Annotated in this window: 40 protein-coding genes and 11 tRNA genes; 15 read left to right on the forward strand and 36 right to left on the reverse strand. The window is 43.0% G+C overall.

Going from position 1 to position 41,621, the window contains the following annotated elements; translation table 11 throughout:
• The first annotated feature begins 117 nt into the window (after nt 1-117).
• A complete protein-coding gene (locus JDF658_RS13290) occupies nt 118-339 on the forward strand; it encodes an alpha/beta-type small acid-soluble spore protein (protein ID WP_078666400.1) in 222 nt (73 codons plus the stop codon).
• On the opposite strand, the gene JDF658_RS13295 is transcribed toward JDF658_RS13290, so the two are convergent.
• The 13 genes from JDF658_RS13295 to mnmH form a co-directional block, all read right to left on the reverse strand.
• Nucleotides 336-1,871: an ATP-binding protein gene (locus tag JDF658_RS13295; protein ID WP_079907988.1), complete on the reverse strand. Its 1,536-nt coding sequence runs from the start codon at nt 1,869-1,871 to the stop codon at nt 336-338. The two genes, JDF658_RS13290 and JDF658_RS13295, sit on opposite strands and share 4 nt — an antisense overlap.
• A gap of 115 nt (nt 1,872-1,986) precedes the next feature.
• A complete protein-coding gene (gene pgsA / locus JDF658_RS13300; protein ID WP_078666398.1) occupies nt 1,987-2,502 on the reverse strand; it encodes a CDP-diacylglycerol--glycerol-3-phosphate 3-phosphatidyltransferase in 516 nt (171 codons plus the stop codon).
• Nucleotides 2,489-3,826 carry a 30S ribosomal protein S12 methylthiotransferase RimO gene (gene rimO / locus JDF658_RS13305; RefSeq protein ID WP_078666397.1) on the reverse strand — a complete coding sequence of 446 codons (1,338 nt, stop codon included), beginning with the start codon at nt 3,824-3,826 and terminating at the stop codon, nt 2,489-2,491. Before rimO ends, pgsA begins: the two co-directional genes overlap by 14 nt.
• A gap of 37 nt (nt 3,827-3,863) precedes the next feature.
• On the reverse strand, nt 3,864-4,295 hold the full coding sequence (locus JDF658_RS13310) for a Fur family transcriptional regulator (protein ID WP_078666396.1): 432 nt from the start codon (nt 4,293-4,295) through the stop codon (nt 3,864-3,866).
• 37 nt (nt 4,296-4,332) lie between these two features.
• On the reverse strand, nt 4,333-6,174 hold the full coding sequence (locus JDF658_RS13315) for a YgiQ family radical SAM protein (RefSeq protein ID WP_079907990.1): 1,842 nt from the start codon (nt 6,172-6,174) through the stop codon (nt 4,333-4,335).
• Between the two features lie 71 nt (nt 6,175-6,245).
• Complete coding sequence (locus tag JDF658_RS13320) at nt 6,246-6,734, reverse strand: HyaD/HybD family hydrogenase maturation endopeptidase (RefSeq protein WP_079907991.1); 489 nt, start codon at nt 6,732-6,734, stop codon at nt 6,246-6,248.
• Nucleotides 6,688-7,314 (reverse strand): Ni/Fe-hydrogenase, b-type cytochrome subunit, encoded by a 627-nt coding sequence (gene cybH / locus JDF658_RS13325; RefSeq protein WP_078666393.1) that lies wholly within the window; start codon nt 7,312-7,314, stop codon nt 6,688-6,690. The genes JDF658_RS13320 and cybH overlap by 47 nt, the downstream gene beginning before the upstream one ends.
• A 12-nt stretch (nt 7,315-7,326) precedes the next feature.
• The gene (locus tag JDF658_RS13330) at nt 7,327-8,883 is read right to left on the reverse strand and encodes a nickel-dependent hydrogenase large subunit (RefSeq protein WP_078666392.1); all 1,557 of its coding nucleotides are present in this window, start codon (nt 8,881-8,883) and stop codon (nt 7,327-7,329) included.
• Nucleotides 8,884-8,897: 14 nt separating this feature from the next.
• Nucleotides 8,898-9,953: a hydrogenase small subunit gene (locus JDF658_RS13335; protein WP_079907993.1), complete on the reverse strand. Its 1,056-nt coding sequence runs from the start codon at nt 9,951-9,953 to the stop codon at nt 8,898-8,900.
• Nucleotides 9,954-9,976: 23 nt separating this feature from the next.
• Entirely contained in the window at nt 9,977-10,447 is a 471-nt protein-coding gene (locus JDF658_RS13340; protein WP_143311860.1) for a hypothetical protein, read from the reverse strand.
• Nucleotides 10,448-10,548: 101 nt separating this feature from the next.
• Nucleotides 10,549-11,322: a RodZ domain-containing protein gene (locus JDF658_RS13345; protein ID WP_079907994.1), complete on the reverse strand. Its 774-nt coding sequence runs from the start codon at nt 11,320-11,322 to the stop codon at nt 10,549-10,551.
• 14 nt (nt 11,323-11,336) lie between these two features.
• Complete coding sequence (locus tag JDF658_RS13350) at nt 11,337-12,092, reverse strand: DUF3388 domain-containing protein (protein ID WP_078666388.1); 756 nt, start codon at nt 12,090-12,092, stop codon at nt 11,337-11,339.
• The gene (mnmH, locus tag JDF658_RS13355) at nt 12,085-13,140 is read right to left on the reverse strand and encodes a tRNA 2-selenouridine(34) synthase MnmH (protein ID WP_079907996.1); all 1,056 of its coding nucleotides are present in this window, start codon (nt 13,138-13,140) and stop codon (nt 12,085-12,087) included. Before mnmH ends, JDF658_RS13350 begins: the two co-directional genes overlap by 8 nt.
• Before the next feature lie 267 nt (nt 13,141-13,407).
• Between mnmH and JDF658_RS13360 the strand changes: the two genes are divergently transcribed.
• Nucleotides 13,408-14,253 (forward strand): Sir2 family NAD-dependent protein deacetylase, encoded by an 846-nt coding sequence (locus JDF658_RS13360; protein WP_159071877.1) that lies wholly within the window; start codon nt 13,408-13,410, stop codon nt 14,251-14,253.
• Here JDF658_RS13360 and JDF658_RS13365 read toward each other — a convergent pair.
• From JDF658_RS13365 to JDF658_RS13380, 4 genes are all read right to left on the reverse strand, one after another.
• On the reverse strand, nt 14,245-14,718 hold the full coding sequence (locus JDF658_RS13365; RefSeq protein ID WP_159446647.1) for an NUDIX hydrolase: 474 nt from the start codon (nt 14,716-14,718) through the stop codon (nt 14,245-14,247). The two genes, JDF658_RS13360 and JDF658_RS13365, sit on opposite strands and share 9 nt — an antisense overlap.
• Nucleotides 14,719-14,729: 11 nt before the next feature.
• The gene (locus tag JDF658_RS13370) at nt 14,730-14,918 is read right to left on the reverse strand and encodes a hypothetical protein (protein ID WP_078666384.1); all 189 of its coding nucleotides are present in this window, start codon (nt 14,916-14,918) and stop codon (nt 14,730-14,732) included.
• The gene (locus JDF658_RS13375; protein ID WP_143312020.1) at nt 14,911-15,600 is read right to left on the reverse strand and encodes a zinc metallopeptidase; all 690 of its coding nucleotides are present in this window, start codon (nt 15,598-15,600) and stop codon (nt 14,911-14,913) included. The genes JDF658_RS13370 and JDF658_RS13375 overlap by 8 nt, the downstream gene beginning before the upstream one ends.
• Before the next feature lie 238 nt (nt 15,601-15,838).
• Nucleotides 15,839-16,681 (reverse strand): polysaccharide deacetylase family protein, encoded by an 843-nt coding sequence (locus JDF658_RS13380; protein WP_078666382.1) that lies wholly within the window; start codon nt 16,679-16,681, stop codon nt 15,839-15,841.
• Nucleotides 16,682-17,143: 462 nt separating this feature from the next.
• On the opposite strand from JDF658_RS13380, the gene JDF658_RS13390 reads away from it, so the two are divergent.
• From JDF658_RS13390 to JDF658_RS13440, 11 genes are all read left to right on the forward strand, one after another.
• Nucleotides 17,144-17,222, forward strand: a tRNA-Asp gene (locus JDF658_RS13390).
• A 12-nt stretch (nt 17,223-17,234) separates the two neighbouring features.
• Nucleotides 17,235-17,310: transfer RNA gene (locus JDF658_RS13395), tRNA-Phe, on the forward strand.
• Nucleotides 17,311-17,314: 4 nt separating this feature from the next.
• Nucleotides 17,315-17,389 (forward strand) — tRNA-Gly (locus JDF658_RS13400).
• Between the two features lie 8 nt (nt 17,390-17,397).
• Nucleotides 17,398-17,492 (forward strand) — tRNA-Ser (locus JDF658_RS13405).
• Nucleotides 17,493-17,495: 3 nt separating this feature from the next.
• Nucleotides 17,496-17,570, forward strand: a tRNA-Arg gene (locus JDF658_RS13410).
• A 19-nt stretch (nt 17,571-17,589) separates the two neighbouring features.
• Nucleotides 17,590-17,665: transfer RNA gene (locus tag JDF658_RS13415), tRNA-Thr, on the forward strand.
• Nucleotides 17,666-17,676: 11 nt separating this feature from the next.
• Nucleotides 17,677-17,764, forward strand: a tRNA-Leu gene (locus tag JDF658_RS13420).
• A gap of 10 nt (nt 17,765-17,774) precedes the next feature.
• Nucleotides 17,775-17,850, forward strand: a tRNA-Met gene (locus JDF658_RS13425).
• Between the two features lie 4 nt (nt 17,851-17,854).
• Nucleotides 17,855-17,939, forward strand: a tRNA-Leu gene (locus JDF658_RS13430).
• Nucleotides 17,940-17,944: 5 nt separating this feature from the next.
• A tRNA-His gene (locus JDF658_RS13435) sits at nt 17,945-18,020 on the forward strand.
• 6 nt (nt 18,021-18,026) lie between these two features.
• A tRNA-Leu gene (locus tag JDF658_RS13440) sits at nt 18,027-18,114 on the forward strand.
• 102 nt (nt 18,115-18,216) lie between these two features.
• On the opposite strand, the gene JDF658_RS13445 is transcribed toward JDF658_RS13440, so the two are convergent.
• The 16 genes from JDF658_RS13445 to JDF658_RS13520 form a co-directional block, all read right to left on the reverse strand.
• Nucleotides 18,217-18,804, reverse strand: coding sequence for a hypothetical protein (locus JDF658_RS13445; RefSeq protein WP_078666457.1), 588 nt, complete (start codon nt 18,802-18,804; stop codon nt 18,217-18,219).
• 109 nt (nt 18,805-18,913) lie between these two features.
• On the reverse strand, nt 18,914-19,726 hold the full coding sequence (locus JDF658_RS13450) for a CAP domain-containing protein (protein WP_078666458.1): 813 nt from the start codon (nt 19,724-19,726) through the stop codon (nt 18,914-18,916).
• Between the two features lie 67 nt (nt 19,727-19,793).
• A complete protein-coding gene (bioD, locus tag JDF658_RS13455) occupies nt 19,794-20,483 on the reverse strand; it encodes a dethiobiotin synthase (RefSeq protein ID WP_079908000.1) in 690 nt (229 codons plus the stop codon).
• A complete protein-coding gene (bioF, locus tag JDF658_RS13460; protein WP_079908001.1) occupies nt 20,483-21,655 on the reverse strand; it encodes an 8-amino-7-oxononanoate synthase in 1,173 nt (390 codons plus the stop codon). The genes bioD and bioF overlap by 1 nt, the downstream gene beginning before the upstream one ends.
• A gap of 12 nt (nt 21,656-21,667) precedes the next feature.
• Nucleotides 21,668-23,029 (reverse strand): adenosylmethionine--8-amino-7-oxononanoate transaminase, encoded by a 1,362-nt coding sequence (bioA, locus tag JDF658_RS13465; protein WP_078666461.1) that lies wholly within the window; start codon nt 23,027-23,029, stop codon nt 21,668-21,670.
• A 4-nt stretch (nt 23,030-23,033) separates the two neighbouring features.
• The gene (locus JDF658_RS13470; RefSeq protein WP_079908002.1) at nt 23,034-23,801 is read right to left on the reverse strand and encodes a 6-carboxyhexanoate--CoA ligase; all 768 of its coding nucleotides are present in this window, start codon (nt 23,799-23,801) and stop codon (nt 23,034-23,036) included.
• 12 nt (nt 23,802-23,813) lie between these two features.
• Nucleotides 23,814-24,791, reverse strand: coding sequence for a biotin synthase BioB (gene bioB / locus JDF658_RS13475; protein WP_078666463.1), 978 nt, complete (start codon nt 24,789-24,791; stop codon nt 23,814-23,816).
• A gap of 116 nt (nt 24,792-24,907) precedes the next feature.
• Nucleotides 24,908-25,786, reverse strand: coding sequence for an ABC transporter permease (locus JDF658_RS13480; RefSeq protein WP_078666464.1), 879 nt, complete (start codon nt 25,784-25,786; stop codon nt 24,908-24,910).
• Nucleotides 25,786-26,829 (reverse strand): ABC transporter permease, encoded by a 1,044-nt coding sequence (locus JDF658_RS13485; RefSeq protein ID WP_078666465.1) that lies wholly within the window; start codon nt 26,827-26,829, stop codon nt 25,786-25,788. Before JDF658_RS13485 ends, JDF658_RS13480 begins: the two co-directional genes overlap by 1 nt.
• A complete protein-coding gene (locus JDF658_RS13490) occupies nt 26,826-28,343 on the reverse strand; it encodes an ABC transporter ATP-binding protein (RefSeq protein ID WP_079908003.1) in 1,518 nt (505 codons plus the stop codon). Before JDF658_RS13490 ends, JDF658_RS13485 begins: the two co-directional genes overlap by 4 nt.
• A gap of 61 nt (nt 28,344-28,404) precedes the next feature.
• Nucleotides 28,405-29,529, reverse strand: a complete 1,125-nt coding sequence (locus JDF658_RS13495) for a BMP family protein (protein ID WP_078666473.1) — start codon at nt 29,527-29,529, stop codon at nt 28,405-28,407.
• A 107-nt stretch (nt 29,530-29,636) separates the two neighbouring features.
• A complete protein-coding gene (locus JDF658_RS13500; RefSeq protein ID WP_078666467.1) occupies nt 29,637-30,371 on the reverse strand; it encodes a GntR family transcriptional regulator in 735 nt (244 codons plus the stop codon).
• 83 nt (nt 30,372-30,454) lie between these two features.
• Nucleotides 30,455-32,596 (reverse strand): DNA translocase FtsK, encoded by a 2,142-nt coding sequence (locus tag JDF658_RS13505; protein WP_079908005.1) that lies wholly within the window; start codon nt 32,594-32,596, stop codon nt 30,455-30,457.
• Nucleotides 32,597-32,676: 80 nt separating this feature from the next.
• Nucleotides 32,677-33,462, reverse strand: a complete 786-nt coding sequence (locus tag JDF658_RS13510; RefSeq protein WP_078666469.1) for an undecaprenyl-diphosphate phosphatase — start codon at nt 33,460-33,462, stop codon at nt 32,677-32,679.
• 60 nt (nt 33,463-33,522) lie between these two features.
• A complete protein-coding gene (locus JDF658_RS15070) occupies nt 33,523-33,744 on the reverse strand; it encodes a YlzJ-like family protein (RefSeq protein ID WP_079908006.1) in 222 nt (73 codons plus the stop codon).
• The gene (locus tag JDF658_RS13520) at nt 33,745-34,524 is read right to left on the reverse strand and encodes a ClpP family protease (protein WP_078666471.1); all 780 of its coding nucleotides are present in this window, start codon (nt 34,522-34,524) and stop codon (nt 33,745-33,747) included.
• Between the two features lie 173 nt (nt 34,525-34,697).
• Here JDF658_RS13520 and JDF658_RS13525 point away from each other — a divergent pair, with 173 nt between their 5' ends.
• Together JDF658_RS13525 and JDF658_RS13530 are read left to right on the forward strand one after the other, a co-directional pair.
• A complete protein-coding gene (locus JDF658_RS13525; protein WP_079908008.1) occupies nt 34,698-35,369 on the forward strand; it encodes a copper amine oxidase N-terminal domain-containing protein in 672 nt (223 codons plus the stop codon).
• Between the two features lie 95 nt (nt 35,370-35,464).
• Nucleotides 35,465-37,792 (forward strand): PQQ-binding-like beta-propeller repeat protein, encoded by a 2,328-nt coding sequence (locus JDF658_RS13530; protein WP_159446648.1) that lies wholly within the window; start codon nt 35,465-35,467, stop codon nt 37,790-37,792.
• Nucleotides 37,793-37,870: 78 nt separating this feature from the next.
• Here the strand turns inward: JDF658_RS13530 and JDF658_RS13535 are convergent, their stop codons facing one another.
• From JDF658_RS13535 to dapG, 3 genes are all read right to left on the reverse strand, one after another.
• Nucleotides 37,871-39,538 carry a ribonuclease J gene (locus JDF658_RS13535; protein WP_078665226.1) on the reverse strand — a complete coding sequence of 556 codons (1,668 nt, stop codon included), beginning with the start codon at nt 39,536-39,538 and terminating at the stop codon, nt 37,871-37,873.
• Between the two features lie 174 nt (nt 39,539-39,712).
• Nucleotides 39,713-40,573, reverse strand: coding sequence for a 4-hydroxy-tetrahydrodipicolinate synthase (gene dapA, locus JDF658_RS13540; protein WP_079908011.1), 861 nt, complete (start codon nt 40,571-40,573; stop codon nt 39,713-39,715).
• A gap of 17 nt (nt 40,574-40,590) precedes the next feature.
• Nucleotides 40,591-41,621, reverse strand: a 1,031-nt coding sequence (gene dapG / locus JDF658_RS13545) for an aspartate kinase (protein ID WP_143312021.1), incomplete at its 5' end; no start/stop codon positions are given.

Consider the following 41,621-nt stretch of genomic DNA (forward strand, 5'->3'; position numbering starts at 1 on the left):
GAATAAAATTAAACACTAAATTTACAAAGAACATCCAAACTCACCATCACAATACTATTATATTTTTATTTTATGGTACAGAAAATAAGATCAGAAACTAAAAAAGGAGTGATTCTAATGCCTAAATTTGTAGAACAGTTATTGCCTAAATCCACACTAGATCAGTTCAAGTATGAAATTGCGAAAGAAATAGGTATCTTACCTAAAATTGAAAATGGTTACTGGGGTGATGTTACCGCTGAAGAATGTGGTAAAGTTGGTGGTGAAATTGGAGGAAAGATGGTAAAAGCAATGATTAAAAGAGCCGAGACCATGCTTATAAATAAATATAATATTTAATTTCTGGGCAGTTTTATTTTAAAGGTAGTACCTATTCCTCTTTCGCTGTCTACCCAAATTTCTCCTTGATGTTCTTTTATAATTTGAGCTGATATACTCAGTCCTAATCCTGTTCCAGTTTCTTTAGTCGTATAAAATGGTTTAAAAATATTTTTTATTGTTTCTCTATCTATTCCACAACCATTGTCTTTAACGGACATTAGAAGATAGTTCCCATCTTCCTGTAAAATAATTGTTATCTTGCCATTGCAATTGATTGCTTCAATGGAATTTCTTATTAAGTTAATAAACACCTGCTTAATTTTCTCGGGTTGTCCATACAATAATGAATTCTTTAACTCACTCCTTTTTTCAATTTTAATATTTTTGTCATGGACTAAACTAGACATAATAAATATTATATCATCAATAAGCTGATTAATATCAAAAAATTTTCGTGTATTTTTTTTTGTTGAAAAAGATAAAAATTCATGAATTAACTTGTTCATACGATCCAGTTCGTCCAGGATAATTCGCAGGTGTTCTTTTTCATGAAAGTCTTGTTCCCGGTTCTGTAGTAATTGAATGAAACCTCGTACAGAGGTTAATGGGTTTTTGATTTCATGGGCCAAGCTGGCAGACATCTGCTCCATTAATGCATATCTTTCCGATTTCAACCAATCCTGAGTTACTTTGTATTTATAGTTTTTTTCGCTCACTTCAAGATTTTGTTCAGCTACTTCTAATAATCCTTGTCCCTCGTTATGATCTTTAGGATAAACAGCATAACCAGCTAGAACATACAGGTTATCATGTTGTGAATACCCACTAAATTTCCATTTTCTTGTATTTACATTTTCCTGCAACTTTTTTTCAAATCTTTCTTTTATCTCGTGGGCTTGTTCCAAATCAGAATTGGTTAATAAAACTGCAAAAACATCATCTTTCAAACGCGCAACAGTATCAAAATTTCTGATGGTTTGTCTTAAAATTTCAGCAATCCTAGTTAGATTCCATTCCAGACAACCATTTCTAACACCCGATTCCAGTTTGTTTAAATTAACTATTTTATATACTGCAACAGTAAATTTTTTATTCTCTCTTTTAGCACGCGATATTTCCTCATCCAATTTCATTAAAAAATATTTCCCATTTATTAAATGCGTTAATGGATCAATAATAGCTAATCGTTTTAAACGCTCCTGTAGTTTAATCTGATTCTGTAATACCTGATTATAATTTAAGGCAGCAATACTATTAATTAAAACAACAAGGATATGTATTAATAAAATTAAACCAAGAGAGAATATATCTAAAGACTTATAATAATTAATGATTTCTATTATTATACCCGCTGTTGATAATATTATCAAATAAATAGCCAGGGTACTTTTATTTTCACACAAAAGAAAATAAACAGGTAATGCGAACATTTCCCAAATTAATATATGTAATATTGGATTAATTGTAATATAATGGCTGATAAATAATATTATAACCGGCAATAAATATACGGCAGTTTTTATTAACTTAATAATTTGATTATAGAACAAGCTAATATCACCTCCCCAAAAAACTTGTATTTTATTTTCTACAAACTCTAATTCAATCCTTTGATGAAAAAGATAAAAAAAAGACTATTTTTGTCGAAAACGACAAAAATAGTCTTTACTTATTTTTAAGCCACGGCCTTAGTTTTAAATAATAGTCAACTCCAGACCAAATTGTCATTATCACTGCCAAACCCATAAAAACCGAAGCAAAAGGGAAATTAATCAAATAGGCACTAATCGCAACTATTTGCATGATAGTTTTTAACTTACCTAATATGCTTGCGCTTACAACAACACCTTCTGCAGCAACAATAGACCGTAACCCTGTAATGGCAAACTCACGTCCTATAATAATTATTGCAACCCAGGCTGGAATTTCCCGCAGCTCAACAAGGGAAACTAGAGCCGCTGAAATCAGTAATTTATCAGCTAAAGGATCCAGAAATTTACCTAGTCGTGTAATCTGTTTTCGAGAACGGGCAATATAACCATCAAGTCCATCAGTTGATGCTGCCAGAAGAAAAACTGCAAAGGCAATCCACTTTCCGTAAGGCAATTTGCTTACGAGTATTATCATAAATATTGGTACTAAAAAGATCCGGATCAATGTTAATTTATTAGCTAGATTCATGCACAATCTCCCCTAACAAATCATACTCGTAAGCTTCAGTAATCCTTATATTAACAAAATTACCTGAGGCTAAACTCTGATTTGATGAGAAAAAGATTTTGCCATCCACTTCGGGAGCCTCATACTGGCTCCGACCAAAATATAATCCTTCAGAAGTTGTCCCTTCAACTAAAACTAAAAAGGTTTTCCCTACTCGTTGCTGGTTTTTGGCATAGGATATTTCTTGTTGTACCTGCATAGCTCTTTCCCAACGTTGTTTTTTAAGGTTTTCAGGCACTTGGTTCTCCATATTGTAAGCAACGGTTCCGTCTTCCCGGGAATAAGTAAAAATTCCAACCCGGTCAAATTGCATTTCTTGCATGAACTCCAATAACTCATTAAAGTCATCTTCGGTTTCGCCAGGCAAACCTACTATAAAACTGGTACGCAAAACTATATCTGGTATCTCAGTCCGCAGCTTATAAACTAAATCTTTTATGAACTGTTTATTACCTTTTCGGTTCATAGTGGTTAAAATTTTATCACTACAATGTTGTAAAGGAATATCAAGGTAATGACAGACTTTCGGCAAATTCTTAATGGTTTTGATTAATTCATCGGAAAAAAATATAGGATAGCTGTATAATACTCTAATCCAATTTATGTTGTTATTATTATTGATTTCTTGTAATAAATCAACTAACTCTGGCTTACCATACAGGTCAAGACCATAACTGGTAGTATCTTGCGCTATTAATAGGATTTCCTTTACTCCCCGTTCTCCTAATAAATTAATTTCATTTAAAATATCTTCTTTCTTACGACTGCGAAACGCTCCTCTGATTACCGGGATTGTACAATAATGGCAGCGGTTATTACAACCCTCTGCTACTTTTACATACGCATAAAAATTAGGGGTTGTTAAGATACGTGGTTTAGACGAGTCATAAAGGTAATCATCTTTTTTATTAACTTCGGCGATTTTTTTACCAGCCAGTATCTGTTCAACTACATCACCGATTTTATCGATTTCATTAGTACCCAGAAAACCATCTACTTCAGGAAGTTCTTTTTCTAATTCATCATGATATTTCTTACTCAAACACCCAGTAACCACAAGAGCCTGACATTTACCCTTTTCTTTATATTGTGCCATTTCAAGAATAGTTTCTATAGATTCCTCTTTTGCAGACTGAATAAAGCCACAGGTGTTTATAATCAACACATCAGCTTCCTCGGCATTATCGGTTATAGTATATCCTTTATTAAACAAATGTCCCAACATTACTTCTGAATCAACCCGGTTTTTTGCGCATCCCAAAGATACAAGTCCTACTCTAACCATTTTTCTACTCCTTCCGTGAGCAAAAAAAGAAATGTCATTACTGACATTTCTTGCAGTAACCATAAAACTTAAGCTGATGATCTGTTATTTTGAACTGAGTTGCCTCAGCTATTGCTTTCTCCAGGGAATCCAGTAAATCATCAGCAAACTCCAATACTTCTCCACAGGATAAACAAATTAAATGATGATGATGATGTTCATCTTGTTCACTAAATTCATATCTACTTCTCCCATCACCAAAATTCATTTTTTGTAAAACACCTAAATCCGCCAGTAAATCTAGTGTACGATATACAGTTGCCATTCCAATTTCAGGATGTTTGGATTTGACCAAACTGTAGATATCCTCGGCCGATAAATGTCTTTCACCATGCTCAAGAAAGGTTTCCATGATAATCCTACGCTGGGGTGTTAATTTATAATCTTTCTCTGCTAAAAGCTGGCAAATCTCTTCAATAGTTTTAGACACAATCCCACCACCATCATGTCTATCTTAATAAATTATATTAACTTCGCTGTTGAATGTCAATCTTCGGAGGCTTAGCGGGAATCAAACAGCCTGGGCCGTTGCCAATCAATTCACTATGCCCTGTCTTAATCAAAGCCTCTTTTACCAGATGATAATTTTGTGGTAACCAGTACTGAATTAAAGCTCTTTGTAAAGCTTTATCATGCATACTTTTCGGAACATACACCTTTTTGCCTGTTAGAGGGTTAATGCCGGTATAATACATAGTCGTAGATAAACTGCCAGGGGTAGGAATAAAATCCTGCACCTGTTCTACCTTCATTTTATTTTTCTTTAAATATACCGCTAATTTTACCGCATCTTCCAGTGTACTACCCGGATGGGAAGACATTAAGTAGGGTACCAGATACTGTTTAAGTCCTAACCTTCTATTAGTTAGCTCATAAAGCTGTTTAAACTCTTCGAATTGTTCTATTGCTGGTTTCCCCATACAGTAAAGGACAACCTTTGAAATGTGCTCAGGTGCCACTTTCAACTGCCCACTAATGTGATGTTTACATAATTCCTCAACTATTTTCTCCTTTTCTCTATCTGCCAGTAAATAATCATATCTAATACCAGATCGAACAAAGACTTTTTTTATCCCTTTTAGGTTACGTACACTTCGTAATATTTCCAGAAATTTATCATGTCTGGGTTTTAAATGTTCACAGGGTTCAGGAAATAAACACTGTCTGTTTTTACACGCTCCGGCCACTGCCTGTTTAGAACAGGCAGGTCCTAAAAAATTAGCAGTTGGTCCACCAATATCATGAATATAGCCTTTAAACTCTGGCTGGTTAACTAATTTTTTTGCTTCCTCTACAATTGATTCTTTGCTTCTGCTTTGAACGATTCGCCCTTGATGCATTGTTAAAGCGCAAAAGTTGCAACCGCCATAGCAACCACGATTAGCAGTTATGGAAAATATCACCTCGGAAAGAGCCGGCACTCCTCCATCCTTGTCATAGATTGGATGCCATTTTCTTTGAAAAGGCAATTCATAAATCTGATCAAATTCAGTTTCCTTAAGGGGAAAAGCTGGCGGATTTTGAACTAGAAATCCCTTGTCTCGATAAGGTTGAATTAAAATTTTACCCCAAAAAGGATCCTGTTCAAGATATTGTTTTCGAAATGCTTCAGCATATACCAGCTTATCCCGACAAATACTCTCATAATCAGGCAAAAATATCACATTCTTTGGATCTAAAGTACCAATTTCTTCTTTTGAAGCAACATAACATAAACCACGAATATTTTTATAATTACCCTTACTACCTTTCTTTAATTCTAATGCTAGCTCTACAATACTTTTTTCCGCCATCCCGTATAACAACAGATCAGCTCCTGAAAGGATTAAAAAAGAAGGTAAAATTTTGTCCTGCCAGAAGTCATAGTGGGCAAAACGCCGCAGACTTGCTTCAATGCCGCCAAGAATCACCTTTTTATCCGGAAAAATTTCTTTAATAACCTGGGTATAAACTAGAGTCGGATAATCAGGTCTTAATCCCATTTTCCCGCCAGGGGAATAGGCATCTCTTTTTCTTCTTTTTTTGGCCGCTGTATAATGATTTACCATGGAGTCCAAATTACCGGCTGTTACCAGGAAGCCAAAACGAGGTGCTCCTAACTTTTTAAAATCATCCTTTTTCTTCCAGTTGGGTTGGGCGATAATCCCTACTTTAAAGCCATTTTCAATTAATACTCTGCTAATAATAGCAGAGCCAAAACTGGGATGGTCAACATAGGCATCACCTGTGATCAGAATAAAGTCAAGATAATGCCAGCCTAAATTACTCATTTCCTCTTTTGACATCGGTACAAACTCTGGTTGTTGCATCTTTTTCACAAACTCCTCTACAACTGACGATAGTTTTTATCATTAGCTATTATATCACAAACAAGGGACCCTTAATGGGGTCCCTTGCCGAGAATTTTATTGATTTCTTCAACAACCAGTTCAACCAGGCGTGGTAAATTATCAGCTATTGGAGGGGTTAGCTCCATACCCCAGGAAATAGTTCCTGGCTGCATCCCAAAAATAGTTGTATCCGGGCAATCTCCTAATAGCTGCGCAACCCTTAATACATCATACAAACCCAATTGATGAAAGGATAGCTGGTATTCCAGGGGGTATACATCTACCTGGTCTGGCTTGAATTTAAAAATTGCCCCTGGTTCCGTTCTGGCATTAACAGCATCGATAACTATTAAATAATCCTTCTCTTTCAACAGAGGTAAAAGGGCTAACCCAGCAGTCCCACCGGCAATTACCTCTACTTCTTCTGGCAAATTCATTTTTTCCAGCATTCTGGCAGCATGAATCCCTAAACCTTCATCTTGTAGGATTTCATTACCGATGCCCAGAACTAATACCTGCAACTTTTTCTTGTCCCGCATGTTCTTTACCTTCTTCTATACCAAATAGCATCAATTTTACCTGTTCAGGTGTTTCTGTTGAGGCCATATATACATGGATAATGGTGAAAGCGATGATAATCCACATCACCAGGTAATGGGTCATCCGTAAAGCATGTAATCCTCCTAGAGTAGTAACCACAGAGGAAAAGAGTTCTGGCCGATAAAGGGCAAAACCAGTTACTGCCTGGAACAGGATTATTACCACAATCCCCAGGTAGGAGAGTTTTTGCAGAGCATTATACTTCCCGCTTTTTTGGGGATGGGGCCCAATGAAAGCATAATACTTTACTACTTCCCATAAAGCCTTAATATCCTTAATGCCAAAGGAAAACTGGCCAGCATCAGCATATCTGCCTAAAAAAGCATAAATTATTCTGCCCAAGAGGTTGAAAAACAGCACATACATGAAAATGAAATGTAACAACCTGGCCTCAAACATATAACCAGGAGCAAAAGGTCGGTGAATATAAAAACCAGTCAATATTAGCACAGCCATTGAAACAAGATTGATCCAATGATAAACCCTGGTAGTGCGCGGGTGGTCGGCCGAATGAGCCATTCTCTACACCCCCTATAATACTCGATACTTGAGAATTTCATTAGTTTCAGGTTCAATTAAGTGAATAGCACATGAGAGACACGGGTCAAAGGAACGTACTACCCGTACTACATTAATGGGGTTCTTCGGATCAGGCACTGGAACACCAATTAATGCCTCTTCAACCGGTCCCCGTTTCTTTTTGTCATCCCGGGGTGAGAAGTTCCAGGTTGAAGGCACTACCAGCTGATAGTTTTCAATTTTTTGATCTTTAATATTGACCCAGTGACCAAGCGCACCGCGCGGAGCTTCATTTAAACCAGCACCTTTTCCTTCTTTGGGTGGCTGCCATTTTGTATTGTCATGAATCTTTATATCGCCTTTGCCAATAAGTTCGTACATTTTGTCTACCCATACCAGCAGCTGTTTTGCCAACAGGACAGCCTCCACAGCACGGGCAGCATGGCGAGCCACAGCCCCCGGCTTAATATTGTATTTCTTAATTACATCCATCAGTACCTGAGGCTTATTAATCAACATTCTGGCAAGAGGTCCTACTTCCATTGCATAGGCCTCATACCGCGGCGCCTTAACAAAAGAGTAAGCGTTTTCCTTGTCCGGGTTTACTTTAGTTTCGCCTTCACTTGGATGTTTAGCTTCACCATTGTACCAGGAATAGGTAATTTCTTCGGTTATTTTATCCGGAGTAAATTCTAATACCTGGTCAATATTTCCATTAACAATTACACCGGGCTTAAAGAACAAATTCTTTTTCTCGACATCATCATGGAAACCACCATAAGCCATGAAGTTACCATAACCGCCTCCAATACCAGCCTGTGCCAGCGGCAGTAGAGGCCCTGTACCAAAGATCAGCACATCCTTCAGATAGACATTTTCCAGGAAATCAATTTGTTCCAGTAACAAGCTACGATAATTGTTCAGTGTTTCTACTGATGGGAAATTGGTAAATCCACCTACTACCATGGCAGAGTTGTGAGGAATCTTTCCGCCCAGTAAAGCTGCCATACGCTTGGCCTTAGCCTGCATATCCAGAGCAAATAGATAGTGATAAACAGCAGTTGTTACCAGCTCAGGATCCTTTACAGAAAACTCATCAGGCTGATATCTGGGTACCAGCGGATGAGCATCACCAGCCTGCACCAGGGCAACAATTTTGTCTTTCACAGCGTTAAGCTTGGGATCATTTCCTTTATACTGGGCAACAGCAGTAACATCAATGTAATCCAAAGCACTTAAGTGATAGAAATGCAGCGGATGGTCGTGCAACCAGATTGCCCCCATCATCAGGTTACGCATCAAAACTCCTGCTTCGGGAACAGTGGCGCCAAAGGCCTCATCTAATGCCAATGCAGAAGCCCAACCATGAGAACCAGTACAGACACCGCAAACCCTGTCTGTTACATATACTGCATCCCGTGGGTCTTTACCCTGCAACAGCACTTCAAAGCCACGGAACATTGTACCAGCAGACCAGGCATCTTTAACAACACCATTTTCAACTTCTACTGTTATACTCAAATGACCTTCTATTCTAGTAACGGGATCAATCACAATTTTTTCAGCCATGGATTATTACCCCCTTATTCTTCTTTCTTGGTAAGTTTGCTTCCTGCAAAATGGACAGCTGCAGCAACAGCAGCAGCACCACCGATTACTTTTCCGATGGTATCAACATTAGTTGCTCCAATACCAGGCAGTTCCTTCTGAATAATTTCCTGTTTGTCATATAAGGGAGTAAATTTATGATAAAACTCTGGTTGTGAACAACCAGCGCAGGGAGAACCTGCATTAATACAGAAGTTGGCACCATCATTCCACCAGACCTGAGCACAGTTGGTATAGGTTTTTGGTCCCTTGCACCCCATCAGTAACAAACAATAATCCTTTTGTTTCGGATCATTCCAGTCGGTAACAAACTCGCCATTTTCAAAATGACCACGGCGCGGACAATTGTCATGTAAGAGGTTACTGTAGAATAGTTTTGGGCGTCTGTAGGCATCCAGTTCCGGAGCAGACTTGTAAGTAAGGTAATAAATAATCGTTGCCAGCAGTACTGATGGTTTCACTGGGCAATGTGGCAAGTTGATCACCTTTTGCTTGGTTTGTTCATCAACCACATCTGCCACACCTTTTGCTCCCGTTGGTCCAGCAGCTGGAATACCACCGTAGGCAGAACAAGCTCCAGCAGCCAGAACAACACTAGCATTTTGCGCTGCTTTAATCAGTGTTTCACGCCATGGTTTTCCAGCAACATAACAAAACTTATCATTTTCAGTTGGTACAGAGCCTTCAACAACTAATACATAGCCACCCTCTTTAATGGTTTCTTCCAGAACTTCTTCGGCAATGGTCCCGGAAGAACCCATTACCGTTTCGTGGTAGCGCAAAGAAATCATATCCAGTACAACTTCAGCTGCACTGGGTTTAATGGTAGCCAAAAAAGATTCACTGCATCCAGCACAATCCTGCCCTTCCAGCCAGATTACTGCTGGTTTTTTGGCAGCGCTCTCAACTGCAGCTGCCACCTGTGGTGCAGCCCCCTCCCCCAGGCCGATGGCCGCCGCAGTGGTAGCGCATAGTTTTACAAAGTCTCTTCGAGAGATCCCTCGGGAAATCAATCTTTCCAGCAAATCCATATACTTGCACCTCCTGGTTGATTTTATTGAGCTAGTAATGACTGGGCCTCAGAACTTAGCAACACCTTGCTGTCAATAACCTCAACTGGGATATTACCGATCTCCTGCCAGGCCGTATTTTCCCAGGACCAGCTTTTCTGGCATAAAGGACAAAAAAATTCCTGGTACTCCCGCCGCAGCATTAGTGGAAACCGGTCATGTGGACAAATTGAGTAAGTCAGAGCAAAACTATGGTTCCAAGCCCATAAAAAATAAGTATTATTTCGATAAAAGATTTTTTTAGGTGTTGATGATACATCTTCTAGACCGCAGAGAACTACCCCCTCGTTAACCTCTAGCCCTAACGTAGAAGCTTTTTTTATCAACTCGTCACCAACTTCCACAGCTTTTTCCATTGATTTTTTGATGAACCAGTTGAAGAATTCTGCTCTGGTTAACTTTTTCTCTGCCGTCATAGAAACATCACCCCAGTCATTTGCCCATAATTTCGACAATAATAAGAAAATTCCTTCTAAACCTTAATAATCCCCATAAGTACTTATGTAAAAAAAATAGACACAACTATGAGTTGTGCCTAATTTTCTTTCAGTTTTTTTTACTGTGGATATAATGTTTTTTTAATAACTTCACCTTTCTTGCCCATTGTACCAAGATCCTGGCCGTTAACTTTTAATTTAACTGCTGCAGCATTACCCACCCATAATTTAATCATTTTATCACTTTCAAATGATAATTTCTGCCCTTTACCTGCTATTCCCTGCCAGACAATCCCTTTTTCCGTTTCAATCTGCAACCAGGATGTCTCTTGAACAATCTCTACTGTTATCGCAATTTTTTTCTTTTCAACGGTCGGTGGAGGCTGCGTTGTTTCTGACGGTTTTTCTTGCGGTTGCTGGGGTTGTTGTACTGGTAATTGCTGTTTAGGGCTTTCTGACTTTTTTTCAGCTATTCGAGGATGTTTTTGACTAATATTTATGTTTTGCGGTTTGTTATAAATATAAAAGACTAAAATTACCGCCAGGACTCCTACAGCTACTACAAATAACTTGCTAAAAATTTTTTTCTCTTTTTTCCTCTCCGCTTTGATATTGGCTCTGTTAACTTTTATTACCTCTTCTTCCCCTATTTTAACATTCTGAAAACGCTGGGTTTTGTAACGCAAAAGAATCTCATCGGGGTCTAAACCAAGATAAGTTGCATAATTACGTAAAAATCCTTTAACATAAGCCTCACCAGGAATCTTGTCCCATTCTTCTTTTTCAAGAGCCTCTAAATAACGCCAGCGCATATTAGTTTCTTCTTCTACTTTTTGTAAGGTTAAATTCATACGCTCCCGAGCTTGTCTGAGTTCTTCACCAATTCCGCCCAACACTTATCCCTCCGTTAACTTAAATCAAAGGCATTAATACTAAGTGCGATATCTTCATAATTTATTTCTTCCGTAGGAGTTGCTCTTAGTTCTACTAAATAAGCAAAATCTGACCATGTTAAAAGTCCATGATTGACTAAAAAATCAGGATGTTCAACTACACAAGTGTAATTTCTCACTAATTCTAAAACTAATTCTTTATGCTTATAGCCACCTCTTGTATAGGTGATAATACCATCAATTAAGTAAATATGCTCATTATCAATATTTCCCAGCGATTCCCGGATAGTTTGCCGTAACAGTGAAGACGATACCAGCGTCCAGCGTTTATTGGCATAAACACAAGCAGCAATAGCCGATTCTGTTTTCCCGACTCTGGGTTTTCCCCGTAAACCAATTAATATTGGTGATTGTTTTTCGATTATCTCGCCAAGAAAATCTATCATTACTCCAATATCATTACGAGTAAATTGATAAGTGGCCGGTTCAGATTTTACAGGCTGGATTTTTTGACCATGCTTCACAGCAAGATAATCCAAAAACAGTGGCTTTCTCCAGGCCAGCACTTGAATTGAAGGAATGCGTGCAGCCGCTTGAAAAAAAGCTTCCAGAGCCTGGTCCTCTCCTTCCAGGAGAAAACATCTCCAGTTACCACTGACACCACTAACTTGTAATATATTTATTTTATATAAACCTATTAAAGTAGCAATATCTCCTAACAGTCCTGGGCGATTATCTAAATTCAAATACTCAAAATACTTTTTAGACATGAGCTATTCTCCTAAAGTATTTCTCTAATTCCTCTACACACTCATTGATATTGTCACTGGATATACATACATCAAATTCAGGATCAGGATGATTGGGGAATCCATAGACCTGATCATAATATTCTTCAATTAATATTCTTGCGAATTCATCTAAGTTACCTTCAAGTAACATTTCCAAAAGAGTTTTTACTTTTTCATTGCCAAGGCGTTGTCTTAATCTATATACAGCTGCAGATAATTCCATTCTCTGTTCAGGGTCATTCCAGTAATTTTTTAAGTATGTTTCTACAATTCTTTGGGTTCTGGTTTCTATGCTAGCGTAAATTAACACTTTGTGTCCAGTCTGCATAGTGGTGAAAAATTTTTCCGGTAATAATAAACGGCCAATCCGTTTGCTCTCCCCTTCTACAATAAAGAAGTTATGGGATTGTTCCACTTTCATTAAGTGTTGAAACAATAGGCCTTCAAAGTTTTTCTGGGTTGGTTGTTCTCCTAGACCGATGGCACCAAATACCGAGCCCCGGTTATTGGCTAGTTTTTCCAAATCAATAGCCGGCAGATTTTTTTCTATTAATAATTTATTAATTATTTCAGTTTTGCCTGTGCCCGTATTTCCATAAAGCACAATTGCCCCAGGTAAATCTGCACTGCTAAAATATCTGTGGACTAAGCGACGGAATGCTTTATATCCACCAATCAAACGCAAACAATTTATGTCCATAAAATTCAAGATATAAGCAAAGAACTTTGACCTATGACCTCCACGCCAGCAAAAAATTACAGGAATTTTATCGCCTGCTTTTTCCTTTACCTCTTTTACCAGCGAATAAATTTTGGGTCCAGCGATTTCCAAACCCCGCAATTTAGCTTGTTCAGGGGAAATTTGTTTGTAAATAGTACCAATTTCAGCTCTTTCTTCATCATTAAAAAGTGGTATATTGATAGCACCAGGTATGGTTGCTTCTTGAAACTCTTTCGGTGCCCTTATATCTACAAAAATAGCATTAGTTAGTTTAAGTGCCTCTGCTATTTCTATTTCCTTAACCATTTACAGTTCTCCTTCTATATACTTTTCCAAATTAAGTGTATCATGCAAATACGCTATCTGCAAGTAAAAAGGGAGCAGGATTAAAATTCTCCCCTCCCATCAGCAAAATAGTCATCCGTAACATAATAATTTTCATCAATTTCCCTTCTGACGAAGTTTTGCTTTCTTACGGCACGTATTCTAATCCGTTTAATGTTTTTATGCATCGCGATCCCTCCCGGAATATTGTCTCCTGATTTTTTTCACTCTATAACGGGAGGGATAATTATGAAAACCCATAAAACTGTATATTTGCTGGGCTCAGGATTTTCTAAAGCAGCCGGAGCCCCACTGGGTCGTGAGTTAATGGAGAAGATCTTTGACCAACACGATAAACCTAACATTAATAAAATGAAACACTGGATCTATAAACACATTTTCCCCACGAAAAAAGATTGGATTAGCAATTGTGAAATAGATGAATTAATTAGCCGACTTACTCTCCACTGTTATTATAACAATCAATGCCAACATACTTCGGAAATATTAAATGTAATCATCAAGGAACTGGCCAACTCCGTGAATTGTCAACTGGATAAAGCTGATTTTGCAATCTACCGGAATTTCATTGAGCGTCTCAAACCGCGAGACACAGTGATCACATTAAATTATGATACCATTTTGGAACGAAGCGGAATCAAAGGCAAGACAAGAAATTTGCTAAAGTTACATGGGAGTATCAGCTGGTCGTGGTGTAGCAGATGTAAGTATTATACTTTTCATAGCTCTTGGCAAACAGGAATGATTTGCCCTAAATGCCACTATCCCTTATTGCCTTTGATAGTCCCTCCACAAATTACAATCGCTGAACATTATAGCCCCTTAATTCCCTTTTATAATTATGCCATAAATGCTATTAAAAAATCAGACCGCATTGTTATCATAGGCTATTCCCTTCCTGCAACCGACTATGATATAAAAATGTTGTTGTTGCTTGGGATAAAGCAAAATCCCCGCAAAATTCCCATTTATATTATTAACGGACCTCACTGTGATATAAAAAATTATGAAATCCTCCGCAGGCACCTCATAAAAATAAAAATGACTGCAGAGGATTGGTTAAAATTACAATGAGGACAATAATAATGCTATAATTGTCTTGCCATCGATAATTTCTTTTCGCTTAATCATGTTTAAAGCTTCTTCAGGCGTAAAATAAAGTACATCTATTTCCTCACCTTCATCTAACTCCTGATCTGCTTGATCTTTCAGCTTACATGAAAAAACATACATTTTCTCGTCAGTAATTCCGGGACTGGGGAAATAAGAGGTTAATAACACCCAGTCACTACCAGTCCAGCCCGTTTCCTCCTTCAATTCTCGCTGAGCAGCCAGGAGAGGGTCTTCGCCTTTTTCGATTCCACCAGCAGGCAGTTCTAACAAAATTTTATCAATAGCCGGCCTTCTTTGCTGAACAAATGCGATTTTATTATCCGCTCGTTTAGCCAGTATCACTACGGCATCTTTACTGTGCAACCAGGAGAAGATTATCTTCTTCCCTCTTACAACCTCTTCCCTGGACCAAATTTCTTTAGCCACAAACAACACTCCTAAGCACTTTTTTCGATCTTTTTTAGGCTTCCATCCTGCTCAATCCCAAATGCTACAATTTTACCGCTTTTTTCTACTAACTCACAAAAACACGCACGGCAAAACCACAGATTCTGTCGAAGTATACCAATATCTCTGCTCTGGCAGATAGGACAGATAATTAATGTTTCCTTTTTATTTTTATTCATCTCGATTTATCCCTCCAAAAATCAAAATCAAACGCAATAGCTCCAGAACAGCCGTTACAGCTGCAGCCACATAAGTTAGGGCAGCAGCTCGCAAAACAGCACTTACTGCCGGCGATTCACTGCGAGTTATTAGACCAGTACTGCTTAGCAAATTTACAGCTCTTGAACTAGCATTAAACTCTACTGGTAAAGTAATGACCTGGAAAAGCACAGTAAAGGAAAACACAAGTATACCCAACTCAATCAGGTTGGCAGCGTGGAAGAAGAAGCCCAGGAGCAACAGGGGCCAGGACAGAAATGACCCGATATTTACGAGGGGAAAAATCCTGTGTCTGGCAACTAAGGCCCAGTATCCCTCACTATGCTGCACGGCATGCCCTACTTCATGAGCTGCAACAGCCAGACTTGCTATCGAGTTACCGTAATATATGTCAGGTGACAATCTTACAACTTTATGGATTGGATCGTAATGGTCCCCTAGAAAACCTTCCGTGATCTGAACAGGTATATGGGATAAACCCATTTTGTCCAGTAAAATACGAGCCACCACAGCTCCTGTTAAACCTTGCGAGTTTAGTTTGTTCTTATACTGTGAAAAAGTCGTTGTAACTTTCAATTGTGCATACAATGCCAGCAGAATTGCAGGTAATAACAGCCAATCATAGGGTGTCCAAAAAATCATATAACAAATCACTCCTTTTAAATTTATTTATTATGAATAATAACAGAAAAAGACCAACATTATCCAGTAATCACCGGATTAATGCAGGTCTTGCTTGACATACGTCTTACAAGGCCGGGCTCGTGCCGTATTGACGACCTTGTAAAGCTAACGCTTTGCGTTAGCCAGCTACTCCCCTGTTAATATTATGGTTTTTTACCTAATATATTTATAGCAAAGTATCGAATTTTTGTCAATATCAGATTTTGGTTTTTTCTATTGGAATAACTTTATAACCTTTAATAGCTATTTGATTTAACAGTTCGTCCAGCCCTTGATCTACATCCGCCGAGACCCCATGCAAAAGAATGATAGCACCTGGATGTATCTGCGCCATAACCTGTTTGATAACGGCCTGACTACCACCTGGCATTGGTTTCCAATCAGGAATGGCGACACTCCACAATACCGTCGTATAGCCCATTTTTTGTAATTGATCCAGCACTTGCTCACTATATTCTCCCTTTGGAGGTCGTAAATAGCGATAAATGGCTTTCTGTCCTGTGACCCGTTCAATTTCCAGTTGTAAAGGTTCAACTTCTTCTTTTAACTTTTTTCGATTCAGTTGGGGTAAACTTGGGTGGTTAATGGTATGGTTGCCAACAATGTGGCCATTGGCCACCATCTTTTGGGCCAAATCATGATTGTTCTTTAACCAATGCCCTGTAACAAAAAATGTAGCTTTAACTCCATGACGATTTAGAACCTCGATGATGTGGTCGGTATAACCATTCTCATAACCCAAATCAAAGGTTAATACTACTTCTTTTTTTCCCGTGGGAATCCGATATAATACACCATATTTTCTTAAAGTTTCCTCTTGTTCCAGCGTAATCCCTGGCCCTTGCTCATTCTGTGATTTTTTAAAACCCCAGGCTAAAGGTTTGTTAGAAAGATTTACTGCCGGCAGAGACATCTTCTCAGCTGAATTCGATTTAGTTATGGGTTTAGTTTTTGCAATAGGAGTTGCTTTCTGGCTTAGAAACCAAATTATCCCGGTAAAGCCTATAACAAATGCAATTATATACGCTATCTTTTTCATTTATATCACCTCATAACTAATTATTCCCCCTTTTGCAGCTACCATACATAAAAAAGGCCGCCAGGCGGCCTTAAAATCATTTTTTCCTCATATCCTCAATTAATTCTTTATATACGCGATCGATATTTTCGAGAAACTTCTCCTTACAATCGGCACAAACACACCAGCAAGCCCTGTCCTCTTTGTTTTCCTCAGTCAGCGTCAAGGTACACATTAACTCCGCATCTACCTCTCTCCCACAAAGTTCGCAGGACGAACACTTAAACATATTCTTCCCCCCATAGTTGTATTTTTTTATATTCTACCAGAGTTTGCCGTCTAAAAACAAGTGATAATTTTCGAAAAACCTATTGACATTTACATTGTCATGTAGTATCTTATCAAGTGTCCTCGCCACGCGGTGAACTCAAATGGCGTCTTGACAACATAAAAGATTGATGCTAAGATATTTTCCAGTGAAATGGAGCCGTGGTCTAGTCTGGTCTAGGATGCCTGCCTGTCACGCAGGAGGTCGCGGGTTCGAATCCCGTCGGCTCCGCCAGTTTCAAATCATGCCACGGTAGCTCAGTTGGTAGAGCAGAGGACTGAAAATCCTCGTGTCGGCGGTTCGATTCCGTCCCGTGGCACCAGCATGCGGAAGTGGCTCAGTGGTAGAGCATCGCCTTGCCAAGGCGAGGGTCGCGGGTTCGAATCCCGTCTTCCGCTCCAGTCTTTGCGGAGAGATGGCCGAGTAGGTCGAAGGCGGTCGCCTGCTAAGCGACTATACGGGCTAAAACCCGTATCGAGGGTTCGAATCCCTCTCTCTCCGCCACTAGCGCCCGTAGCTCAGTGGATAGAGCGCAGGTCTCCGGAACCTGGCGCGTAGGTTCGATTCCTACCGGGCGCACCATAGTATGGGTGTAAAATATGCCACTATAGCTCAGTAGGTAGAGCGCATCCTTGGTAAGGATGAGGTCACCGGTTCAATCCCGGTTAGTGGCTCCACTCTATCACCTGCCGAAGTGGCGGAATTGGCAGACGCACCAGACTCAAAATCTGGCGTGGTTACCCCACGTGCGAGTTCGAGTCTCGCCTTCGGCACCAGTTTTAATATGGCAGTGTAGCTCAGGGGCTAGAGCAATCGGTTCATACCCGATGTGTCGTAGGTTCGAATCCTACCACTGCTACCAGCATGCGGAAGTGGCGGAACCGGCAGACGCGCACGTTTGAGGGGCGTGTGGGGAAACCCGTGAGGGTTCAAGTCCCTCCTTCCGCACCAACATGGTGACCGTCGCCAAGTGGTTAAGGCACAGGGTTGTGGCCCCTGCATGCGTGGGTTCGACTCCCATCGGTCACCCCATCTTATGCCGGAGTGGCGGAACAGGCAGACGCACGGGACTTAAAATCCCGCGGGCCAAAAGCCCGTACCGGTTCAAGTCCGGTCTCCGGCACCACCCCTTCCCTCTTACCTAAACTGCGAAACCCCTGCCGGATAAGCAGGGGCTTTTAATATATTGCTTAATGAAAGAAAGCGGCTACAAGGCCGCTTTTTCTAATTAAGGGCAACAGTCACAGGGCTGGCTAAAGCCCGCACAGCCACCGGGCTGAGTGGGCTCTGGTAGTTCAATGCACTGTTCAGTACATACTGGCAGGCAAACGATAGCATTTGCATCGGCTTCAGCAAAGATCTTCTTTTGAACTTCGACATGAATAGCATTGACAGGAGCATTATTAATTTGAATTACTGTAAATACAGCTTTACAACAACGTATATCTTCGATTATGCCACATACATTAAATTCTGGTGGGGTACAAACAATACAGCCGCCTGGCACAACATTGGCTGGTATGCAGACAGTAACGTTAAATGTACCAGTTGCCATTCCAATTCCACCAGAATAAGTAAACACGACTGTAACCGTATACTGTACTTTTAAACAAAACTCTAACCCATCATAAGTCGCTTCAGTAACGCTGACATTGGCAACTCCACAGTGAATTGGACAGGCATCATCAGGAATTGGCTGTCCTTCATTAAATGTTGTCAAATCATGTTCATTACACTCACATCCCCGGGCCCAGGCACATACTTTCCGCATAATGACCGGGATACACTGAGTAGCTGGAACCTGACGTTCGCTCATTATATATACCTCCTTTTGCCTAATCACTCGTTCCTATACCAAAATATGCTGGAAAAAAAGAAAAGTGCCGCCTAACAGCAGCACTGTTAAAAATGCACCCCGTTCCCATTTATTCCTGGGCAAAATGCTCGGTAAACATCATGCCATAGGGACCGCCTTTAATGATCCCTACACCATAGTGAGTATATTTAGGATTGAGAATATTGGCCCTGTGGCCAGCACTATTCATAAAATTATTATGGGCTCTCTCCGTAGCCCAGGTACCTGCTATGTTCTCCCCTGCTGCCAGATATTTCACGCCAACGGCCCCCATCATGGCCCATGGAGCGCCATATACAGGTGAGATATGGCCAAAATAGTTGTTTTTAATTAAATCGAGACTTTTTAGCCGGGCGGTAATCGTCAGACGATAATCGAATTTTAGCGGGGCAATCCCTACTTTCACCCGTTCTTGATTAATTAACTCCAGGAGTTTTTGTTCATCCTGGGTTAGGGGATAAAGTACCCTGGATACATCCAGCTTACTCCCTGCTGGTGCAAGAAAACCGTTATTTGCTTGTGTTACTGCTGGACTAGGAACAGTATTTTGCACAATCGAAGGTGCAGGAACAGCAGCGTTATTCTGATTAATTAAGTACGAAATAACCCTGCTATCAGCAACCCCATTAGGATAAACTCCCATTTGTTTTTGAACTGCTTTTACAGCAAGATAGGTAGTAAAGTCAAAATATTCATCAGGGGTTTTGGTGAAAAAGCCTTTGTCCACTAATAATTGTTCCAGAACTTTTATTTCCGGTGCATTTTGATAGATGCGATAAGGTGCATTGGCCGTTAAAATTTCCAAATCATTAGCCCAGGCTACTGAGGAAAACATAAGCAGGCTTATCAAGATTGCTACGATTAATTTACTAATTTTTTTCATAAAATACCCCTCCTTAATGTATGTTTTATATATTCTTCATCAAGGAGGGGATTCCTTTCAGTAATTTTTAGCAGCAAAGGTATTGAATTGCCAGTTGAATCTCGGGCTGCTCAGAAAGGGATTGAATTTTTTCCCACTGGTCTTCACCCTCCACCCAGGGAACAAGGAAAACGGGTATATTGCTTAAATGTTCTTTAATATATTGTTTGTTCATTTCAGCTAGTTCTTGATTGCTAGGCGTGGCTCCTGAAAGTATGATCGCTGCTACTTCTAGCTGTCTATTTTGTATCGCCTCCACTGTTAAGAGAGTATGGTTAATCGTCCCAAGGGCTGCTCTTCCGATAACAATCACTGGAGCTTTCAACTCACTGGCCCAATCAGCGACCAGTTGCCCGGGAAAATAAGGTACCAGCCATCCCCCTGCCCCTTCCACAAATAATATATCAAACTTACCTCGTAATTTGTCGATTTCGTTGATTATTTCCATTTTATCTATGAATGCTTCATGCTTATTGATAGCAAAAGCAGGAGCAATTGCTTCCAAAAAACTGTAAGTTAGGATTTCTTGCCCTTCCAAACCGGAAATTCTAGTGAGTATGCCGGCATCACTTGCTGACCACTCATCAACCCCGGATTGCAATGGTTTATATCCTCCTGCTTCCATCCCCCTTTTTCGCATTGCCCTAATCAGGCTAGCGGTAATTAAAGTTTTGCCGACTTCGGTATCTGTCCCGGTTACAAAAAACACTTTCCCCATTATATCACCCCTATCTGTTTCCCCGACTCATAAAGGGCTTGCAACAGCATCTCTATATCGCTGTCACTATGAGTCGCCATCAAAGTCACGCGCAACCGACTGCTGCCATCTGGTACAGTTGGTGGTCTCACTCCAGGAGCAATAATACCTCTCTTAAACAGTTCCCGGGCCAACTGCATGGTCTTGGCTGAGGAACCGATAATAATAGGTATAATCGGTGTAATGCCATCTGGGACATCGTAACCCAGCTTCCTTATCTGGGCTCTGACTTCTATCGCCAGATACCGTAATCGATTGCGGCGCCAGGCCTCGACTTTAATTAGTTTCACAGCCTGCAAAGCCGCCCCTACAACGGCTGGAGGTAAGGCAGTGGAAAAAACGAAAGAGCGACATTTATTGATTAGATATTCCTTTACAATGTTTCTTGTAGCCACAAATCCTCCCTCAGCAGCCAGGGCCTTGCTTAAAGTACCCATATGTAACAAAACCTCTTCCGGTGAAAGGGAATATTCTGCCACCGTTCCAGAACCATCAGGCCCCAAGACCCCGGTACCGTGGGCGTCATCTACCATTAACATGGCTCCATATCGCTGACAGCTCTTGACAATCTCAGGCAAAGGGGCTAAATCACCGTCCATACTAAAAACTCCATCAGTAACAACCAGTATCCGTCTGTACAACTTATAGTTCTCTTTTAGCAGCTGCTCCAGGTGTTTATAGTCATTGTGTTTATAAATAACTACCTTAGCCTTACTCAACCGGCAGCCATCAATTATACTGGCATGATTGAGTTCATCACTTATAATCAAGTCTTCTTTTCCTACCATGGTAGAAATAATCCCTATATTGGCCATATAACCTGTACCAAAAAGCAAAGCATTCTCCTGCTTTTTTAACTCAGCCAGAGCCTGTTCTAGTTGTCCCTGCAAAGCATTGGCTCCATAAAGCAGCCGGGATCCACCTGTACCAGTACCATACTGGCGTACAGCCTCCTGACAGGCATTGACTACTTTCTCCTCTGTTGTCAAACCCAGATAGTTATTAGAACAAAAGAGCAGTTTTTCGCCATCAGCAGTCTGCACATGCGGTTGGGCAGCACTATAAAGGGGTTTAATCTCTCTGTATAATTCCCTCTCTCTAAGTAAGGCTAGTTCTTGCTCTATCCATTCCATTCACATCATCTCCTAGCCTTCAGTAACCTGAATGATACTGGCCTTTATAATTTCTAACATCTCCTGCAGCTGTTCATCATTGGAGACCAGTGGCGGCATAAAAACGATATTGTTGCCTAAAGGTCTAGTAATCAGACCCTTTTTTCGTGCTGCCAAACAGGTTTTAATTCCCATCTTCTCCTGCCAATCATAGGGTTCTTTCGTCAGTTTATCCCGAACCAGTTCAATCCCAACCATCAGACCCGCCTGTCGGATATCCCCGACATGGGGCAGTTCATTGAATTCGGCCAAGACCTTTTTAACTACTCCAGCTTTTCTTGCTGCTTCAGTTACCAAATTATGCTTTTTCAGTAATTCCAGGCTGGCCAGGGCCACAGCACACCCCAACTGATTTCCTGTATAGGAATGGCCATGGAAGAAGGTTTTCATTTCAGCATAGTCACCATAAAAAGCGTCATAGACTTTTTGGGTAGCCAGGGTTACAGCTAAAGGCATATACCCACCTGTCAGGCCTTTGGAAATGGCCATCAAGTCAGGGGACACACCATCATGATTAACTGCCCACAGTGCCCCGGTACGCCCAAATCCGGTGGCAACTTCATCGCAAATCATTAAAACATCATATCGATCACATAATTCCCTTACTTTTTTCACATAACCGGGCGGCTGAGTGATCATACCAGCAGCTCCCTGAATTACGGGTTCAATTACACAACCTGCCAGTTCATGGGCATGTTCGGCAAAAGCTTTTTCCAGAGCCTGTTCACATTCCTTCTCGCATTGACCAGCCTTTGCTCCAAAGGGGCAACGGTAACAATAAGGAGCAGCCACCTTTATCGTAGGAAATAACAGGTCCCTGTACGTGCCATGGTATAGATCAATTCCCCCCACACTAACAGCTCCAATGGTATCACCATGATAAGCATTCATCAGGGTTAGAAATTTGTTTTTCTCCGGTCTTGGATTTGGACACTGCCGCCAGTAATGAAAGGCCATTTTCACCGCAACTTCGACAGCAGTAGAACCATTATCGGAGTAAAAAACCTTGACTAAACCTGGAGGAGCAATTTCCACCAGTTCGCGAGCCAGCAGGGTTGCTGGAATATTACCATAACCCAGGTAACTACTATGGGCGATCTTCCCTAATTGATCAATAATAGCATCATTCAGCTCTTTTACATTATGTCCATGAATATTAACCCAGATAGAGGAAAAAGCATCATAATACTCCCGACCTTCGGTATCGTACAGCTTTACTCCTTCCCCTCTGGCAACTATTATAATCTCTTCTTCCAGCCAGTCCTTCATTTGGGTAAAAGGATGCCAGACATACTGTTTATCCCACTGAGCCAGTTGATCATAGGAATAGGTCATTGCACTACTCCTCCTTTTGCAAAATCGGTACGCCTCCAATCAAGCAGGGTACTTCTCGAAGCCAGTGTAGCACTGACTCTATCTGCTCCTCTTTCTCGATCCAGAATACCCTGCCTCCTCCTTTTCCTATGGGCTTAAAGTTAGGCAAACGACAATATCCCAATCTGGATGAAGCTACATAGCCGGTGGTATATTCAGGGTTATCAGACCAGCACAGTTCCGCCACTATCCCCGGACAGGCATTTACTTTACTGGCCAGAGCCAGGGCCTCGCTTAACCGCGTGTTAATCAGGCCAGCGCAGGTGAGCATTTCCCGTAACTGCTGATAAGTTATCTGGTTCCAGCCAAATTTGGTCGCCCTGACATTTTCCCTTACAACCCGGTTAGAGTCCAGTGCTACCACCCAGGCTCCCCGTATATCCTGAGGAGGATTTTCCAGCAGCTGAAAGGCGGAGTTAATCTGTCGCTGTGTAATTCCGTTTCGGCCCAGCAATTCAGTTGCGAGTTTTCGAGCATCAACCGTAGTTGCAGGGTAAAATAACTTAACTGGCAGTAGCGAAACTTCTTGTACTCTTTCATCAATTTTTTCAACAGTAATCTGAAGAAAGTCCCATTTCCCTTTTTCATGGTTACTGGCTTTTTGCCAGAAGTAAAAAAGGCGGTCTTCAATTTCTGTTTCTGGCACCAGATCTTCAGCTCCGGATATGTGCCTTCCGCCCTTTTCATGAGGCCCTCCAGCAGCTGCCCGCATACGAATTGAATACCAGTTCATCAGAGGTTCACCTCAGATTTTCAGGCCTAAATCCTTGATCATCTGCAAATCCGTTTCTACTTCTCTGCCCTGGGTTGTCAGATAGTGACCAATCAGCATGCCGTTCAAGCCCGCCATCAGCCCCAATGCTTGCATGTCCCGCAAATTCACTTCCCTGCCACCGGCATATCTAATGTTTTTGGTCGGTAAGATAAAGCGGAAAATGGCAAAAGTTTTAATTACCTCTAAGGGTGACATAAGGGGTCGTCCTTCCAGTTTGGTGCCTTTAATAGGATTGAGAACATTAATGGGTATAGCGTCTACATCCAGTTCTTTTAATGTAAAAGCAAATTCAATTCTCTGGGCCATCGATTCCCCCATACCGATAATGCCTCCACAACAAACTTCCATCCCCGCCTTTTTTACATTTTTAATGGTAGCGATTCTCTCTTCATAAGTATGAGTAGTGACAATTTGGGGGAAGAAACTGCGAGCTGTTTCCAGATTATGATTATAACGGGTAACCCCAGCTTCCCTGAGCATCTGGGCCGCCTTTTCGCTTAATGTACCCAGGCAGGCACAAAGTTGTAAACTGATTTCTTGACGCAACCGTCTATAAATATCCAGTATCTTTAAGAAGAGCGGATCATTTTCATCCATTCCCAATCCAGCTGTAACCAAGTCGAAGTGGTGAGCACCAGCTGCTTCCATTGCTTTAGCTTTGGCAATTATCTCTTCTTCATTGAGCATCTCTACCGGAGTAATGTTGGTATGATGATGGGCAGATTGAGCACAAAAGGCACAGTCCTCTGAACATCTTCCGGTTTTTACGCTGATGATAGAACAGAGATCCACCTTATCCCCGGCGAACTTTTCCCTGATTTTGGCTGCCATGGCAGCCAGTACTTGAATGTCTGCCCCTTCTGCCCGGGCAAGTTCCATCGCTTCCTCAAAAGAAATTTCCTGACCATCTAATACCTTTTTGGCTAATTCAATAATCCGGTTAAACATCCAAGAACCCTCCCTTTCTCTTTACTGTTATATTAAAGGGTGAAACCGGATATGTCAACCTGTTTTCAAAATATAGTTAACAAAAAACCACCCGCCGAACTGCGGGTGGTAAAAGCTTATCTTCCTTTTCTTTCGAAAGGCTCCCCTAGAGCTGCAGGCGGGGTGGCCCGGCCGATAACTCCAGCTAGAGCAATCATAGTGATGATATAAGGTGTAATCTGGACCAATTCGGTCGGGATAGAATAACCTTGCAAGCGTTGCTGCAAAGTATCAGTAAAGCCAAATAATAAACTGGCCCCAAAAGCACCAAAGGGTGTCCATTTACCGAAGATCAGGGCTGCCAGAGCTATAAAGCCACGACCAGCAGTCATGTTCTTAACAAAAACATTCAGCTCCCCGATGGAAAGGCTGGCTCCTGCCAATCCAGCCAGAGCACCACTGATAATAACAGCGATATAGCGAATTTTAGGAACACTAATACCCAGTGTATCAGCAGCTTTGGGATATTCCCCTACCGAACGCAATCTTAAACCGAAAGGAGTATAGTACAGCAAATAATGAGTAACTACAAGTACAATTAAACCGAAGTAAACGACAGGGTTAAAAGGTCCCCAACTGGGCAGCTTATTAACCTGCGGAGTTGTCCCTGCTACATTGAAAATTACCTGGAGCAGAAATAGAGTCGCCCCAACCGCTAGCAAATTTATAGCTGTACCGCTAACAACCTGGTTTGCCCTATATTTAATAGAAACAACAGCATGAATCAGGCCCATGATAGCCCCTACCAGAACAGCGCCGAACAGACCAATCCAGGCACTACCGGTAAAATAAGAGAACACTACTGCTGCAAAGGCACCTGAGAGCATCATACCTTCCAGGGCGATATTTACAACCCCGGAGCGCTCAGAGTAAAGGCCTCCTAAAGCTGCAATCAACAAAGGGGTCGCCGCTATTAATGTCGCTCTAATGATATCCCAAATGGTAGTCAAGTCCATTAGGCTTCGCCTCCCTTTAGCTTCGGCAGGAAGCTTCTTACAATCTGATCAGCAGCAACAAAGAAGATTATAATGGCTTGAATTACAACGATCAGGTCAGCAGGTACTCGTGTTGCCATATTCATGTATTGGCCACCATTCGCCAGAGCTCCGAAAAGCAGGGCAGAAAACAATACTCCTACCGGGTGATTCTTGCCCAGCAATGCTACTGCAATCCCCTCGAAACCATAGCCAGGCGAGAAATTGGAAATATAGGCCCGGTGGAAACCGAGTACCCGTTCAGCTCCGGCTAAACCAGCCAGTACGCCAGAAATAGTCATGGCAAGGATAATCATTTTCTTAACATTGATACCACCATATTCAGCAGCCAGGGGGTTCAAGCCTACCGCTCTAATTTCATAACCGGTTACAGTCTTCCAGAGCAAATACCATACCACCACCAGAGCCACCAGAGCTAAAAAGAAACCCACATTCATCTTAGAACGAGTCCAGTTGTTGGTCAGCTCCTGGATTGTAGCTAACGCTGCCGAAGGGGCAACATCAGGAGTACGGGGGACCTGTCCGGGAGCCTGAAAAATTTTTACATAATAGGCAGCAATACCGTAAGCAATATAGTTCATCATAATGGTATTAATAACTTCATGCACACCCAGTTTCGCTTTCAAATAACCGGGAATCGCCGCCCAGATACCGGCAGCAGCCATCGCTGCTAGAATTGCAACAATGGCATGAATAGGGCCAGGAAGAGAAATGGCAAAACCAACATAGGCCGCCGCTGCAGCAGCTATATACATCTGTCCTTCTACACCTATATTAAACAAACCGGTACGAAACGCAAATGCTACAGCTAAACCGGTAAAAATCAGCGGAGTAGAACGGGCCAGAGTGTTAAAGAAACGGTGTTTATCCCCAAACGCTCCCTGAATCAAAGCTCCATAGGCCTCCAGCGGATCTACTCCAATTGCCAGCATAATTACTGCGCCCACCAGTCCAGCTAGCAGGATTGCCCCAACTGGTACCAGCCATTCTAGAAACCGCTTCATTGCAGCCCCTCCTTTACGCCTGCCATCAAGAGACCAAGTTTTTCTTCGCTGGCATCTTTGGCATCAAGTATATCCATGATTTCACCCTCAAACATTACTGCAATTCGGTCACTCAAGGCCAGAATCTCCTGCAGTTCAGCAGAAACCAGCAAAACGGCAGCACCATTATCCCTTGCTTCGATAATCCTCTTATGAATGAATTCAATCGCACCGATATCCACACCACGGGTAGGTTGGGCAGCAATCAACAATTCGGGATTTTGATAAAACTCCCGCGCAATAATTACTTTTTGCTGGTTTCCTCCGGAAAGAGACCTGGCCATAGCCTGTGGCAGACGGGGCCGCACATCAAAGGCTGGAATAAGGTTTTCGGCATGGGCCTGAACAGCTTTTTCATTTATACCATACCAGGCAGAAAAAGGAGCCCGGTGCTGATAGCCCAGGATCAAGTTATCGGCAATAGTATAGTCCAATTCCAAGCCTCTTTTATGCCTATCTTCAGGTATGTGGGATATACCTGCATCTTTCACTGCCCGGGGAGATTGATTGGTAATCTCCTGCTCCTTAAAGAATACTTTACCATTGGTAGCCTTTCTTAAACCGGTAATAACTTCGATAAGTTCAGTCTGGCCATTACCGGCAACACCAGCAATACCCAGTACTTCGCCTTTTTTCAGCTCGAAAGAAATTCCTTTTAAGGCAGGTAATTTCCTATCATTCAGCGCTTCCAGATTTTCAACTCTGAGAATAGTCTGTCCAACTTTTGCCTCAGTTTTAGGCACTTTCAGGATTACTTCCCGGCCCACCATCATGCGGGCTAATTCATTTTGATTGGTCTGGGCAGTGGCAACCGAGCCAACAGTACGTCCAGCCCGTAGAACGGTAACATTATCGGTAATTTCAATAACTTCATTGAGTTTATGAGTAATAAAGATAATGGTTTTACCCTGAGCAGTCAGGTTTTTCATGATCCGGAACAATTCCCGCACTTCCTGGGGAGTTAAAACAGCTGTCGGTTCGTCCAGTACCAGTATTTCCGCTCCCCGATAAAGGGCCTTGATAATTTCAACCCGCTGTTGCATCCCTACGGAGATATCCTGTATTTTGGCCTGCGGATCTACCAGCAAATTATATTGTTTGGAGATTTCTTCAACCTCGCGGATTGCTCTCTCCATGTTCAGCATAATGCCTTTTTTGGGTTCTGAACCCAGGACAATATTTTCCGTAACTGTAAGGGTTGGCACCAGCATAAAGTGCTGGTGAACCATACCAATACCCAGCTTAATAGCCGCAGTAGGGCTATCAATGGTGACTTTTTGTCCATTGAGCAATATTTCTCCGCTATCCGGTTGATATAACCCATAGAGAATACTCATCAGGGTGGACTTACCTGCACCATTTTCTCCAACCAGAGCGTGGATTTCCCCTTTTTTTATCGCCAGGTTTACATTATCGTTAGCGATAACTCCAGGGAACTTCTTGGTAATATTACGCATTTCCAGAATATAGGTCATAGAGCTGCCTCCTTCGCTAAAGAGGGTGCTGTTTGGTAACAGCACCCTCTCTCCTATTCATTTACTTGGCAGTTGGGTCTTTGACAGTGATTTCGCCTTTTGCAATCTTTTCTTTAGCATCATTTACAGCTTTTACAACATCATCAGGAATAGCTTTCTTCATATCTTCGATTTTCTTGATAGCAGCGGCATCATTTTTAACCCCTTCTTTTTCAACGGGCTCAACGTTGCGCAGATCGGTCAGGCCAACGCCATCTTCTTTTACACCGAAAACTTTATTACCAGCGGTGAACTTGCCATCCAGAGTGTCTTTTACTACCTGGAAGACAGCCACGTCTACCCGCTTCAACATAGAAGCCAGGATAGTACCAGGTTTAATCCAGTTCTGGTTGGAGTCTACACCAATAGCGAATTTGCCCTTTTCAGCCGCAGCCTCAAATACCCCTTGACCAGTACCACCAGACGCATGGTAAATAATGTCAGCACCATTGTTGAACTGGGTAGTTGCCAGAGCTTTACCTTTTACAGGGTCATTGAAAGCCTCACCAGTTGTACCAGCGTAAGCGGATTGTACTTTTACATTTTTGCCAAAGTTTTTGTTAACATATTCTACCCCTTGCCTGTAGCCTTCTTCAAACTTGTGAATCAAGGGGAAGTCAGCACCACCAACAAAACCGACATTACCGGTTTTTGACATCATAGCAGCCAGAACGCCAGCCAGGAAGGAACCTTCATGCTCCTTGAAAGTCAAAGAAGCTACATTGGGCTTGTCTACTACTTCGTCAATCAGAGCAAATTTTACATCTGGAAATTCAGTAGCGACCTTTTCCAAAGAGGTCTTCATCAAGAAGCCGACACCGATAACCAGATCATAACCGTTTTCGGCCAGGAAGCGCAGTGCTTCTTCATCAGAAGCCATTTCTTTGGGTTCAATGTATTTATATTCGATACCCAGTTCTTGTTTGGCTCTTTCCAAACCAGCAATAGCAGCGTCGTTAAAAGATTTATCACCTTTACCACCAGTAGACAGTACGATCCCTACTTTGATGCCTTTTGCTTTTGGAGCTTCTCCGGTAGGTGCTTTTTCTTCAGTCTTCTTGGCACAACCAACGCCGACCAGAGAAACTGCCATAATCATGATGGCCAGCAACAGCAAGGAACGGTGCTTACGGAACAGCTGATACATTTTAATCACACATATCCCTCCCAAATTTTTAAGGTAATTCCGGAACCACACATGCAATCGTTTGCGCTCCTCTCGCCTCCCTTCAAACAGTTGAAGAAAAGAAATAATTATTTTCTTTTTCTGATAACCTTAAAGTTGAAGAAATCAGGGCGGAAATAGTTTTCACAGTAAAATATCGGGACCCCGCTACGATCAAAGTGAATTTGTTTTAGTAATAGTAAGGGACTGTTTTTGCGAATGTGCATGAGCTTGGCCATGTTTTCGTCTGCATTTATCGGTACAATTTGAGCTATCGCCTGTTCTATGTAGATACCCAGTTGAGATTCCAGCAAGCTAAAGAGTGAACCATCCCAGCTGGCATTCTCAGGCAAGCGTTCTGTATATATTTTGGGAATGTAGTCGATACAATATACTGCCACCTTATTATCCGCTGTTCTAAGGCGGGAAAGCTTGAGTAGCTCTGCGCCCACAGGTAAATTGAGGGCTTCGGCCATGCTTTTATCGGCTTGAGCTTGTTCCAGTCCAACTATAATAGAGCCTGCTTTCTGGCCTAATTTTTCAATGCTTTCTGTGACACTGAAAAGCTCCTCAATCCCTCGTTCTACCAGGGCCCGGGGCTGATTAACAAAAGTCCCAATTCCCTGTTTTCGGGTTAATACCCCTTCTTCTTCCAAAACTCGCAAGGCTTCTCTTAGAGTAGCCCTGCTCACTCCGAATAAGCGGGCTAATTCCGCTTCAGGAGGTAACTGTTCTCCTGCCTGGTAGCTACCATCAGCAATCATTTTTTCCAGTCTTTCTTTGACCAGCAAATATAGCGGTCTATTATCCTGTCTAACCTGCATAATGTTATCCCCCTGTTCCGCCTGACTGACGTTAGAGGTCAGACATCTGATTTTATTTTAATATGACTTTGGCTATTTGTAAACTATTTTTTTAGAGAATCCAAAAAATTATCCAGCTGCTCTTTCGAAAGCAAGACGGTGCGCGGCTTACTGCCCTCGTGAGGTCCTACCACACCAATCTGTTCCAGTAAGTCCACTAACCGGGCTGCCCGGGCATATCCCACCCTCAGACGCCGTTGTAGCAAAGATGCTGAGGCCTGACCATGCTCAACTACCACCCTGACTGCCTGAGGTAACAGATCATCGTCTATATTCTCCGGGCCCGCTGTTGTGTCTTCCGGTAAATTGATTACCTCTTCATTAAAAATCGGAGCTCCCAGAGTTTTCAGGTGACTAACAATCAGTTCTATCTCCTCTTCTCCAATATAGGCGCCCTGAACCCTAATCGGCTTATTGGCTCCAATCGGATAATACAGCATATCCCCTCGCCCCAGCAGTTTTTCCGCCCCGGCCATATCCAGAATAGTCCGGGAATCGATCTGGGATGAAACAGCAAAGGCGATGCGTGAAGGAACATTCGCCTTGATTAAACCGGTAATAACATCCACAGAAGGCCGCTGGGTAGCAATTACCAGATGAATACCAGCCGCCCGTGCCATCTGAGCGAGGCGACAAATAGCATCCTCTACATCGGCAGGCGCCACCATCATCAAGTCAGCCAGCTCATCAATAATTACAACGATATAGGGCAATGGTTTCTGGTTTTGTTTTTGCAACCAGTTGTTGTAGCCTTCGATATTTTTTACTTTGGCCTCAGCGAAACTGGTATAGCGTTTTTCCATTTCCATTACCGCCCAGCGCAAGGCACCTGCAGCTTTTTTTGGATCCGTAACCACTGGAGCCAGCAGATGCGGAATGCCATTATAGATGGATAATTCCACCATTTTAGGATCAATCAGCATGAACTTGACTGTTTCTGCCCCCGATTTATATAGAATACTGGTAATAAGACTATTAATGCAGACAGATTTTCCTGAGCCCGTAGAACCAGCTACCAAAAGATGGGGCATCTTGATCAAGTCAGCCACCACCGGTTGACCAGCGATGTCCTTCCCCAGAGCCACAGTGAGAGGCGATGGACTGTTCTTAAACTGAGGACTTTCAATTACTTCTTTTAAAAACACAGGGGCAGGAGTTTTATTGGGCACTTCAATTCCTACTGCTGCCTTGCCGGGGATGGGTGCTTCAATTCTCACCTGTGCTGCTGCCAGGGAAAGGGCAATATCATCAGCCAGGTTGACTATCCGGCTAACTTTAATTCCAGGGGCAGGTTGAATTTCGTAACGGGTGATAGTTGGGCCTACGCTGACCTGCTGAACTTTTGCCTTTACCCCGAAGTTATCCAGGGTTTGTTCTAGCAAAGCAATATTTTTATTAATTTCATCCTCTGACAGGGTGAAATTGCTATTTGCTGGTGCTCGTAACAATTCGATATCCGGCAAGGCCGCACTTTCAGCTCTTTTGCTGTCTGTGTCAATTTCTGCAGTAATGATAGGTTCAGGCGGATTGCTAACAACCTCTGTTCTTACCAGAACCTGCTCTTTTTCTGCAAACTTTACTTTAGTACTCGTTCTGGTCCTGGTTTTTCCTTCTTCTCTGGGCTTCTGGCGGGATGAAACTAATCTGGTCATTATTCCTGTTAAAACTTCCTTTGTCCTGGAATAGAGCCAGCGTAGCCCGCTGCTGGCCGAAACTTCTGAAATTATTAATACCCCTGTCAAAAATAAAGAAATGATAATAACATAACTACCAGCCTTACCAAAAAGTTTCAGCAAAATCCAGCTAAAAGCTGCTCCCAGAAGTCCTCCTCCAAGCCCACCGCTGGCATAAGCAAAAAACCCTTCCGCAGGAATATCCATATGCAAATAGGCTAAAACGCTAAGCAATACCAACCCGGCGCCAGTAAGCCTCTTCTGCCATGCCGCCTGAGCCCAGTAAAACAGGCGATAAAAACCAATATAAAATAAAAAAAAGGGAAAAAACCATACACCTTCACCGAACAAGGAAAAAAGAAACTTGCGCATATAGATGCCCAGCAGGCCAATTTGGGCAGCGGATTTTTCTAAAATAATCAAAAAAGTTAAAATAGCCAGGGCTATCCATCCTATCCCCTTAAGCTCGTTTTTAAATCTCGTACTGGTTTGGCTTGGTTGTACCTTAGGCACACAATCACCTCCAACTGGAGTTTATTTATTCCACACCCCTCCGCGGTTTTCCTGCAAAGAAAAACCCCCAATGAGGGGGATTAAAATTTGCCAAACCACTGGGCAATCACTATGCTGATCCCTAAAAACCAGGTGTAGTAGGAAAAATATTTTAGACTCCGGTTCTGGATCAAGGCTATCATCCAGCGCACAGCTAGATACCCTGAGATAGCTGCCAGCAAGGTTCCGGCCAGCATCGGCCCTATTTCCATCCCCGCCTGATTTATCCCAGTTTTAGCTAAATCCTTCACCTGCAATACTACTGCTCCTAAAATGGCAGGAATAGATAAAAGGAAAGAGTAGCGAGCAGCAGCATTTCGTTTTAAACCGACAAATAGAGCTCCCGCAATAGTAAGTCCTGAGCGGCTAATAGCTGGAAGGATAGCAACACCCTGTAACAGACCTACTACAATCGCGTCAAAAATAGTCATATCATCCAAGCGTTTATAGCCCTCGCGAAATCTTTCAGCCAGCCAGATAACCAGACCGGTGGCAATGAACTCATAACCCAGAGTACTGCCACTGGCAAATAATTCTTCAAAAAGATCCTTGAAAAGCAAAGCGATTATTACTGTAGGTAATGTTCCCCAGAAGAGCAACCAGGTTAGCCGTTGCCAAGGTCGTCGTAATAAGGAAATAATATCTTCCCAAAAATAAACAACTACGGCTACAAGGGTGCCCAGGTGCAATAATGTATCCAGTAATAAGCCAGCTTCCTTAATACCCATCAATTTTTGCACTAGCACCAGATGTCCCGAGGATGATATGGGAAGAAACTCTGTTAACCCTTGAATAATACCTAGAATAATAGCCTCAATATAACTCATTTTCCTGCCTCCCAGTCTAATAATGACATTACTTTGTTATTATAACAACAATCACCCCCTTTAGCAATTAGCTAAAGGGGGATCAACCAACCTTCCGGGAGCAAAATTAGGGTTAAGATAGTCATCCAGGTTAGTACTAATTATTCGATAGACTTCAATTTTCCCATCCCGTAGCCTACCCTGCAGGATAAGATCTCCATATCTATACTCATTTACATCGCTTAAAAAAGAATAGTCAACAGGAAAAATTGCCTCTGGAGCAAGAGGAGTATATAATATCATTTAACTTCTGGCCTCCTTGATCATATCTTTTAGTTTAGCGAGGGCCTTACTTAATCCGCCTACCTCATCGATTAAACCAACTTCAACTGCCTCAGCCCCTATTAATACCGTCCCAATATCCCGGGCCAGTTCACCTGTTCGGAACATGAGCTCGCGAAATTTCTCGGGAGTAATCTTGGAATGTTTTGTTACAAATTTAACTACCCTATCTTGCATTTTATCCAGATATTCATAGGTCTGAGGAACCCCTATCACCAGTCCGCTCAAACGAATGGGATGAATGGTCATCGATGCCGTTTCTGCGATAAAGGAATATTTAGCCGCAACCGCTATCGGGGTCCCAATGCTGTGGCCTCCCCCAAGAACCAGGGATACGGTGGGTTTACTTAAACTTTCCACCATTTCAGCAATAGCCAGACCGGCCTCCACATCACCACCGATGGTATTCAATATTAACAGAATACCCTCTACTTCCGGGCTTTGCTCCAATGCCACCAACTGCGGTAATATATGCTCATACTTGGTGGTCTTATTTTGTGGAGGCAGCATCATATGTCCTTCGATCTGACCTACTATGGTAATACAGTGGATAGAACTTTTATTCACGGCGGGATTCTGGGGTTGTCCATATTCTTTTATTGGATTAAAAGTCTCTTTCCTGCTGGCTCCTGGTAAAGGCGCTGCCGGTTCAGGATTTACCGGTACTTCCGGTTCATTATCCTGGGTAAAGGTCTGTAAAGCCACGGCAGGCTCCCACCACTGCCAATGGTAGTTAGACATAAATTGCCCTCCTTTCTTCCTCTATGGTTTGCGATAAAAGCAAAAAAAATACACCTTCTGCTTGGTGGTAGTAAAAATGTAGATTTTTGTCGCTTTGTATACAGGATTTGCCAGCAGGAAATCAGGGAGATGCGAGGAATATGTCATAAAAAACCAGCAAGGGGGAGTTGTTTGTGAAAAAAGTCCTTATCTCTTTTTTGTTTGTGGTGTTTTTATTGCCAGCGACGCTGGTCTGGGCCTGGGAGGACCATATCATCCTGGGTCGTACCTATGATGGGGAGGTGGATACCACCCATACCATTCCCGGCTATTCCCTGGAGCAAATGCTGAAGTTTCTCTACTATGAGGCCAGCAATGTGGAAGAGATTCTGGCTATTGATGGAGTGCCCATCAGCAAGACTCCGTGGAAGAAGTACGGGGGGAAAATCAATCCAAAGGTGAAAAAGCCCGACCCTATCGATACGACTCCACGGGATAAGAGTATACCGATTATAATTAATTTGACAGACGGGCGATCTGTGTTTTTTCCTGATCAAAAACCCTTTTTGAAAAACAGCCGCGTCTACATTCCCGTACGACCGCTTGCAGAAATGCTTGGTGCTCAGGTTATATTTAATATGAATACTAAGGAAGTTACTATAATAAAAAATGAAACAGTTGTTGTTTTTACCCTGGGATCGAAAAAATATTTGATTAATAATCAAGAAAAAAACATGGATGTAGTACCATTCATAATCAATAATAGAACGGTTTTGCCTGTTCGTTATATTTGTGAAGCCTTTGGCCATGAAGTAGAATGGAATGAAAACTCCTATACAGTATGGATTGAGGTGAGAAACAAGTGATGTTTCTCAATACAAAAAAATTCCTTTGTTTTATAATTTTTTTCATAATATTGATTCCCTCAAATGTGCGGGCAGCTATTCCTAAAGATAGTGTTATGTTTGGATTTAATTATTTTCGTAACAGAACAACTGATGACCCCACCTTTCCGCCCATTACCACCCAGTGGCAGGTGCAGCTGGCGCCAGCGGGTAAACCAGGGGAACCACCTATCCTGGGCCAGCCGGTTATTCTCAGCCAGGAACAAAAAATCTACATCAAAGCGGGTCAGGAAATCCTGGCCTTAGACCTTAACAGCGGCCAGCTCCTCCAGCGCAAGCAGATTGAAACCACAGCCACCTTTCCTTCCATCTCCTCACCCACCTACAGGCAGGGCCGTCTTTTCTTTGGCACCAGAGCTAATGGCATCTATGCCCTTAGCAGCAATCTGGCCCAGACCCTCTGGCATCTGCCCCTGGAGAGCAAAGTTTCCTCCTCACCCCTGCTAGTGGACAACCTGGTCATCCTCGGGGCCACCGACCAGCACACCTATATCCTGGATCAGCATCAGGGTACCCAGGCTGGCAATTCCCCTATTTCCCAGCAAGGGGAAATCACCTCTTCCCCCTGCCTGTTTGGCAATGCTTTTGCTATCGGTGTGGATGGAACGGCTCTAAATGGCTCCGTCCAGGCCTATGACCTGCAGGGACGGCTGCACTGGACCTATAACACCAAAACCGGGGTACCGGCCTCCATTGCTACCGATGGCAGCTATCTTTACTTTTCCGATAAAAAAGGCCGCTTCTATGCCTTAAATGCTAGTACCGGCAAAAGGCAGTGGATGAATGAAAGTTTCTTTAAACCGGCCAATTTCATCAACAACTCCCCCGCCCTTTATCAAAACCGCCTCTATTTCGTTATTAACCAGTACAACGGCCAAAAAGCCAGAGTAGTTTGTCTCAACAGCACCAATGGCCTTCCCCTTGCCGGCTGGCTTCAGCGGGACCTGGCGGCGGATAGCTGGGTTTCGCCTATCATCTGGTCAGCTGCCAATTTGCTGCTGGTAGCAGATGACAGCGGTACTGTCTATGGCCTGGACCTCACAACCGGCCAGGAGCGGCCCTGGTATTATGACCGGCAACAGTGCAAGACCGTCAGCCGGGTTAACCTGGGAGCTCCGGTCACAGGGGAAATGGCTTTAGCAGGGGGATATTTGCTGGTAGCCACCCTGGATGGTAAGCTACACGCTTTCGGTAACCAGGACCTGCAAAACCTGATGGTCTCCGGTTTAACCAGCAGCAGCCAGGAGATAGAGAAAGGCAAGACCTATCAGACCCGGCTGCTGGTCAGTGCCCGCGATGTTAGCCGGCCGCTGACTACAAAACTGGAACTAAAGCTGGACGGTCAGACGGTGGCCAGCCAGAACCTGACCATGAGCCCCGGTGATGGCAGGCCCTGGCAGGAACGGGGTCGGACCGTGGAGGTGGAAATCCACTGGCAGGCTCCGGCTAATCTGCCGGAAAAGGATAGCTACACCCTGACCGCCATCGTCAACGGGGACCGTCAGGCCCACTGGCTCAACCAGAACCAGCCTTTTGTAGAAACCACCTATGCCGATAATACCACCAGCTTAAAGCTCAATGGTTCCCTGGTTAACCTTAGAATGCTCAGCTTATCTTACCCGTCTCCCATCAGTCCCGGACAGAGCTACCAGGGGACAGTACAGGTAGAAAATCAGGGTAGCCGCCCGTTATCGACAACACTGAAACTGACCCTTAACCAGCGTCAGGTAGCATTATTGCCTGTAACCCTGGTAGCGAAGGAAAAGAAGGCAGTCAGCTTTGCCATCAAGGCACCGGACACTACCGGTTCCTTTAACCTGACAGCCCGGATTAATCCTGATCGTCAGATTAAGGAGAAAAACTATCAGGACAACAGTTTGAGCAAGGCCATCCAGGTTCGTCAGGAAGTGAGGGAAGAACAGGGCCAGCTGACCGTCAGCGGCAGGGCGGAACCGGCCCAGATCAAAGCCGGACAGGTATTTGCCCTGGTGGTGGAAACGGCCACCACCCCTTATACCTGGGAAGAAACTGTTTATGAACAGCAGCCTGATGGCAGTGTTGTAGAAAAGAAAGTAAGACGAAGTCGGCCCTGTCCGGGAGCAAAATATGTACAGGCCCGCTTTCCTGATGGACAGCAGGTGCTGCTGGAACCGACAAATCCGGCCGGGACACCGGCTAACACCTGGCAATTGCCTGTTAATCCCCGGTCGAAAAACAAAGCTCGCATCCATTTCACTGATCCCTATTTACCGGATGGACTTTATCCGGTTACCATTATCGCTGGCGGGGCGGGGGATAATGGTAACCTTTCGGCCCGCACGGTGATAAAAGTGGTGATTAAGGGCAGTATACTGGAAGGAATTAAGAGCAGATTGACATATTGAAAAAAATCAAAAGAGGTCCCTTGCATTACATGCAAAGGACCTCTTTTCTTGTCTTAAAAAAGGCAAAATCGGCTTTGTTTATACTTCCATGATGATGGGCAAAATCATGGGTCTTCTCCTGGTCTTTTCATAAAGATATTTACCGATGCTGTCTCTAATTCCGGCTTTGATCGAAGCCCAATCAGCATTCCCTCTGACCTGGGTCTTCTCAATCGCGATCTTCACCTTCTCTTTGGCTTCTTCCATTAGCTTTTCCGCCTCACGGACATAGACGAAACCTCGTGAAACAATATCTGGACCTGCTACAATGGCACCGGTCTCTTTGTTCATTGTCACCACTACAATCAAAATCCCATCCTGGGCCAACTGTTTTCTATCCCGCAATACAATATTTCCCACATCGCCTACACCCAGGCCGTCAACCAGTACTTTACCGGCAGTGGTGCGACCTGCCACCCGTCCACTTTTGCGTGTAAACTCCAGCACCTGACCATTTTCAGCCACAAAGATATTGGCTTCATCCATTCCCATTTCTTTTGCCAGCTGGGCGTGTTTAATCAAATGGCGGTATTCCCCATGTACCGGGACGAAAAACTTAGGCCTAACCAGGTTGAGCATCAGTTTTAGCTCCTCCTGGCTAGGGTGCCCGGAAACGTGGATACCGGAGAACTTTTCGTAAATTACTTCCGCCCCTTGTTTAAACAGGCTATTGATTACACGGGAAACCATGCGCTCATTTCCAGGGATGGGAGTAGCTGAAATAATTACCGTATCACCTGGTAAAATTTCCACTTGACGATGGTCTGCATTAGCCATGCGGGTAAGGGCAGACATAGGTTCACCCTGGCTACCAGTGGTCAAAATCACAACCTCATTGGCAGGATAGTCGTTGATATCATCCAGATCAATCATGATATCTTCCGGATAAGTCAAATACCCCAGCTCTGTGGCAATATTAACAACATTGACCATACTCCGCCCTGAAACAGCAACTTTTCTGCCATATTTGTGAGCCGCATTAATTACTTGCTGCAGACGATGAACATTGGAAGCAAAAGTGGCAACAATTATCCGGTTTTTGGCATTCTGAAAGGTTTCATCGAAAGTCAAACCTACTGTCCGCTCAGACATGGTATAGCCAGGGCGTTCCGCATTGGTACTATCTGCCAGTAAAACCAGAACTCCCTGATCGCCAAGCTCAGCGAATTTATGAAAATCGGTTACTTCCCCATCAACAGGAGTTTGGTCAAACTTGAAGTCCCCGGTATGCACAATCACACCTAACGGAGTTCTAACCGCTATTGCTACCGCATCAGGTATGCTGTGGCTGACCCGGATAAACTCCACTTTAAAAGGTCCGATGGTCACACTGTCTCTGGGTTTTACTGCCACTAACTTGCACTGCCCTAAAATCCCCGCCTCTCTCAACTTTCCCTGCAAAAGCCCTAAAGTCAATCTGGTCCCATAAACCGGCACATTCAGTTGTTTCAAGACATAGGGTAAAGCGCCGATATGGTCCTCATGTCCGTGGGTGAGGACTATCCCCCTGACCATTTCCTTATTTTCCAACAGATAGGTGATATCCGGAATCACAAAATCAATACCAGGCATATCATCTTCAGGAAACATCAAACCTGCATCAATAACCAGAATGTTATCCTCATACTTTACTACCATCATGTTTTTGCCAATTTCCCCCAGACCACCCAGGGGAATTAATGTAATTTTACCCTTGGCCGCAGCCATGGATACACCTCCTGACTTTTCTTTCTCTGCCCATCTTTGTGCCAGGAGAAGCAATCTTTTACCTCAGGTGATTCCGGATATAAGCCGCCCTTGCCACTTCGTAACAATTATACAGGAAAGCCAGTTCATTTACAAGTATTCCCCAAGAAAAGAAAAAAATCCGGGGCACCCCGGTTATAGCAATTTTGCTATTGCTGCTTTTATTTCTTCAGTAGCAGGGACTAAAGGCAGGCGTACACTGCCAACCTGAAAACCTTTAAGAGCCATCGCAGTTTTTACCGGTACTGGATTGGTAGTAATAAACAACCCCTTAAAAACAGGTATCAGTTCCCGATGCAAGCTGGCAGCAGTTTCGATATTGCCAGCAAGATAGCTTTCAATCATTTTTTTCATCTGCAGGCCTACAATATGAGCCGCTACACTAACTACTCCATAACAGCCCAGGCTTAACATGGGTAAAGTCAGACTATCATCACCGCTATAGACACGGAAGTTTGCCGGAACCAGACGTAGCAACTGACTTGCCTGATCCAGGTTGCCGGAAGCCTCTTTAATAGCCACAATATTGGACACCTGAGCCAGTTCTGCCACCGTCTCCGGCAATAGATTGATTCCTGTTCTGCCCGGAATATTATAGAGCATAATGGGTAACCCAGTGGATTCTGCTACTGCCCGGAAGTGAGCTTTTAACCCGTTTTGACAGGGCTTATTATAGTAGGGAACTACCAGCATTACCCCATCTACACCCAGTTTTTCTGCTTCTTTGGTCAGAGCTATAGATTCTTTGGTATTATAGGAACCGGTTCCAGCAATAACCCGGGCCTTATTGCCCACCGCCTCCTTTACTGCCGCATAAAGCTTAATCTTTTCTTCTTTAGTAAGCGTAGGCGATTCACCAGTGGTTCCAGTCACAACTATGCCATCACTGCCGTTTTCGACCAGGTACTGGGCTATCTTCTGAGCCTCAGAGTAGTTTACTTCATCATTTTCTGTAAAAGGAGTAATCATGGCGGTTATCAACCTGCCAAAATCCATTAATGTTTCCTCCCTTCTTATTGGTCCAAATAAAACTCAGTATGCAAGGCCCGTATTGCCCTTTCCATATCCTGATTTTTGACCAGTACCCAGATGGAGGTATAGGAATCAGCGGATTGCAGGATATTGATCTGTTCTCGATAAAGGGCGCGGGCAATTGCAGCCATTACCCCGGGAATGCCAGTCATACCAGCACCTACCACAGCTACTTTAGCGCATCCAGGGGTGAGATAAACTTGATAACCTAAATTAGCTAAGATGCTATATGCTTTTTCCGCCAGGTCATCTTTTACAGTAAAAGCTACCATTTGCGGATCAGCATTTATGAAATCCACACTGATGCCAGCTTCCGCCATGGCATGGAAGATTTTGTATTGTTCAGTGATGCCGTTTTCCTGAGCAAGGACAACTTTAACCTGGGTAATTCCAGCAATATGAGCTATCCCGGTAATCATTCGCTCTCGTTTAACACCATTATTGCCCTGAGCCTCCTGGTTACCAGTTACCAGTGTCCCCGGATGTTCGGAAAAAGTATTTTTAACCCAGATTGGGATGTTTTTTTGCATAGCAATTTCCACGGCCCGGGGATGGATCACTTTGGCTCCTTCCTGGGCCAGCTGGCAAATTTCATTGAATGTAACCACATCCAGCAGTTTGGCTTTATCTACTATGCGCGGGTCAGCAGTCATAATGCCGTCAACATCAGTATAAATGTCAATATATTCGGCATTCAGGGCCACCCCCAGGGCAGAAGCAGTAGTATCACTGCCGCCCCGGCCCAGAGTGGTGATCTCACCTGCTTCAGTCATGCCTTGAAAACCTGCTACTACAGGGATTATATTGCGTTCCAGCAACTGCCGAATTCTTTTGGGTTCTACCCGCAGAATGCGGGCATCACCAAAATGGTCATCGGTAATTATCCCCGCCTGCCAGCCAGTCAGAAAAGAAGCTGCCAGCCCTCGCTCCAATAAGCCTGCCACTAAAACAACCCCGGAAATTATCTCTCCACAGACAGCCAGTAAATCCAATTCCCGCCGTGGCACTTTAG

Source organism: Carboxydocella sp. JDF658 (assembly GCF_002049395.1).
Lineage (GTDB): Bacteria > Bacillota.

Coding starts and splice junctions, on each gene's coding strand:
- JDF658_RS13290 (WP_078666400.1), top strand. CDS start 118: ATGCCTAAATTTGTAGAACAGTTATTGCCTAAATCCACACTAGATCAG.
- pgsA (WP_078666398.1), bottom strand. CDS start 2,502: ATGAATCTAGCTAATAAATTAACATTGATCCGGATCTTTTTAGTACCA.
- rimO (WP_078666397.1), bottom strand. CDS start 3,826: ATGGTTAGAGTAGGACTTGTATCTTTGGGATGCGCAAAAAACCGGGTT.
- JDF658_RS13315 (WP_079907990.1), bottom strand. CDS start 6,174: ATGCAACAACCAGAGTTTGTACCGATGTCAAAAGAGGAAATGAGTAAT.
- JDF658_RS13320 (WP_079907991.1), bottom strand. CDS start 6,734: ATGCGGGACAAGAAAAAGTTGCAGGTATTAGTTCTGGGCATCGGTAAT.
- cybH (WP_078666393.1), bottom strand. CDS start 7,314: ATGGCTCATTCGGCCGACCACCCGCGCACTACCAGGGTTTATCATTGG.
- JDF658_RS13330 (WP_078666392.1), bottom strand. CDS start 8,883: ATGGCTGAAAAAATTGTGATTGATCCCGTTACTAGAATAGAAGGTCAT.
- JDF658_RS13335 (WP_079907993.1), bottom strand. CDS start 9,953: ATGGATTTGCTGGAAAGATTGATTTCCCGAGGGATCTCTCGAAGAGAC.
- JDF658_RS13350 (WP_078666388.1), bottom strand. CDS start 12,092: ATGTCTAAAAAGTATTTTGAGTATTTGAATTTAGATAATCGCCCAGGA.
- mnmH (WP_079907996.1), bottom strand. CDS start 13,140: ATGGTTAAGGAAATAGAAATAGCAGAGGCACTTAAACTAACTAATGCT.
- JDF658_RS13360 (WP_159071877.1), top strand. CDS start 13,408: ATGAAAACCCATAAAACTGTATATTTGCTGGGCTCAGGATTTTCTAAA.
- JDF658_RS13370 (WP_078666384.1), bottom strand. CDS start 14,918: ATGAATAAAAATAAAAAGGAAACATTAATTATCTGTCCTATCTGCCAG.
- JDF658_RS13375 (WP_143312020.1), bottom strand. CDS start 15,600: ATGATTTTTTGGACACCCTATGATTGGCTGTTATTACCTGCAATTCTG.
- JDF658_RS13380 (WP_078666382.1), bottom strand. CDS start 16,681: ATGAAAAAGATAGCGTATATAATTGCATTTGTTATAGGCTTTACCGGG.
- JDF658_RS13445 (WP_078666457.1), bottom strand. CDS start 18,804: ATGAGCGAACGTCAGGTTCCAGCTACTCAGTGTATCCCGGTCATTATG.
- JDF658_RS13450 (WP_078666458.1), bottom strand. CDS start 19,726: ATGAAAAAAATTAGTAAATTAATCGTAGCAATCTTGATAAGCCTGCTT.
- bioD (WP_079908000.1), bottom strand. CDS start 20,483: ATGGGGAAAGTGTTTTTTGTAACCGGGACAGATACCGAAGTCGGCAAA.
- bioF (WP_079908001.1), bottom strand. CDS start 21,655: ATGGAATGGATAGAGCAAGAACTAGCCTTACTTAGAGAGAGGGAATTA.
- bioA (WP_078666461.1), bottom strand. CDS start 23,029: ATGACCTATTCCTATGATCAACTGGCTCAGTGGGATAAACAGTATGTC.
- JDF658_RS13470 (WP_079908002.1), bottom strand. CDS start 23,801: ATGAACTGGTATTCAATTCGTATGCGGGCAGCTGCTGGAGGGCCTCAT.
- bioB (WP_078666463.1), bottom strand. CDS start 24,791: ATGTTTAACCGGATTATTGAATTAGCCAAAAAGGTATTAGATGGTCAG.
- JDF658_RS13480 (WP_078666464.1), bottom strand. CDS start 25,786: ATGGACTTGACTACCATTTGGGATATCATTAGAGCGACATTAATAGCG.
- JDF658_RS13485 (WP_078666465.1), bottom strand. CDS start 26,829: ATGAAGCGGTTTCTAGAATGGCTGGTACCAGTTGGGGCAATCCTGCTA.
- JDF658_RS13490 (WP_079908003.1), bottom strand. CDS start 28,343: ATGACCTATATTCTGGAAATGCGTAATATTACCAAGAAGTTCCCTGGA.
- JDF658_RS13495 (WP_078666473.1), bottom strand. CDS start 29,529: ATGTATCAGCTGTTCCGTAAGCACCGTTCCTTGCTGTTGCTGGCCATC.
- JDF658_RS13500 (WP_078666467.1), bottom strand. CDS start 30,371: ATGCAGGTTAGACAGGATAATAGACCGCTATATTTGCTGGTCAAAGAA.
- JDF658_RS13510 (WP_078666469.1), bottom strand. CDS start 33,462: ATGAGTTATATTGAGGCTATTATTCTAGGTATTATTCAAGGGTTAACA.
- JDF658_RS15070 (WP_079908006.1), bottom strand. CDS start 33,744: ATGATATTATATACTCCTCTTGCTCCAGAGGCAATTTTTCCTGTTGAC.
- JDF658_RS13520 (WP_078666471.1), bottom strand. CDS start 34,524: ATGTCTAACTACCATTGGCAGTGGTGGGAGCCTGCCGTGGCTTTACAG.
- JDF658_RS13530 (WP_159446648.1), top strand. CDS start 35,465: ATGTTTGGATTTAATTATTTTCGTAACAGAACAACTGATGACCCCACC.
- JDF658_RS13535 (WP_078665226.1), bottom strand. CDS start 39,538: ATGGCTGCGGCCAAGGGTAAAATTACATTAATTCCCCTGGGTGGTCTG.
- dapA (WP_079908011.1), bottom strand. CDS start 40,573: ATGGATTTTGGCAGGTTGATAACCGCCATGATTACTCCTTTTACAGAA.